49 protein-coding genes (1 of these 49 running past the window's edge) are annotated in these 56285 nt (G+C 65.6%); 25 read left to right on the top strand and 24 right to left on the bottom strand.

Going from position 1 to position 56285, the window contains the following annotated elements; all coding sequences use genetic code 11:
• A protein-coding gene (locus AC3A6F_RS22575; protein ID WP_487685286.1) for an HD-GYP domain-containing protein crosses the window boundary here: on the bottom strand, positions 1-342 show its 5' end (the start). 1038 nt of this gene lie to the left of the window's left edge; 342 of the gene's 1380 nt are visible here — the first part of the coding sequence; the start codon lies at positions 340-342; its stop codon lies off the left edge, out of view.
• A 247-nt stretch (positions 343-589) separates the two neighbouring features.
• On the opposite strand from AC3A6F_RS22575, the gene AC3A6F_RS22570 reads away from it, so the two are divergent.
• A complete protein-coding gene (locus AC3A6F_RS22570) occupies positions 590-2098 on the top strand; it encodes an FAD-dependent oxidoreductase (RefSeq protein ID WP_487685283.1) in 1509 nt (502 codons plus the stop codon).
• A gap of 103 nt (positions 2099-2201) precedes the next feature.
• Here AC3A6F_RS22570 and AC3A6F_RS22565 read toward each other — a convergent pair whose 3' ends face one another.
• Positions 2202-2774: a hypothetical protein gene (locus AC3A6F_RS22565; protein ID WP_487685281.1), complete on the bottom strand. Its 573-nt coding sequence runs from the start codon at positions 2772-2774 to the stop codon at positions 2202-2204.
• 183 nt (positions 2775-2957) lie between these two features.
• Positions 2958-4097, bottom strand: coding sequence for a serine hydrolase domain-containing protein (locus AC3A6F_RS22560; RefSeq protein WP_487685278.1), 1140 nt, complete (start codon positions 4095-4097; stop codon positions 2958-2960).
• 158 nt (positions 4098-4255) lie between these two features.
• Here AC3A6F_RS22560 and AC3A6F_RS22555 point away from each other — a divergent pair, with 158 nt between their 5' ends.
• Positions 4256-5242: an LLM class flavin-dependent oxidoreductase gene (locus AC3A6F_RS22555; RefSeq protein ID WP_487685275.1), complete on the top strand. Its 987-nt coding sequence runs from the start codon at positions 4256-4258 to the stop codon at positions 5240-5242.
• A gap of 15 nt (positions 5243-5257) precedes the next feature.
• Here AC3A6F_RS22555 and AC3A6F_RS22550 read toward each other — a convergent pair whose 3' ends face one another.
• From AC3A6F_RS22550 to AC3A6F_RS22540, 3 genes are all read right to left on the bottom strand, one after another.
• The gene (locus AC3A6F_RS22550) at positions 5258-5851 is read right to left on the bottom strand and encodes an isochorismatase family protein (RefSeq protein WP_487685271.1); all 594 of its coding nucleotides are present in this window, start codon (positions 5849-5851) and stop codon (positions 5258-5260) included.
• Positions 5852-5940: 89 nt separating this feature from the next.
• Positions 5941-8718, bottom strand: coding sequence for a M16 family metallopeptidase (locus AC3A6F_RS22545; RefSeq protein ID WP_487685268.1), 2778 nt, complete (start codon positions 8716-8718; stop codon positions 5941-5943).
• A 155-nt stretch (positions 8719-8873) separates the two neighbouring features.
• Positions 8874-10025 carry a PQQ-dependent sugar dehydrogenase gene (locus tag AC3A6F_RS22540; RefSeq protein ID WP_487685265.1) on the bottom strand — a complete coding sequence of 384 codons (1152 nt, stop codon included), beginning with the start codon at positions 10023-10025 and terminating at the stop codon, positions 8874-8876.
• Between the two features lie 159 nt (positions 10026-10184).
• Between AC3A6F_RS22540 and mepK the strand changes: the two genes are divergently transcribed.
• The 10 genes from mepK (at position 10185) to AC3A6F_RS22490 (ending at position 17435) form a co-directional block, all read left to right on the top strand.
• Complete coding sequence (gene mepK / locus AC3A6F_RS22535; protein WP_487685262.1) at positions 10185-10739, top strand: peptidoglycan L,D-endopeptidase MepK; 555 nt, start codon at positions 10185-10187, stop codon at positions 10737-10739.
• Between the two features lie 43 nt (positions 10740-10782).
• The gene (locus AC3A6F_RS22530) at positions 10783-11565 is read left to right on the top strand and encodes a hypothetical protein (protein WP_487685259.1); all 783 of its coding nucleotides are present in this window, start codon (positions 10783-10785) and stop codon (positions 11563-11565) included.
• Positions 11562-11861: a hypothetical protein gene (locus AC3A6F_RS22525; protein WP_487685256.1), complete on the top strand. Its 300-nt coding sequence runs from the start codon at positions 11562-11564 to the stop codon at positions 11859-11861. Before AC3A6F_RS22530 ends, AC3A6F_RS22525 begins: the two co-directional genes overlap by 4 nt.
• 120 nt (positions 11862-11981) lie before the next feature.
• Positions 11982-12494: a ferritin-like domain-containing protein gene (locus tag AC3A6F_RS22520; protein WP_487685254.1), complete on the top strand. Its 513-nt coding sequence runs from the start codon at positions 11982-11984 to the stop codon at positions 12492-12494.
• A 166-nt stretch (positions 12495-12660) separates the two neighbouring features.
• On the top strand, positions 12661-13107 hold the full coding sequence (locus AC3A6F_RS22515) for an SRPBCC family protein (protein WP_487685251.1): 447 nt from the start codon (positions 12661-12663) through the stop codon (positions 13105-13107).
• A gap of 15 nt (positions 13108-13122) precedes the next feature.
• A complete protein-coding gene (locus AC3A6F_RS22510; RefSeq protein WP_487685248.1) occupies positions 13123-14589 on the top strand; it encodes a PQQ-dependent sugar dehydrogenase in 1467 nt (488 codons plus the stop codon).
• A gap of 15 nt (positions 14590-14604) precedes the next feature.
• A complete protein-coding gene (locus tag AC3A6F_RS22505) occupies positions 14605-15048 on the top strand; it encodes a thioesterase family protein (protein WP_123068576.1) in 444 nt (147 codons plus the stop codon).
• 117 nt (positions 15049-15165) lie between these two features.
• Entirely contained in the window at positions 15166-15771 is a 606-nt protein-coding gene (locus AC3A6F_RS22500; protein ID WP_487685245.1) for an RNA polymerase sigma factor, read from the top strand.
• A gap of 25 nt (positions 15772-15796) precedes the next feature.
• Positions 15797-16285, top strand: a complete 489-nt coding sequence (locus AC3A6F_RS22495; RefSeq protein ID WP_487685242.1) for a hypothetical protein — start codon at positions 15797-15799, stop codon at positions 16283-16285.
• Positions 16286-16307: 22 nt separating this feature from the next.
• Entirely contained in the window at positions 16308-17435 is a 1128-nt protein-coding gene (locus tag AC3A6F_RS22490) for a hypothetical protein (RefSeq protein WP_487685239.1), read from the top strand.
• Between the two features lie 206 nt (positions 17436-17641).
• Here the strand turns inward: AC3A6F_RS22490 and AC3A6F_RS22485 are convergent, their stop codons facing one another.
• Positions 17642-18136 (bottom strand): DUF3016 domain-containing protein, encoded by a 495-nt coding sequence (locus AC3A6F_RS22485; RefSeq protein ID WP_487685236.1) that lies wholly within the window; start codon positions 18134-18136, stop codon positions 17642-17644.
• A 164-nt stretch (positions 18137-18300) separates the two neighbouring features.
• On the opposite strand from AC3A6F_RS22485, the gene AC3A6F_RS22480 reads away from it, so the two are divergent.
• The 3 genes from AC3A6F_RS22480 (at position 18301) to eruA (ending at position 24799) form a co-directional block, all read left to right on the top strand.
• Positions 18301-19038, top strand: a complete 738-nt coding sequence (locus AC3A6F_RS22480; protein WP_487685233.1) for a DNA-formamidopyrimidine glycosylase family protein — start codon at positions 18301-18303, stop codon at positions 19036-19038.
• Positions 19039-19229: 191 nt separating this feature from the next.
• On the top strand, positions 19230-20735 hold the full coding sequence (locus AC3A6F_RS22475) for a DUF3369 domain-containing protein (RefSeq protein WP_487685230.1): 1506 nt from the start codon (positions 19230-19232) through the stop codon (positions 20733-20735).
• Positions 20736-20863: 128 nt separating this feature from the next.
• Complete coding sequence (eruA, locus tag AC3A6F_RS22470) at positions 20864-24799, top strand: NACHT domain-containing antiphage protein EruA (protein WP_487685227.1); 3936 nt, start codon at positions 20864-20866, stop codon at positions 24797-24799.
• Between the two features lie 665 nt (positions 24800-25464).
• Here eruA and AC3A6F_RS22465 read toward each other — a convergent pair.
• The 4 genes from AC3A6F_RS22465 to AC3A6F_RS22450 form a co-directional block, all read right to left on the bottom strand.
• The gene (locus AC3A6F_RS22465) at positions 25465-25614 is read right to left on the bottom strand and encodes a hypothetical protein (protein WP_487685224.1); all 150 of its coding nucleotides are present in this window, start codon (positions 25612-25614) and stop codon (positions 25465-25467) included.
• 118 nt (positions 25615-25732) lie between these two features.
• On the bottom strand, positions 25733-27682 hold the full coding sequence (locus tag AC3A6F_RS22460; RefSeq protein ID WP_487685221.1) for a GAF domain-containing sensor histidine kinase: 1950 nt from the start codon (positions 27680-27682) through the stop codon (positions 25733-25735).
• A gap of 89 nt (positions 27683-27771) precedes the next feature.
• On the bottom strand, positions 27772-28275 hold the full coding sequence (locus AC3A6F_RS22455; RefSeq protein WP_487685218.1) for a hypothetical protein: 504 nt from the start codon (positions 28273-28275) through the stop codon (positions 27772-27774).
• A 112-nt stretch (positions 28276-28387) separates the two neighbouring features.
• Positions 28388-28618, bottom strand: a complete 231-nt coding sequence (locus AC3A6F_RS22450) for a hypothetical protein (protein WP_320475287.1) — start codon at positions 28616-28618, stop codon at positions 28388-28390.
• 221 nt (positions 28619-28839) lie between these two features.
• Between AC3A6F_RS22450 and AC3A6F_RS22445 the strand changes: the two genes are divergently transcribed.
• Positions 28840-29211 (top strand): hypothetical protein, encoded by a 372-nt coding sequence (locus AC3A6F_RS22445; RefSeq protein ID WP_487685215.1) that lies wholly within the window; start codon positions 28840-28842, stop codon positions 29209-29211.
• 98 nt (positions 29212-29309) lie between these two features.
• Here the strand turns inward: AC3A6F_RS22445 and queC are convergent, their stop codons facing one another.
• Positions 29310-30026, bottom strand: coding sequence for a 7-cyano-7-deazaguanine synthase QueC (gene queC, locus AC3A6F_RS22440; RefSeq protein WP_487685212.1), 717 nt, complete (start codon positions 30024-30026; stop codon positions 29310-29312).
• Positions 30027-30262: 236 nt separating this feature from the next.
• On the opposite strand from queC, the gene AC3A6F_RS22435 reads away from it, so the two are divergent.
• From AC3A6F_RS22435 to AC3A6F_RS22425, 3 genes are read left to right on the top strand one after another with little or no spacing between them, the layout of a single operon-like run.
• Positions 30263-32062, top strand: a complete 1800-nt coding sequence (locus AC3A6F_RS22435) for an autotransporter assembly complex protein TamA (protein ID WP_487685209.1) — start codon at positions 30263-30265, stop codon at positions 32060-32062.
• Entirely contained in the window at positions 32062-36519 is a 4458-nt protein-coding gene (locus tag AC3A6F_RS22430) for a translocation/assembly module TamB domain-containing protein (protein ID WP_487685206.1), read from the top strand. Before AC3A6F_RS22435 ends, AC3A6F_RS22430 begins: the two co-directional genes overlap by 1 nt.
• A 10-nt stretch (positions 36520-36529) precedes the next feature.
• A complete protein-coding gene (locus tag AC3A6F_RS22425; protein ID WP_487685203.1) occupies positions 36530-37546 on the top strand; it encodes an RsiV family protein in 1017 nt (338 codons plus the stop codon).
• Here the strand turns inward: AC3A6F_RS22425 and AC3A6F_RS22420 are convergent.
• Positions 37521-38036, bottom strand: coding sequence for a DUF6622 family protein (locus tag AC3A6F_RS22420; protein WP_487685200.1), 516 nt, complete (start codon positions 38034-38036; stop codon positions 37521-37523). The genes AC3A6F_RS22425 and AC3A6F_RS22420 overlap by 26 nt on opposite strands.
• A gap of 145 nt (positions 38037-38181) precedes the next feature.
• On the opposite strand from AC3A6F_RS22420, the gene AC3A6F_RS22415 reads away from it, so the two are divergent.
• Positions 38182-38481 carry a hypothetical protein gene (locus tag AC3A6F_RS22415; protein ID WP_147936775.1) on the top strand — a complete coding sequence of 100 codons (300 nt, stop codon included), beginning with the start codon at positions 38182-38184 and terminating at the stop codon, positions 38479-38481.
• A 50-nt stretch (positions 38482-38531) separates the two neighbouring features.
• Positions 38532-39425 carry a LysR family transcriptional regulator gene (locus AC3A6F_RS22410; RefSeq protein WP_487685197.1) on the top strand — a complete coding sequence of 298 codons (894 nt, stop codon included), beginning with the start codon at positions 38532-38534 and terminating at the stop codon, positions 39423-39425.
• An 18-nt stretch (positions 39426-39443) separates the two neighbouring features.
• Here the strand turns inward: AC3A6F_RS22410 and paoC are convergent, their stop codons facing one another.
• From paoC to AC3A6F_RS22385, 5 genes are all read right to left on the bottom strand, one after another.
• On the bottom strand, positions 39444-41642 hold the full coding sequence (gene paoC / locus AC3A6F_RS22405) for an aldehyde oxidoreductase molybdenum-binding subunit PaoC (RefSeq protein ID WP_487685194.1): 2199 nt from the start codon (positions 41640-41642) through the stop codon (positions 39444-39446).
• 17 nt (positions 41643-41659) lie between these two features.
• Complete coding sequence (locus tag AC3A6F_RS22400) at positions 41660-42613, bottom strand: FAD binding domain-containing protein (protein ID WP_487685191.1); 954 nt, start codon at positions 42611-42613, stop codon at positions 41660-41662.
• Entirely contained in the window at positions 42610-43263 is a 654-nt protein-coding gene (paoA, locus tag AC3A6F_RS22395) for an aldehyde dehydrogenase iron-sulfur subunit PaoA (protein WP_487685188.1), read from the bottom strand. Before paoA ends, AC3A6F_RS22400 begins: the two co-directional genes overlap by 4 nt.
• A 102-nt stretch (positions 43264-43365) precedes the next feature.
• Positions 43366-44565 carry an MFS transporter gene (locus AC3A6F_RS22390; RefSeq protein ID WP_487685185.1) on the bottom strand — a complete coding sequence of 400 codons (1200 nt, stop codon included), beginning with the start codon at positions 44563-44565 and terminating at the stop codon, positions 43366-43368.
• Positions 44566-44661: 96 nt separating this feature from the next.
• Positions 44662-45711, bottom strand: coding sequence for an NAD(P)-dependent alcohol dehydrogenase (locus tag AC3A6F_RS22385; protein ID WP_487685182.1), 1050 nt, complete (start codon positions 45709-45711; stop codon positions 44662-44664).
• A gap of 145 nt (positions 45712-45856) precedes the next feature.
• Here AC3A6F_RS22385 and AC3A6F_RS22380 point away from each other — a divergent pair, with 145 nt between their 5' ends.
• The gene (locus AC3A6F_RS22380; RefSeq protein WP_487685180.1) at positions 45857-46828 is read left to right on the top strand and encodes an AraC family transcriptional regulator; all 972 of its coding nucleotides are present in this window, start codon (positions 45857-45859) and stop codon (positions 46826-46828) included.
• On the opposite strand, the gene AC3A6F_RS22375 is transcribed toward AC3A6F_RS22380, so the two are convergent.
• From AC3A6F_RS22375 to AC3A6F_RS22365, 3 genes are read right to left on the bottom strand one after another with little or no spacing between them, the layout of a single operon-like run.
• Positions 46823-49024: a xanthine dehydrogenase family protein molybdopterin-binding subunit gene (locus tag AC3A6F_RS22375; RefSeq protein WP_487685177.1), complete on the bottom strand. Its 2202-nt coding sequence runs from the start codon at positions 49022-49024 to the stop codon at positions 46823-46825. The genes AC3A6F_RS22380 and AC3A6F_RS22375 overlap by 6 nt on opposite strands.
• Before the next feature lie 13 nt (positions 49025-49037).
• Complete coding sequence (locus AC3A6F_RS22370; RefSeq protein WP_487685174.1) at positions 49038-50030, bottom strand: FAD binding domain-containing protein; 993 nt, start codon at positions 50028-50030, stop codon at positions 49038-49040.
• Between the two features lie 3 nt (positions 50031-50033).
• Positions 50034-50672, bottom strand: coding sequence for a (2Fe-2S)-binding protein (locus tag AC3A6F_RS22365; protein WP_487685171.1), 639 nt, complete (start codon positions 50670-50672; stop codon positions 50034-50036).
• A 201-nt stretch (positions 50673-50873) separates the two neighbouring features.
• Here AC3A6F_RS22365 and AC3A6F_RS22360 point away from each other — a divergent pair, with 201 nt between their 5' ends.
• Positions 50874-52475: a GGDEF domain-containing protein gene (locus tag AC3A6F_RS22360; RefSeq protein WP_487685168.1), complete on the top strand. Its 1602-nt coding sequence runs from the start codon at positions 50874-50876 to the stop codon at positions 52473-52475.
• Positions 52476-52602: 127 nt separating this feature from the next.
• Here the strand turns inward: AC3A6F_RS22360 and AC3A6F_RS22355 are convergent, their stop codons facing one another.
• Entirely contained in the window at positions 52603-53208 is a 606-nt protein-coding gene (locus AC3A6F_RS22355; RefSeq protein WP_487685165.1) for a TetR/AcrR family transcriptional regulator, read from the bottom strand.
• 140 nt (positions 53209-53348) lie between these two features.
• On the opposite strand from AC3A6F_RS22355, the gene AC3A6F_RS22350 reads away from it, so the two are divergent.
• A complete protein-coding gene (locus tag AC3A6F_RS22350; RefSeq protein ID WP_487685162.1) occupies positions 53349-54566 on the top strand; it encodes an MFS transporter in 1218 nt (405 codons plus the stop codon).
• Positions 54567-54568: 2 nt separating this feature from the next.
• On the opposite strand, the gene AC3A6F_RS22345 is transcribed toward AC3A6F_RS22350, so the two are convergent.
• A complete protein-coding gene (locus tag AC3A6F_RS22345; RefSeq protein ID WP_487685159.1) occupies positions 54569-55270 on the bottom strand; it encodes a YjjG family noncanonical pyrimidine nucleotidase in 702 nt (233 codons plus the stop codon).
• A 68-nt stretch (positions 55271-55338) separates the two neighbouring features.
• Positions 55339-55533 carry a hypothetical protein gene (locus AC3A6F_RS22340; protein WP_487685157.1) on the bottom strand — a complete coding sequence of 65 codons (195 nt, stop codon included), beginning with the start codon at positions 55531-55533 and terminating at the stop codon, positions 55339-55341.
• Positions 55534-55652: 119 nt separating this feature from the next.
• Between AC3A6F_RS22340 and AC3A6F_RS22335 the strand changes: the two genes are divergently transcribed.
• Positions 55653-56171, top strand: a complete 519-nt coding sequence (locus AC3A6F_RS22335) for a CcdC protein domain-containing protein (RefSeq protein WP_487685154.1) — start codon at positions 55653-55655, stop codon at positions 56169-56171.
• Positions 56172-56285: the final 114 nt, after the last annotated feature.

The raw sequence follows: 56285 nt of genomic DNA, 5'->3' as shown, positions 1-56285 counted from the left end.
GTGCTTGAGCACGAAGCCAAGCACCTGGGGCAGGCTATCCCCCACGGTCTTGAAATCGCGCTTGAAGTCCAGGTCGTCGGTGAGATAGAGCTCGCAGATGCGGGCCGCGTTGCTGCTGCAGCCGAGATCCTTCAGCAGCAGCGCGTAATACAGCTCCCACAACCGCGGCTCGGAAAGGCCGGCGGCGCGGCCGACGTGCATGCCGATCCAGCAACAACGTACGCAATGTCCCGCCGGCTGGCCCTCGGTGATGTCGAGTGCATAGCTTAACGCCCCGATCAGTTCGGACAGTTTCATGGCGCTTGGCAGCAGGGTTTCCGACGGCACGGCGAGCGGCTTCATTTTAATTCCGGTATGCAATAAGAGTGGATACTAAGCCATAAAAGTCGGTGTGCGCACGCCCGCCACCAGAAATCCCCTGCGATGCGGCAAGGACGCCACATCGTGCTCCCTGCTTCGTGTCTGCGCGCTAGACTGGCTTTTACAATCGACGGAAATCGGTGGATTTGGTCATGCGCGGCGCAACGAACGGCAGCTCGACTTCGCTCTGGATGGACACCGCCACGGTGCCCGTCTTCCCTGCCCTCTCGTGGGGGCGCAGGAAGCCCAGGTGTGCGTGATCGGCGCCGGTATCGCCGGCCTCACCGCCGCCTACCTGCTGGCGCTTGAAGACAAGGACGTGATCGTCATCGACGCGCTCGGCGTCGGCGCCGGCGAAACCGGCCGCACCACCGCCCATTTCTTCCCGCCCGACGAGTGGTACCACGGCATCGAGCGCCGCTTCGGCCGCGCCCAGGCGCGCCTGGTGGCGGGCAGCTATGCCCACGCCCTGCAGACGGTCGAATCCATCGTGCGCACCGAAGGCATCGCCTGCGAGCTCGAGCATCTGGACGGCTACCTGGTGGCCAGGGATGCGGGCGACGGACCGCGGCTCGAACGCGAATGCGACGCCGCGGTGCGCGCCGGCGTGCAGGCCGAGATGGTCGCCGGCGTGCCGGACCTGGGGTTCGAGACCGGCCCCGCCGTACGCTATCCGGGCCAGGCCCAGTTCCATCCGCTCAAATACCTCGACGGCCTGGCGCGCGCCTTCATCCGGCGCGGCGGCCGCATCCACGGCGCCAGCCACGCCCGCCGTATCCGCGGCGACCACCGGCGCCAGGTCGTGTCCCTCGAGCATGCCGAGATCCGGGCCCGGGACGTGGTGGTGGCCACGCACACGCCGTTCAACGACCGCGTCGTGATGCACACCAAGCAGGCCGGCTACCGCAGTTATGTGATCGGCCTGCGCGTGCCGCACGGCACGCTGCCGCACCTGCTGCTATGGGATCTTGGCAGTCCCTATCACTATGTGCGGCTGGCGTCCGGCATCGACGGCGACGAGGTGCTGGTGGTGGGCGGGGCCGACCACAAGACGGGCCAGGACGCGCATCCCGGCCACCGCTACGACGAGCTCGAACGCTGGGCTCGCGCGCGCTTTCCGATGGCGCGCGAACTGGCCTGGCGCTGGTCGGGCGAGGTGATGGAACCGAGCGATGGCCTGGCCTTCCTGGGCCGCAATCCGATGGACGACGACAACGTCTACCTGATCACGGGCGACTCCGGCAACGGCATGACCCACTGCACCATCGGCGCGATGCTGGTGACCGACCTGATCATGGAGCGGCCGAATCCCTGGACTGCGCTGTACGACCCGGTGCGCAAGCCCGTGCACGGGTTCGGGGAATTCGCCAGCGCACAGGCGCATGTGGCGGCGCGCTACGGCGACTGGCTGCGCGGCGGCGAAGTCGATTCGGTGCAGGCGATCCCGCCCGGCGAAGGCGCGGTGCTGCGCGACGGCTTGCGCCGCGTGGCGGTCTATCGCGATCCTGACGGGGAACTGCATGCGCTGTCGGCCAGGTGCACCCATCTCGGTTGCGCGGTGCACTGGAACGGCGCCGAGCAGTCATGGGACTGCCCCTGTCACGCCTCGCGTTTCGATATCGAGGGCAATGTGCTGCACGGCCCGGCGCCAACGCCGCTGGCGAAGGTCGCGCTGGCGCCCGGCGATCCCTTCCCGCCGCAGGACAGGCGCGGCGGCGCGCGGCGCGGCATGCGCTGAGCGAAGGGAAACTGGAAGCACAAATGCGAACACCAGCGCGAGCCGGTGTTCGGGATGGCGGCCGGGGATACCGCCCTTACTGCCTGAAGCGCTATCAGCTGGCTCAGTAGCCGCGGCCGGTGGTGCCGGTGGTGCCAGTCGTACCGGTGGTGCCAGTCGTACCGGTGGTGCCGGTGGCGCCAGTCGTACCCGTGGTGCCGGTCGACGTGCCGGTGCGGCCGGTGTCATCCATGGTGCCGGTGGAACCGCTGGTGCCCGTGCCCAGCGAACCGCTCGAACCGCTGGTGGTGCCCGTAGTGCCGGTCGTACCCGTAGTGCCGGTCGTACCCGTGGTGCCCGTGGTGCCGGTCGTGCCCGTCACGCCCGAGGTACCGGTAGTGCCGGTGGCGCCTGACGTGCCGCTGCTGGTGCCGGTTTTGCTGCGGCGGTCACGGTCACGCTGCTCTTGCGGATCGGTGCTTTGCATGCTGCCGGTCGCGCCGGTCGACGAGCTGCCGCTGGTCTGGTCGCGCATGGTGCCGGTCTGGCTGGTGCCGGTGGTGCTGCCGATCTGGCCCGACTGGCCGGTGGCCGACGTGCCGGTGGTGCTGGTTTGTGCATGGACCGCAGTGGCGCCGAACATGGCGGCGGCAACCGAAGCGCTGAGCATTCCTTTGAGTAGCGTATTCATTTTCATGGTGTTCTCCTCAATGTAACTAATATGTCAGGGGCGGTACCCGGCGCAAATGCCATAGTTGGTGGCGTGGTGCGTCGAGTGAGGAGTCCAGTTTACGGACAAGCTACGGATGGGAGCGCACGGTAGCCGCGCGGAAATACATCATCGTCTTTTATTTTCTTTTATCTTGGCGCCATCTTTCGCTTATTGCAGAGCTCTCAGAGCGGCCTGCGCAGAGAGCGTGCCGAGCTCTGTATAGAGCGGCAGCACCACGCTGCGATCGTCCGGGTAGACCCGGTTCGACAGGAAAACATAAAAGCTTTGTGACTGCGGATCGACCCACAGGATGCAGCCGGTGAACCCGGTATGGCCATAACTGCCGACCGGATAGAGATTGCCGCGCGGACGCTTGGCATATGGCGAGTCGATGTCCATGCCCATTCCCCGCAGCGCCGCGATGCCCGGCGGCGATTGCACCGTCGTCAGCAGGCGCACGCTGTCCGGCTTCAATATCCGCACACCATCCAGCACGCCATTGCCCAGCAGCATGCGGCCGAAGCGGGCGACGTCGCCCACGGTCGAGAATACGCCGGCCGAACCCGCCACGCCGCCCATGCGACGCACGGTCGGATCGTGCACCACGCCCTGCAGCGGCGCGCCCGGCTCCAGGTCGCCGTGGGCCGTCGGCAGCTGCGCAGCCTCGCTGGCGCCGCGCTGGGTCGGGGCGATGCGCGCCGCCGGCATGCGTTCCAACGGGCGGTAGCCGGTGTCACGCATGCCCAGTGGGAAAAAAATGCGCTCCTGGGCGAAGCGGTCGAGCGGCATGCCCGCCGTGCGCTCGACGAGCAGGCCCAGCAGGATGTAATTGATGTCCGAGTAGCGAAAGAAACTGCCCGGCGGATGGGTTACCGACTGCCCGCAGGCCAGCGACAGCGCCGCCGTCTGCCCCTGCCACGCCGGTTTCGCCGGCAGGCCCGACTGCAGGCCCGACACATGCGTCAGCAAGTGCCGGATCGTGATCGCCTGCTTGCCCCCGCCGTCACATTCCGGGAAATAGCGTATGAGCGGCGCCTCGAGGTCGATCTTGCCCTCCTCGGCCAGCATGAGCACCGCGGGCGCCGTCACCAGCACCTTGCTCAGCGACGCGACGTCGAACACCGTGTCCTGCGCGACGGCGGCGGCGCTTTCTTCATAGTCGAGCTTGCCGTAGGCGCGCTGGTATTGCGCGGCGCCGCGTTCGAGGTGGTATACCGCGCCCGGCAGCTTGCGGGCGACGATCGCGGCATCGATGGCGTGATCGATCGCAGCCACGCGTTCAGGATTGAATTGGGGTTCGACGGTCATGGCGATCGGCTGATGGACACAGCCGACGAGCAGCATGGCGGCGGGAAATAGACGAAAAAAGTGTTTTGACATCATGAAGAAATACTAACCCAAGCGGCGAACCCGGCGTTTTTGGGTGGCCGCGCACGCGCTTTTTCGCATCGGCGTATCATGGATCCATGATTCCTTTCTCGATACTTGACCTCTCGCCGATCGCTGAAGGCAGCGATGCGGCCACCTCGTTCCAGCGCTCGCTCGACCTCGCACAACATGGCGAACGCTGGGGTTACAACCGCTTCTGGCTGGCCGAACACCACGGGATGCCGGGCATTGCCAGCGCCGCCACCGCGGTGCTGATCGGCCACGTGGCGGCCGGCACCTCACGCATTCGCGTGGGCGCCGGCGGCATCATGCTGCCCAACCATTCGCCGCTGGTGATCGCCGAACAATTCGGCACGCTGGAGGCGCTGCATCCGGGCCGGATCGACCTCGGCCTTGGCCGCGCGCCCGGCTCGGACCACACCACGGCGCGCGCCCTGCGCCGCAACCTCGCATCGGATGCCGACGAATTCCCGCAAGACGTCGTGGAGCTGATGGATTATTTCGCCGGCTCGACCCGCCGCCCGGTGCAGGCCGTGCCCGGCGCCGGCCTGGACGTGCCGGTGTGGATCCTCGGTTCGAGCCTGTTCGGCGCCCAGCTGGCGGCCCACCTCGGCCTGCCGTACGCATTCGCCTCGCACTTCGCGCCGCAGATGATGATGCAGGCGATCGATATGTACCGCAGCAACTTCCGTCCATCGGAACAGCTCGACAAGCCCTACATCATGCTGGGCTTTAACGTGTTCGCCGCGGATACCGACGAAGAGGCGCACTTCCTGGCGACCTCGATGCAGCAGGCCTTCGTGAACCTGCGCACCGGCCGCCCGAGCAAGCTCAAGCCGCCGGTGAGCGGCTACCTGGAAGCGCTCGATCTCCCGGAACGCATGATGCTCGACAGCGTGCTGTCGTGCTCGGCAATCGGCTCGCGCGTGACGGTGGCCCACCAGCTGCGCGCCTTCATCGAGAAGACCAAGCCGGACGAGCTGATGATCACTTCGCAGATCTACGACCACGCGGCGCGCCTGCGCGCCTACGAGATCACGGCGGATATCCAGCGCGCGGGTTGATGCCCTCGGCCGGCGTCACGCGGCGCCGGTTCCCGCCTGCAACACGTCGATCAGGGTGCGCGTCGAGCGCACCCGCCCCATCTTCGGAAAAATCTTCTCGCACGCGAAACGGTGGGCATCGGCATCGAAGCTGCTCATCGCATCCTCGGCGAATACCAGCTTGAAGCCGAAGTCGTAGGCCGCGCGCGCGGTCGATTCGACGCCGAAATTGGTGGCGATGCCGCCCATGACCAGCGTGTCGATGCCGCGCCGCCGCAGCTGCTGCTCGAGTTCGGTGCCATAGAAGGCGCCCCACTGGCGCTTGACGATGACGAGGTCTTGCGCCTCGACGCCGGCTTCCGGCGCCAGCCACGATGCGTCGGGCGGCGCCGCCGGCGCGCCCTGCGGACGCAGCGGAGAGTCAGCCGGCACTTGCGGCAATTCGTTCAATAACACGTGCACGTAGATGACCAGGCCGCCGCGTTCGCGCATCTCTTGCGCCAGCAGCACGCAGTTGCCTACCACGTCCTCGGCGCCATGCGGCGCGAGCTCGTGCTTGACGTTGCTGTTCTGAAGATCGATCAGGACCAGCGCGGTATGCGCCGGGTCCAGTGTGAGTTGTTGGTCCATGGGCTTCCTCCTGCCCATAGTGTCCCCGAAACCCGGCATGCCCGGCGCACAGGCAGGGCCGGGCCGCGCAGGCATGTGCTACGACAACATTACGGCAGCGGCTTGCCGTCCACGTCGATGCGGCGTACCTCGCCCAGGTTCAGGGCGCGGATGTCCTTCTCGACCTTGGCCATGTCGCCCACCACCACCCACACCAGCCGATCGGCCACGAAGCTGCGCGCAGCCAGGGCATTGGCCTGCTGCGGCGTGAGCGCCAGCGCCTTTTCGGTATAGGTGTTGAAGTAATCCTCGGGCAAGCCATACTGCAGGATCGTGGAGTAGGCCCCGGCCAGTTGGCCCGCGGTCTCGAAGCTGCCCGGCAGGCGCAGGGTTTTATTGTCCTGCGCGAACTTGAGCTCTTCGTTTGCGATTGGCTTGGCGCCGGCGATATTGCGGTACTCGCCCACCAGTTCCTTGAGCGCATCGCCGGTCTTGTCGGTCTGCACCGGCGAGATGCTCACGAACTGGCGCTGGCCGATCGCCGGCGACACCTGGCTGCGCACGCCATACGACCAGTGCTTGTCTTCGCGCAGGTTCATATTGATGCGCGAGCTGAAGGTGCCGCCGAACACGTCGTTGACGAGTTCCAGCGGCAGCGCCTCGGGGCTGTTGCGCGGCGGCGCCAGCTGGCCGCCCAGGATCACGCTCTGCAGCGCGCCGGGACGGTCGACCAGGTAGACCACCGGCGCGGCGCGCGGCGCCACTTCGGCAATCGCTTTCTTCGGCACGTCACCGGCTTTCCAGGCGCCAAACGCTTTCTCGAGCATCGGCTTGATCTCGGCCAGCGTGGTGTCGCCCACGACCAGCAGGGTGGCGTTGTTCGGCTTGAACCAGGTCGCATGGTACTTGGCCAGGTCGGCGCGGGTCATGCGCTTGACGGCGTCCTCGGTGCCGCTGCCGGTGCCCGGCTTGGCGTACACGTGATCCTGGCCGTACAGCAGCGCCGGCGCCACGCGCATCGCGATCGATTGCGGATCGGATTTTTCGCGCGCGATCGCGGCCAGGCGGTCTTGCTGCAGGCGCGCGAACTCGTTCTGCGGGAAGGCGGGGTTGAGCACCAGGTCCGAATACAGGTTCAGCGCCTGCGGCAAGGTGGCCTTGAGCGCGTTCATGGAAACGAAGGCGCCGTCGAGGTTGGTGCCGGCGCCGAAGCTCGCGCCCAGGCTTTCCAGTTCTTCGCCGATCTGCAGCGACTTGCGGCTGCCCGTGCCTTCTTCGAGCATGCGCAGGGCCAGGCTGGCCACGCCGGGCATGTCGGCGCTATCCGAGGCGTAGCCGCTGTCGACCAGCATCTGCAGGTTGACGATCGGCGCCTCATGACGTTCGGCCAGCACGACCTTCAGCCCGTTCGACAGGGTGGTGCGCTGCATCGGCGGCAGCTTGAGCGACATCGCCTTGCCGGTGTCCGGCGCCTTGCTGCGGTCCAGGCCGGTTTGCGTGGCGGCCAGGCCGGTCGGGAACGGGTCGATCTGCAGCACGAAGTCGCCGTCGCTGAGCCAGTCGTTCATGGCCTTCTTCACCATGGCCGGGGTGGCGTCCTTGATCCGCTGCAGATAGACCTTGTAGCAGTCCGGATTGCCGGTATAGGTTTCGCACGAAGCCAGCAGGTCGCTCTTGCCGCCGAAGCCGCCGACGCGCTCGATCATGCGCGTGTACTGGGCCAGGGTCGCGGTCTTGGCCAGGCGCAGTTCGGCCTCCGTGGGGCCGCTCTTCATCAGCGCGCGCAGTTCTTCGTCGGCGATGCGTTCCATCTTCCTGACGTCGCCGCCCGGACGCGCGGTCAAGGTCATGCTGAACTGGCCGCCGATCTCGGACGAGCTGTCGCTTGCGGTGGCGCTGGTGGCCAATTGATCCTGATACACCAGGCGTTTATAGAGGCGCGAGGTCTTGCCGCCACCCAGCACGCGCGCGGCCAGGTCGAGCAGCGCTTCCTCTTGCGTGTGCGCGCCCGGCACGTTCCAGGTGCGATAGATGCGCGATTGCGGCACGCGGTCCTGCGCCACCGTGCGGTGGGTGCCGGTGCGCTTGGCGATCCAGGCGTCATGCTTGGCCAGCGGCGGGCCCGGTGGGATAGCGCCATAGTATTGCTCGACCTTCTTGCGCGCTTCTTCCGGCGAGATATCGCCCGACAGCACAAGCACCGTGTTGTTCGGGCCGTAGTTCTGCTTGAACCAGTCCTGCACGTCGGTCATCGAGGCCGCGTCGAGGTCTTCCATCTTGCCGATCACGGTCCAGGAATACGGGTGGCCGGCCGGGTAGGTATTGGTCGTCAGGAGTTCCCAGGCGATGCCATAAGGCTGGTTCTCGTACTGGCGCTTCTCGTTCTGCACCACGCCGCGCTGGATGTCGAGCTTCTTCTTGTCGACCGTGCCCAGCAGATGGCCCATGCGGTCGCTCTCGGCGAACAGCGCATAGTCGAGCATCGAGGTCGGCACGTTCTGGAAGTAATTGGTGCGGTCCTGGTTCGTCGTGCCGTTGAGGTCGGTCGCGCCGATGCGCTCCATCGCGTTCAGGTAGGTATGGTTGAAGTTGTCGCTGCCGCTGAACATCAGGTGTTCGAACAGATGGGCGAAGCCGGTCTTGCCCACTTTCTCGTTCTTGGAGCCGACGTGGTACCAGGTATTGATCGCCACCACCGGCGTCTTGCGGTCTTCGTGGACCAGCACCGTCAGCCCGTTCTTGAGCGTGAACTTGGTGTACTTGATATCCGGGATCGGGATGTCCGGCACAGCGGCCGGTTTTACCGGCGCGGCCTGGAGGGAAGACGTGCCAAACGCAAGCGCCAGCGCTGCGGCCAGGCCGATGGTGCGACGAACGGAAACTGCCATGCTGCTCCTCCTGAAGGGGTCGGGACGGGAATGAAACGCGCAAGGCGCGCCTCAGGGACGCGCCTTGCAAACATTCATTCTAGGCAGGTTTCACGTTGTCAACAAACGAAAACATGATGCATACGCAAGGTTGACGCAACATCATGCATCGCGCATCACTTGGGGACGATGCGCAGCAGGCTGCCCTTGGCTTCGTCCGTCAGTACGTACAGCGCGCCGTCCGGACCCTGGCGCACGTCGCGCACGCGCTTGCCAACCGGCAGCAGTTCCTGGGCCGTGACCTTGCCCTGGGCGTCGAGTTGCACGCGGCGCACGTCCTGGCCGGCCAGGCTGCCGCTGAACAGGCTGCCCTGCCATTGCGGGAAGGATTTACCCGTATAGAAAGCCAGGCCCGACGGCGCCGGCGACGGCGTCCACACGACGATCGGCTGCTCCGTGCCCGGCACCACCTTCATGCCGATCGGCTCACGCGTGCCGTAGTCGAGCGTATAGCTTTGCAGCGGCCAGCCGTAGTTCTTGCCGGCCTCGATCACATTGATCTCGTCGCCGCCGCGCGAGCCGTGCTCGTTGGCGTAGACGCGGCCGCTCTTCGGATCGCGCGCCAGGCCCTGCACGTTGCGGTGGCCGTAGCTGTAGATCTCGGGGCGGGCATTGTCCTTGCCGGCGAATGCGCCCTTGCCGACCGGCTGGCCGGCGTCCGTCAGGTGCAGGATCTTGCCAGTGTGCGAAGCCAGGCTCTGGGCCTGGTCGCGCGCCAGCATATTGCCGATGCGCTGAGGCGTATTGCCGCCGTCGCCAATGCTCATCAGGATGGTGTTATCGGGCAGGAACAGGATGCGCGAGCCGAAGTGCTGGCCGCCGCTCTTGCCGAGATTGACCGCGAACAGTTGCTTTATGCCGGTCACGCGCTTGCCGTCGAACACGCCCTGCACCAGCACGGTCCGGTTCTCATCGTCGGTGCCGCTGGACATCGTCAGGTAGATGCGCGGATTGGTTTTATCGGCGGGGTGGACCGCGATGTCGAGCAGGCCGCCCTGGCCGCTGGCGTACAGGTTCGGCAAACCGTCGAGAGGAATTTGCTCGAAGTTCTTGCCGTTCAAGACATGCAGCGTGCCCTGCTTGCCGGTGACCAGCATGCGGCCATCCGGCAGCCAGGCCATGCCCCAGGGTTGCGGCGCGCCGGTGGCGACCGTTTCGAGCTGCCAGCCCTTGGCGAGCGGCGGCTTGTCGACCGGCGTTACCTCTTGCGCCACGGCGGCCACACCGACCGTTGCCAGTGTGGCGGCCAGAACCAGTTTTTTGCTCAAGAACTTCCTGACAATACTCGGCATGACTTCCTCTCTTAAAAAGCGTTAAACAGTTGACATCGTAGCTGATTCGCCTCAATTTGCGACATTTTATCTGCACGATTACGGCAATCGGCGTATCATTGATGGTTCACTGAACCAGCGTAAGGACTTCCTTCAATGATCCAGCGACGCTCCTTCCTCAAGAGCTCCCTCCTCCTCGCTTCATCCTCCCTCGCCCTCCCAACCCTTGCCAAGAATACATCACCTGATAGTAGTATCCTGTCCGGCGAGTGCTGCCTGCGTTTCTATAACACGCATACCGGCGAGAAGCTGACGAGCACGTTCTGGGCCGAAGGCGAGTTCGATCAGGGCGCCCTGAAAGACATCAATAAAGTGCTGCGCGACCACCGCAGCAACAAGATTGCCGAGATCGATCCACAACTGCTGCTGCTGCTCGGCCAGCTCAATGGCAAGCTCGACAACAGCAAGGAACTGCACATCATCTCGGGCTACCGCGCGCCGGAATCGAACGCCTTCCTGCGTGGTCACGGCAGCGGCGGTGTAGCCAAGCGCAGCCTGCACATGGAAGGCAAGGCGATCGACATCCGCCTGCCTGGCACCGACCTGCGCAACCTGCAGAAAGCGGCGATGTCGCTCAAGGGCGGCGGCGTGGGCTATTACGCCAGCTCGCAGTTCGTCCACATGGATACCGGCCGCGTCCGGTATTGGTAAGACCTTGACGCGGCAGATCGTCCGCGTTGTTGCTTCGCTTGCCATGGGCTCCGTGCTCATGGCCGCTTCCTTCTGCCTGCCGGCCTCGGCCGCCGGCCAGAACACCGTCACCGTCAAGTCCACCCGCGACCCGGTCGACAAGTCCTACCGCAAAATGATCCGCGGCATGGAGCGCTTCGAACGCGAACGCGCCTTCGCCCCCAACGCCACCCTGCGCTTCCAGCTGCTGCCTCGCCTGCCATCGACGGACATGCGTGGCATCACGCTGCGCATCGCCGGCGACACCGTGTCGGTGCCGGTGCCTGTCGACGAGAACAATTTCTTCGTCCTGCCGCATCATGCACAAGCCCTGCAGGAAGACGCCGCCGTGATCGCCAGCCGCAAGACCGCCAGCATGACCTGGCGCGCGCGGATCGAAACTCCCGGCTTGCCTACCGGCACGCGGCGCCTGGGCGACCTGCGCCTGGAGTGCCGGGTCGGCAAGGAAGCCGGCCTGGTCTCGAACAGCTCGCCGCTGTTCGGCTGGATCTCGGATGCGCTGAACACGCCCGAGGGCGTGTGCACGAGCCCGGACGGCAACTACCTGTTCTTCGCCGAGCGGCCGATCTTCGCGGTCACGCTGCGCGCGGGCGAGCGGGTCGAAACATTACCTTTCAATATGCTGTACGCCGGCGGTGAGCAGACGCCCGACATGCTGCCCTTCTGCGATTGCCAGGTGCTGCTCGACCGCACTTATTACGTGCCGCTGTGGGATGCGAGCTGGCCCGACGACACGCTGGTCGAGTTCGAGTACATGGTCGATGCGCCGGACGGGGTGACGCCATGAAGCTGCGCCTCTTGCTGTGCTCGGCGCTGCTGGCGGGCTGCGCGACGCAACCGGCGCCACCGGGTTCCGTCGTCGCGGCCGAGCGGCTGTCGGCGACCGTGGTGGCGGGACGCACCACGAAGGCGGAACTGCTGGCGGCTTTCGGCCCGACGAAAAGCGTGCGCTTCGACAGCGGCTACGAAGCCTGGGTCTACCAGTCGCCCGCTGGCGGTGGACAATTTTCCGAATTCGTCGTCCTGGTCGATCCCTCCGGCGTCGTCAGCAAGACGCGCACACGCGCGCCATCAACACAGTGAACTGCCGGTGCGCCGGATTCATCGACAGTGTGTAGCACCTAACAAACATGATTCCCTAACTCTGCGAAGCTGATGGCAGGGCGATAACGCCACCTGTCCAAACACATTCACGGAGGAATCATGACGACGACTGCAAACGATAATTTCAACGACTGGCTGCGCGATGCGCACGCGATGGAAAAGCAGGCCGAGCAAATGCTGACCGCGCAGGCCGAGCGCCTCGAACACTATCCCGAGCTGCGCGCGCGCATCGTCCAGCACATCGACGAGACCCGCTGGCAGCACGGCGTGCTCGACGAAATCCTGGCCCGCCGCGGCACCGACAACTCGGTCCTGAAGGACATCGGCGCCCGTCTGGTGGCCTTCGGCCAGGCCGTGGGCGGCATGGCGGCCAGCGATGAAGTCGTCAAGGGCGCCATGGCCGGTTATGTGTTCGAGAACGTCGAGATCGCGAGCTATACCGCGCTGATCGCGGCGGCGAAATCGGTGGGCGATGCCGCGACCCAGGCACAGCTTGAACAGATCCTGGAACAGGAAAAGGCGATGGCGGCCTGGCTGCTGGATCACCTGCCGCAGATCACCCAGGCCTTCCTGGCACGCTCGGCCACCCCGGGCGTCGAAGCGAAGAAGTAATCGCACATAGTTGAAGCTGCCCATCTATTGGGTAGGACAATGGTTTGGCATGGTGCGTGTGCGCTGTTCCAAACCATTTTTTTGCGCCGGTGTCGAATTCTGGAGTGTTGCTTCGTCGTAGTATTCAGAGGACGTCCTCTACTACTGCTACATAAGGAGATCAACCATGGCCACCAGTACCGTTGAGCTGCACCGCGTATTCAAATCCACCCCGGAACGCCTGTTCCGCGCCTTTACCACTCCCGGCGCCTATGCAAAATGGCTGCCGCCCTATGGCTTCTTCGGCACCGTCCACGAGATGGATGGCCGGGTCGGCGGCCGCTACAAGATGTCGTTTACCAACCTCACGAACGGCCATAGCCATTCCTTCGGCGGCGAATACCTGGAGCTGGAGCCCGGCAAACGCGTGCGCTACACGGCCGAGTTCGACGACCCGCAAATGCCCGGCCAGATGCAGACCACGGTCGTGATGCGCGAAGTACTGTGCGGGGTCGAGGTCCATATCAAGCAAGAGGGCATTCCATCCCAGATCCCGGTCGAGCTGTGCTACCTGGGCTGGCAAGAGTCGCTCGAACAACTGGCGAAGCTGGTCGAACCCGAGATCCGGGACTGAGCTCGCGGGGCAGCCATGCGCATCGAGCATCTGCGGACCATGCTGTTGCTGTTCGGCGCCATGCTGATCGGCATGGCCCTACTGGCCTGCGGCGGCGGTGGCGGTAGCCCGGGCGTCACCGGCGCGGTCCCGCCACCGGCCAGCACCGGTTCGCTGGCCGTCAGCGCCAGCGGCTTGCCGGCCGGCGTCAGTGCCGCCCTGCGCGTCACCGGGCCCAACAACTACCTGCAAGACCTCACGCAGTCGCAAACCCTCGGCAACCTGGCGCCCGGCAGCTATAGCGTGTCGGCCTCTCCGGTGACGAGCGGCGGCGTCACCTATCAGCCGGCGCCGGCCTCGCAAGCGGCGACCATCAGCGCCGGCGTTACCACGACCGCCACGGTGAGCTATGGCAGCGGCCCGCTGAAACTCGTCACGACCCGGGTCGTCGCCGGGCTCGACAACCCGACCTGGCTGACCGCCCCGCCTGGCGAGCGCCGCCTGTTCGTCACCGAGCGGCCGGGCCGGGTGCGCATCGTCGAGAACGGCATCACGCGCGACCAGCCCTACCTCGACATCGGCACGCGCGTGTCCACCGAAGGCGAAGGCGGGCTGCTGTCGCTCGCCTTCGATCCGCAGTTCGAGCGCAACGGTTATTTCTACATCTACTACACCGACTTGCAGCGCAATATCGTAATCGAGCGCTTCAGCGCCGGCGCCACGTCGACGGCCGCCAATCCAACGTCCGGCCTGGTCATCCTGCGCATTCCGCATCCGACTTACCAGAACCATTTCGGCGGCCAGCTCGCCTTCGGCCCGGACGGCTACCTGTACCTGGGTACCGGCGACGGCGGCGGTGGCGGCGACCCGCAAGGCAATGCGCGCAACCTGGCCAGCCTGCTCGGCAAGCTGCTGCGCATCGACGTGGCGGGCGCTTCGGCAGCCCAGCCCTATGCGATCCCGGCCGGCAATCCCTATCGCGACGCGGCCGGGCGCCGCCCCGAAATCTGGGCTTTTGGCCTGCGCAATCCGTGGCGCTTCGCTTTTGATGCCAGCCAGCTCTACCTGACGGATGTCGGCCAGGACCTGCGCGAAGAAGTCAATATCGTCGGCACGGGCCAGGCCGGCCTGGACTATGGCTGGAACGTCCTGGAAGGCACGCAGTGCTACGCCGCCGCGACCTGCGAGCGCGCCGGCCTGACCTTGCCCGTGTTCGAATACGACCACGGCGCGAACGACGCCAACGGCTGCTCGATCACCGGCGGCTTCGTGTATCGCGGCCGCGCCCTGCCCGAGCTGGCGGGCCGTTATTTTTATTCCGACTACTGTGGCGGCTACCTGAAAAGTTTCCTTGTCACCGGCACCAGCATCGTCGAACAACGCGATTGGGAGATCGATGACATCGGCCCCGTCGTGTCCTTCGGCCAGGATGCCGAAGGCGAACTGTACTTACTCACGAGTGGCGGGGCCATCCATAAAATTGGACGCGGCGCCGCACAATGAGTTTAGAATAAAGAGATGGCACGCTTACAACTCAATCTTCCCGAAGACCAGTTTTACTATTCGACGCAGCTGACGGTAAGGGTCACGGACATCAACGCCGCCAACCACCTGGGCAATGAATCGATGATCGCGATGATCTCCGAGGCCAGGGCGCGCTTCCTGTTCGAGTTTGGCGTCGCAGAGACCGAGCGCGACGGCAATGGCATCATCGTCACCGACCTGGCCGCGACCTACCGCGCCGAAGCGTATGGACGCGACCAGTTGCTGTTCGAAGTCGGCGTCATGGATTTCAATAAATACGGCGGCGACCTGATCTTCCGCATCACCCGCCCGCGCGACAAGACCCTCATCGCCATGGCCAAGTCCGGCTTCGTCTTCTACAACTACAAGTCCAGCCAGGTTTGCTACATGCCGGAAGACTTCCGCAATAAATTCGAACGCGTGAACTGGATCGACTGAGTCGGCCAAACCCCATGAGCACGCCCCGTCCCGGTTTCCGGCACGGGGCGTTTTGTTTTCTAAAAAAAGTGGGAACTTTTTGAGGCCCCCGGCGGAATACAAGAAAAGAAGACTGCCATGACCTTGACGACAGAACAACTTGACACCGAACTGCTGCGCCAGGTCCACGCCGGACAGGCCGATGCATTCACGGCGCTGTACCGGCGGCACCAGGGGCCCTTGTACCGCTATGCGCTGCTGCGCTGCGGCTCGGGCGAGGCGGCGGCCGACATCGTGCAGGAAGCCTTTATGGGGCTGCTGACGGGACGGCTCGGCTACGACCCGCTGCGCGGCCAGCTGCAGCACTTCCTGTTCGGCGTGGCGCGCAACCTGGCGCTCAAGCTGGACGAAGCGCGCCAGCGCCATCCGCAGTTGCCCGAGCTCTCGGACGATGACGGCGACCTGGAGCTGGACACTGCCAGCGACGCCGCCGGACCGCTGGCGCGGCTGCTCGGCAACGAAATGGCGGAAGAAGTGCGGCGCGCATTGTCGCTGCTCCCGCCGCACTACCGCGATCCGGTGATCCTGTACGAGCTGCACGACCTGTCGTACCAGGAAATCGCCACCGTCTGCCAGGTGGACATCGGCACCGTGCGCTCGCGGCTGGCGCGTGGCCGGGCGGCGCTGGCCAAGCGGTTGCACGGGTTGCAGAGCGCACCGCCGCACGATGCGCATCTCGCATGAAGCCACAGATGCTGAAGGAAGAATGATGAATAACCACAACGACATTCCCGACCCGCTACTCGCCACCGGCTTCGCCGCGCTGCGCAGCGAGCTGGCCGGACACGACGCGCCACGCTGCGTGGAAAAGGAATTGATGCAGGCCTTCGCCCGCCAGTTCCCCAAAAAGCAGCCCTGGTACCGCAAGCTGTCGCTGCCCCAATGGGGCACGGCCGGCGCCCTGGCATCGATGTGTGGGGTGGCGCTGCTGCTGGCGCTGTCGCCACACCAGGCGGTCACGATCGGCACGCCGGTGATCGGCTTTGACGACGGCGCCGCCTTCATCGCCCTCGAATCGCTGGAACGGATCGAAAGCGAACCCTATACCCGGGTGGTCGAAGCCGAGCTGCCGCAGAGCGCGCTGGCGCCGCTGGGCATGCCGCTCAATCCGCAGACCGCGGGCGAGACGGTGCGCGCCGAAATGCTGGTGGCGCAGGACGGCCATCCCCTGGCGGTGCGCCTGAGCGCCGTCAACTGACACGATTGACTGTGAGGACTGTATGAATACCAGGAACATCCTGATCGCCACCCTGCTGGCAACCGCCTTTGCGCCGGCATTGGCAGAGGACTATACGATCGACCAGGGCAGCGACGGCGAACGCCGCATCGTGATCCGCCAGGGCACGGTGACACTGCCGCCCGGCCAGCAGGCCGCGCAGCGCGCCGGCGACAGCGCCAGCCTGGCCGCATCGATGCTCAGGATCTCGAGTTCCGGCATCGTCAAGAACGCGCCCTACAGCGCCGAAGCGGTCTCGGAGAGCATGCAGCGGCTGGCGGACGGCAACCAGATCGTCAACACCTCGCGCTCGATGCAGTATCGCGACGCCGCCGGCCGCACCCGCACCGAGGTGCACGGCGACGACGGCGAGGTGCGCACCGTCACCATCAGCGACCCGGTCGAAGGCGCGCGCTGGATCCTGAATCCGCAGCGCAAGAGCGCCACGCGCCTCGACATGAAGTCCGAGCTGGCCCGGGCCGAAGCGGATGCGGCGCGCGCCGCAGCGACGCAAGCCCGGATCGCCGCGGCCCAGGCCCGCGCCCAGGCCGAAGGCGCACGCGCCATCGCCGACCAGCAACGGCGCGCGGCCGACCAGACACGCGAGCGCATCGACCAGCTGCGCAAGGAAGGCAAGCTGCCGGAGGGCACGCACGTCATCGTCAAGGACGTCCAGCGCGGCCTGGACGCGACCGAGGTGAGCGTGCGCGTCGCCCAGCCGGCCGCTGCGGCCATGCCGGCGGCGCGGGCGATGTCGGCCCAGATCGCGCCGATGATCATCGGCGCTGTCAACGACGGCAAATGGTCGGCCAAGGCGGTCACACGCGAACTGGGCGGACGCGATTTCTCGGGCGTGCGCGCCGAGGGCAACCAGCGCAGCTACACGATCCCGGCCGGCGAGATCGGCAACCGCGCGCCGATCGAGGTCAGCAGCGAAACCTGGTATTCGCCCGAGCTGCAGGTGACGGTGTACCACAAGCGCAGCGACCCGCGCAGCGGCGACGTGGTGTACCGGCTCGACAAGCTCAAGCGCAGCGAACCGCCTGCCGCCCTGTTCAGTGTTCCATCGGACTATACGGTGCGCGATCCGCACAAGGTGAGCAGCACCAGGACGGGCGGCAAGGACGATTAACGGCCAGACGGCCAAGCAACCATTTTCCGTCGGCCCCAAAACGTCGTTACTGCCACTGGCAGTAACGACTCCCCGCGCAGGCGGGGACCCAAGTGCTGCAAACGTCGTCGCAACGCTTGCAAGATTGGGTCCCCGCCTCCGCGGGGACGACGTGCTGATGATAACGACAGAGTTGGCGTTATCGGCTCATAAGAGACATCAACCCCTCAACTCCCCCGCTTCTTGGCCAGGATAGTCTCGTCGAACCACTCATCAATCATGCGCTTCTCGGCACGCAGGCTGTCGTTATCCGACATGCGGTTGATGCGCTGCATATAATTCATGTCGGCCAGGCGTGCATCGCCGCCCTTGAGCACCTGCCCGTTCTGGGTCAGCGAATAACGCAGGTTGATGATCGGCCAGTCCGCCGTGCCTTTCAGGATGCGCAGCTCGCGGCCGCCGCGGAAGTTCGGGTACTCGCGGCCTGCGAGGTCGATGTCGGTGACGTCGATCGTCAGGTCCTGGCCTTCCGGCAGCTGGGCGCCCAGCTTGGTGAAATAGTCGCTCAAGTCCTTGAGCACCTGCTCGCGCTCCCATGGCGCGAAAGGCAGGTCGGCAAATTTATCGGATTCGATGTAATTCACGGTGACGCCGGCCGACGCGGCGCCGGCTGTCAGCGCGAACAGGCCCGCGCAGGCCGTTTTCATCAGTAATGATTTCATCGCTGTAGCTCCTCGGATCGCTTTTATCGTTCGTATTGCATTGAAATATACGCCGCTTCGTGCAGCCGTGCTCGTCTCGAATCGTCGTAGTTTGTATCCAAATGTTAGGCCCCGCACATGCCCAATAGATGGTGATGGATGAGAATGGCACAAGGGAGAATGCCATGCCGGAAGGTCCATCGCTCGTCATCTTGAAGGAACAATCGGCCCGTTTCGTGGGCCAGGCCATCGTGCGCGCCGGCGGCAACGTGCGCGCCGTCGACCCGGAGCGGCTGGTAGGCCAGCGCATCGTCGGCCTGCATACCTGGGGCAAGCATTTTCTGATCGAAACGCCCGACCTCGTCCTGCGCATCCATTTTTTGCTGTTCGGCACCTACCGCATCGACGAGCGGCGCGACAAGGAACCGAGGCTGTCGATCGAGACGCAAGACGGCGGCGAAATGAATTTCTATGCCTGCGCGGTCCGCGAGATCGACCGCGCGACCTTCGAGGCCTACGATTTCAGCGCCGACGTCATGTCGGACAGCTGGGATCCGAAACAGGCGCGCAAGAAGCTGCGCGCGCAACCCGAGCTGCTCGCCTGCGACGCCCTGCTCGACCAGGACATTTTTTCCGGCGTCGGCAACATCATCAAGAACGAGGTGCTGTTTCGCATCCGCGTCCATCCGCTGTCGACCATGGGGGCGCTGCCGGCGCCCAAGCTGCGGGCCCTCGTCGATGAGGCGCGCCAGTACAGCTTCGATTTCCTCGGCTGGAAAAAAGCGTTCGTGCTCAAGCAGCACTGGCTGGCCCATGCCAAAAAGATCTGCCCCCGCTGCGATATTCCTTTTAAAAAAGCTAATCTCGGCAATACACAACGGCGCGCCTTTTATTGCGAACGTTGTCAAAAACTCTATGCCTGAAGCGTGCTGTCTACTGCCTGCAACAGACCTCTCACTTTCGGCAGAGTAGCTGTTACATTGTCGCTGCACAATTTCAATATTGCCTGTTGTTAAGGGTCATGTGTCGTACTACAATCGACTTGACTCTGGGCTACGTTTGCGTTCAGAAATTGCATGTCCAGACAACTTTTCCTACGATATCGGATTCGTCTATGTCCTTCCTGTCTTCCGCTGCGCCCAAGCTCGCACCCTGGAAAGTATTGCTGGTCGATGACGAACCCGACATCCACGACATTACCAAGCTGACCCTGGCGCGCTTTCGCCTCGACGGCCGTGCGCTATCCTTCGTGCATGCCTACAGCGGCGCCGAGGCGAAGGAAGTGCTGGCGCGCGAGAAGGACATCGCGCTGGTCTTCCTAGACGTGGTGATGGAGCGCGAGGACAGCGGCCTCGAAGTGGCGCGCTGGATGCGCCAGGAGCTCGACAATCAATTTACCCGCATCGTGCTGCGCACCGGCCAGCCGGGCCAGGCGCCCGAGGAGCGCGTGATCGTCGACTACGACATCAACGACTACAAGGAAAAGACCGAGCTCGACCGCACCAAGCTGTTCACCACCACTTTCGCCGCCCTGCGCGCCTACCGCGACATCATGAAGGTCGAGGAAGCGCGCCGCGTGCAACAGACCTATCGCGAAGGCCTGGAACGGGTGATCGCGGCCTCCGCCCACATCTTCCAGCAACGCAACCTGAAGGACTTCGCCAACGGCCTGCTGCAGCAGGTGGTGGCCCTGCTGCGCCTGGAGCAGAGCATGCTGCTGCGCCTGAAGGCGGCCAGCGTGATCACCGGCACCAGCCAGTACGAGGTACTGGCCCAGATCGGCGAGATGGGCGAGGAAGAGATCGGCCCAGAACTGCTCAGCCAGCTGGACGACGCGCGCCACAACCGCATCTCGCGCCTGCACGGCGACACCTATGTCGGCTACTTCCCGAACAATAGCGGCAAGGCCTCGCTGCTGGTGCTCAAGGGCGTGGACGAGATATCGGACATCGACGCCCAGCTGCTCGAGGTGTTCTGCTCGGGCGTGGCGATCGCCTTCGACAACATCCTTCTCAATCAGGAAATCACCGATACCCAGGCCGAGCTGATCCTGCGCCTGGGCGACGTGGTCGAATCGCGGTCGCACGAGGCGGGCAACCACGTGCGCCGCATGTCCCAGGTCTGCCACATGCTGGCCCAGGCTTCGGGCATGCCGGAAGACGAGACGGCGGTCTTGATGCATGCCGCGCCGATGCACGACGTGGGCAAGATCGCCACGCCCGACGCGGTGCTGCTCAAGCCGGGCAAGCTCACCGAAGAAGAGTGGGAAATCATGAAGCAGCACCCGACCATCGGGCTGCAGATCCTGGACGGCTCGCAACGCCCGATCCTGAAGGCGGCGGCGGTGATCGCCCACCAGCACCACGAGAAGTTCGACGGCAGCGGCTATCCGCAGGGGCTACGCGGTGAAGACATCCACCCGTATGCGCGGATCGTGGCGGTGGCCGACGTGTTCGATGCGCTGAGCCACAAGCGCTGCTACAAGGATGCGTGGCCGCCGGCGAAAGTGACCGAGCACCTGCGCGAGGTTGCGGGGCACCATCTGGATCCGAAGTATGTCGATCTGCTGATCAAGAATATGGATAAGGCGTTGGCGATCAATGAGAAGTGGCCGGATTGATGTCGTGGCTCGGATGGCGCTGAACTGAACCGCAATAACTGTTAGCGATATCCAAGCTTGAGCATGCTTGATATTGGCGATGCAAGCTGATTGCTCCAGAGGTACCGAGCTATGTTTTAATGGCAACGATGAAGAGCAAGCACATTGAACGGAAGCTCTGGTACGAGGACAATGGCCGGGTTACCACGACTCAAGCTGAGACCCTCCACCGCTTAGAGCCTTTGATCATTCTCGGTGAAGCGGGAATGGGGAAGACTTCACTTCTCCACTGGATTGCCCATTCTCCGGACTATGTGCTGTGCACAGCCCGCAGTCTTATTAATCATCCGGCCCCGCGACAATTCCTAGGCTCGTTCCGAGTTTTAGTGGTCGATGCGATCGACGAGGTCAGTGCTCATAAGCATGGGGATGCTGTCGATTTAGTGCTTGGCCGCCTGGCTGATCTTGGGTTCCCGCGTTTTATCTTGTCTTGCCGGGTGGCGGACTGGCGCAGTGCTACGGCAGTGGAAGGCATTCGCGGACAGTACGCATGCAATCCCCTGGAGATGCATCTTGTTCCTTTTGACGAGGACGACTCCGTCGACTTCTTGAGCAGTCTCGTTGGAACAGCTAAGGCGCGAGAGGTCGTTGCCCACTTCAACTCGCGAAACCTGCACGGCATGCTCGGCAACCCGCAAACACTGGAGCTGCTTGCGAAGGTTTGCAATAGCGGGCCCCTTCCTGAATCCAATAGTGCGCTCCTTGAGCGTTCGATCGACGTGTTGCGTGTCGAGCATAACGAACGCAAGGCCGAACCACAATTAGCTAAAGAGATTGCGCTTGCAGCAGCGGGGGCCGCAAGCGCCGCTTTGATTCTCAGCGGTAGCGACGTTATCAGCCGTAAAGCGGCGGCATATATCGGTCCTGACGAGCTTTCCCTTACTGACGTGCGTTTCCTGCCTGGCGCCGAAGAAGTCGACGTAATGCTTGGTACTCGACTGTTCACGGCGGATGGCACAGATCGATTTCGTTACTGGCACCGGCGAATTGGTGAATACCTTGGAGCTCGCTGGCTGACAAAGTCGGCGAATACGCCCCGCAAGCGCAGGCGGATGCTTTCAATGTTCCATGCCCGAGGTTTGGTCCCCGCGAGCCTTCGTGGCATCCATGCTTGGCTCGCACTCGACGCAGAATTCGCCCCAGCCGTCATCGACGCTGACCCTACGGGCCTGATCGAATATGGCGACCCCAGCACCCTGCTTCCCGCTCACACCACAAGGTTGTTGAAAGCACTGGAACGTGTCGCGGAATCCGACCCGGGTTTGCTTTGGAATCGGGGAGATATCTTGCTGGACGGTATCGCGCAACCTGCGATGCTCGATGATTTGCGTAGGCTGATCACGTCCGAAGGCACTGCCTTCGGCCTGCGCATGCTCATTCTCCGAGCGCTGAAGGATGCGCCAACAGCCACGCAACTCGTCAGCGAACTACGTGACCTCGTGTTCGACGCAAATATGGCCTTTGCGTGCCGAAAGTCCGCAGGCCAAGCTCTCGTGCCACTTATGGCCAGCGATGACTGGTCCCAGATGATGACTCGGCTGCTGGACCAAGGCGATGAGCTGTCGGTACGTCTGGCAATCGAGCTGATGGAGGAAATCGGCTATCAACATTTTAGTGACGAGCTGATTGTCGACTTGGCGGTTTCATATGCGACCAAAGAAAGCCAGACGGTCGGAGTGCTCTACGTGTTGGAACGCCGGCTTCCTGACGGTCGGCTGGACGGCATTCTCGATAAACTCGCTGCCAAAGCGTCTGCACTTGGTGAGCCGTCTGAACATCGAGACGGCTATGAACTGAGCGAGTTTGCCTATCACTTGCTGTCACGGCGCATTGCTGGTGCGCCAGCGCAGGCCGATCGGCTGTGGTCCTGGATCCAGCATTTTGACGAGAGTGACGGCTATCAAAGAGAAACCCGGGCCGTGCTTGCCAAGCACTTACAGGAAAATCAAGAGCTGCGGCGTGCGATACAAAGGCTCGTGATTCTAGATCTCCCAGGAGAAGCGACGCCATGGGAACGGTTCTGTCGCATGACCGATCGTTCAAGTGGCCTAGCACCAACCCCGGACGACGTGATCGTCTTACTACAGGCACTCGACCAGACATTCAAGGATGACATGCGTTGGAAAGATGTTGTGCAGATGGCCCGGCATGATGGTGAGACCGGCGCAACAGTGCGGGCTGTAGCGCTCCCGTTCGCAGAGCATCGGCCAGACCTGCTGCAATGGCTAATGCGACTTGCAGAGCCTCCGAGTTGGAAACGCGAGAACGACCTGCGCGCAGAACGTCACAGGACGAAATTCCTTGCCCAACGTACGAAGATGCGGGCTCATTACAAAGAGCATATCGCGCGCGTGCGCACTGCAGACTACGGAGCGCTCATTGGACCAGCCAAGGCTTATCTCGGCTTATTCAGTGACATCAACGAACAGACCTTGCCATCGCATGAGCGCATTGCCGACTGGCTTGGCGCCGACATTGCTGCAGCTGCCTCCTCCGGTTTCGAAGCCTACCTAGTCGACGGACCGAGCACGCCGACGGCAGATGAACTGGCCGCCAGCTTCGCGCAGTCTCAGTGGAGGGATTCCATTCTCATCATTATCGTCGCGCTCGCCGAGCGCGTACGACAGGGCGCAAGACTGGCGGATGTCAGCGACGACCGGCTGCTCGCGGCTCTCTTTGAATTGATGCGCATCAGCTATAAGCACAATGCAACGATTGATACCCTGGAACAGGCCGTGGAAGCTGAAGTAAAAGCACGAGGACTCTGGCTGAGCGCAATGCGCAAGTACCATGAGCCCCAGCTAGAGGCCGGGTTGACGCGCATATCAGGCCTCTATTCCCTGATGCGGGGCAAGGATGTCGCTTTTGCGAATCAACTCGCGGCCGAATGGCTCACGCGCTTTCCTCAAATTGCTGCCGAGGTGGAAGAAGAACTTGTCGACCGACTTATACGGTCCAATCGTTATGAGGAGCTCCGTACACACCTGTCTGAGAGACGCAACCTGGACGACGAACGACGCCGACGCAATTGGGTCGCGATCGGCCTGATTGTGAGGTTTATCGAAACAGCTGCAGAGCTGACCGGGCGCCCCCTCCCACCTGAATTAATCTGGCATGTACGTGATCGTTCAGGTGGAGAAAGACCCTCCATTCCTTTTGAGACGAACCAGCTCGAATGGCTAATCACGACATTCCGCTTGCTTTGGCCCGCCGCGCATCGGCCTGACGGCGGAACGTGGGGAGACACAAATCCGTGGGACGCCAGCGACTACGTCACCTCGCTGATCAAGAGACTTGGCAATGAACCGAGCACCGCTGCGGCGCAAGCTATCTTACGGCTTCGCGATGCACCGTCAGATGGTTACCTCGACACAATCAAAATGGTCGCCACGGAGCAAGCGCGGCTGCGCGTCGAGACGTCATACTCGCCACCAACGCTCGAGGCGATCACCGCAATCACGCGTGATACGGCGCCTGTCACGATGCCGGATCTGCAGCAATTTATGTTGGAAGAGCTCGATGTTGTGCAACGCATGGTATCCAGTGACGACGTTGAGTCCTGGCGTGGCTTCTATGATGGAAATCACATTCCCCAGAATGAGGAATGGTGCCGCGATCACTTATTGCTGTTGCTACGCCAAATGTGTCGCGATGTCATACTGACGCCGGAGGTTCACGTTGGCGGGGATAAGGAAGTGGACATTGGGTGTGCGGTCGGCATGCTGAGAATGCCCATCGAAATCAAGTGCCAATGGCATCGCGACCTGTGGCACGCGGCTGACTCTCAGCTCGACAAATTTTATTCGCAAGATTGGAGTGCCGAGGGGCGTGGTATCTACTTGGTACTCTGGTTTGGTCACCAGGACGATCCATCCAAACGGTTGCGAACACCCGGTCGAGAACGCGCGATACCAACCAGCCCTCAAGACCTTCAACAGCTGCTGACCTCCTCCAGCCAAGCGGCACTGAACGATCGAGTTGCGGTCATGGTGATGGACCTAAGCCGCAGCCGACCGCTCAGCTAAAGATTCGAGCAATCTGCCGCAAGTAAGCACTACAGCACAACCAATTTGCTATTCAAACTTCTATTCTTCTGACTCCCTGATCGTTGCCTACCCCCGCATCAGAATTTTCGCAACCATTGTCGCTGTGTCGTTTTTATAATCACTGTTCGCCAATGCGAGGACGCGCGACCTGATGTCTTCTGGTGACCAAAAAAAGAATGCCTTTTCCGTGAGGTAGTCGCGTACCTCTTTCGATAGCGCCTTCTGTATTTTCCCGCATGCAAGGCCGAGCCGGATAGTAGTACCCTCGTTACCCATACCTAAATCTAGCAAATCTGATAGCATGTCGACCAGTCATCGGCCGATCCGTCACATGTAACGACAAAGCCCGATTTGCCATCTGGAGTAGTGATGGGTTTAACTCCAGCTGCACATCCTGTCAAAATCAGCAGTACCCCAGTAATTGTCAATTTTTTCATTGTTCTTCTATCGTTTCTCTCTGCTGACTACCGGCCAGCTGCCGGGCGCTCGCGACGCTATTCCGCATCAGTCAGACTCTTCGTCATCGACCACTGCTGAGCCACCGAAATTTTCGCCCACCAGGACGCAAGCGACGGCCGCTGGCATTCGTTCTTGAATCATTATTAATTGGATTTTTCGTGGGCGCTTTGAATAAGCCTGCTCGATCAGAAAGAAGTGGGGTTCATAGTCATGGTGGACCAGTCGGCGGATGCAAAGTCTCCTTCTGGCTTGAATGAATGCCAACCTGCCAATACGGTTTCAGGCAGATCTGTCGTACCTTGGTCAGCGATACCGTCAATAAGCAAAATTTTCATATTTTTCTCCGATCACCAGACCACGCTGAAAAATCCTCTTGCACCCCGTCGAAAATAGCCGGACAGATTTAACAATAAAACCCGGACCTTTTAGACAGAGCGGCCTCCGGCCTGTTTTTCATCGCTCACTCTTGCGCTGCGACTGCGGAAACCGCAAGTGATACCGCAACCCCTCCCCCGGCGCACTCTCCACCCTCACCGTCCCACCCAACGCCCCGGTCACCAGGTTGTACAGGATATGCGCCCCCAACCCGCTCCCCCCCGTCCCCCGCTTGGTGGTAAAAAACGGATCGAACAGCTTGTCCAGCGTGTCCTTGTCCATCCCCGCCCCGTCGTCGGCATAGTCGAGCACCACCCAACCATCTTCTTCGACCGCCGCCCGCACCGCGATATTGCCCGGCTGATCGCGCTCAAACCCGTGCACCAGCGAGTTCATCACCATATTGGTGACGATCTGCGACACTGCCCCCGGATAACTGTCCAGCACCAGGTCCTTCGGACAATCGACCTCCACCTTCACCGGCCGCCCTTTCAGCTTCGGCTGCAATGACAGCAGCACTTCCCGCAGATAAGCATCGAGATTGAAGCTGCGAATATCGCCCGACGACTGGTCCACCGCCACCTGCTTGAAGCTGCGCACGAGCGCCGCGGCGCGCTGGGTATTGGTGGTCATGATGCGCAGCGACTGGTCGACCACGTCGAAGAAGGTGGCCAAGCTCTCTTCGGTCATCTCCCCCGCCGCCAGTTCCTCGCGCGTGAGCTTGAGTTCCTGCACCAGGTGGCTGGTCGCGGTCACGCAAATGCCCAGCGGGGTATTGATCTCATGCGCCACGCCCGCCACCAGGCGTCCCAGCGACGCCAGCTTTTCCTGGCGCACCAGTTCCGACTGCGCCTCTTGCAGCGCATGCAGGGCGTCGTTCAGCGCCGCATTCTGCTGCTCGAGTTCCTGCTTGGCCTTGCGGATCTTGCGGTCGGCCTGCATGCGCGCGATCGCCACCGCCACGTGGCTGGCCATGAAGGCCAGCAAATCCAGGTCGGCCTTGGTATAGACGATCGCCGGATCGTAGCTCTGCACCACCAGCACGCCATACGGCTTCTCGTGGACGAGCATCGGCGCCCCCATCCAGCTCGCGATCTCGGTATTGCCGAGAGGCTCGGTGACGATGCCGTTGGCCACCAGTTGGCGGAAGCTGCCCAGGTCGTGCAACTGCGCCTGCTTGCTCGACAAGACGTAGGAGCACATGGCCTTGCCGAACGGGAAGCGCTGCAGCGAGGGCGCGCTGTCCTTCTGGTCGACGAAATACGGGATGCTGATCTCTTGCGTATCCGGGTGGTAGAGCGCGATCAAAAAATTGTCGGCCACCATCAGCTCGCCGATGATCTCGTGCAGGCTGGCGCTGAGCAGATCGGTGTCGAGCGCCTGGGCCGACAGGTCGGCGATCTGGTACAGCGCATGCTGCACCTTCTCGGCGCGGCCGCGCTCGGCGACCTCGTGTGCGAGGGCCGCGGTACGCTCCTGCACCGCGCGCTCCAGCCGGTCCATGCTCTGCAGGCCCTGCAGCGCGTTGGACACGTGGTTGGCGATCAATCCAAACAGCGCCTGGTCTTCCGCACTGTAGGTCTCTTCGGGGGAATAGCTCTGGATGACGATCGCCCCCAGCGCCTGGTGATTCTGGTCCAGCAGCGGGCAAGCGACGAAATGTTCCGGCACGCTGCCATCGCCCCAGCGCCCGCTATTCTTCAGGCGTTCGTGGAAATCGGCCGCCGTCAGCACCAGCGTCTGGCGGTTGAGCAGCACCCAGGCGGTCGGCGACTGCTCGGGCGAGGCCAGGGTTATACGCTCTTCTGGATCACGACTCCCGTCGGCCTCGTCGACGAAATAGGGAAAGCGCACCGTACCGTCTTCGCGGTCGGCCAGTGCGACGTAGAAATTGGCCGCATACATGATGCGGCCCAGCGCCCGGTGCACGGCCTCGATGAAGGCGGTGATGTCGCTGCAGCTGGTCGATAATTGCCCGATCTCGAGCAGCATCGACTGGACCGCTTCCAGCCGGTCAAGACGTTCCATGCTTCCCCCACGTAATCAATAAATGCGCAGAGGAAATAGTAGCAGTTTGCCGCCTGCCGCAGCGGTCTACGGCGAGTAAATGTGGCTTTTCAGCGCGGGGCGCGGAAATCGTTCTCGATCCAGGCCAGGGCCGAAGCCTGGGTCAGCTTGAAGGTCGGGGCCACCCGCACCTTCGCCACCTGCTCGCCCATCTCGTCCGTCGCGGCCAGCATGGCATAGGGGTCGTCGTCGTCCGGCACGATGTCGAGCGTCACTTTCAGTTCGCCCTCGCCGGTCGACACGAACAGATTCTTGTGCAGGATCGCGTGCATGTGCTGCTCGTGGCGGCGGATCACCTCGGACGCGGTCTTGATCAGCGTATTGAAGGCATTCACGTCGAGCGGCTTCGGGTTCTTCTTGTCGCGGCCCATGGTCCACGGGCCGACCAGCGCCGGTTCCGGCTCGCCGTCCTTGTACATCGCCACCGCCCAGCCTTCGTCATCGTCGTTCTTGATCACGCGCGCGGTCCAGCCATTGCCCTGCCACAGGCGGGGTTCCTGCACCGGACCGGTGTCCTGCTCTTCGTCGTCGTGATCGTGGGTCTGGTCGTTCATCTGCTTCCTTCGGCGGGCTCGCGCCCAAAACCTCGATCATAGATGAAACGGGACCCATGAAAAAGCCCGCACAGGCAAGCAGCGCGGGCTTTTGTGGACTGACTCGACAATATCAGGCCGGACAGTCGTCGACGATGCGCGGACAGCGCCAGTCGGGGCCTGGCGGCGGCACGATCGGGGGACCCACGGGGATAGGCCGCGGGTCGCCGTTTGGCGCCGGCGTATGCCGGTTGAACGGGTTGATGATGATCGGCGGTATCGCGGGCGGCGCCGATGGCGGATTCTTGGCGCCGCCGCCGGCGTGGGCAAGGCCGCCCCGGATTCCATGAAAGACAGCGTACATAGGCTCCCCCTGTAACAGAGAGAACCAGTATAGGAAACGCGACAGGCATTACAAGCAAAAAAATTGCCGGCAGTTCTGCCCAGCCCGGCCTATGCACCTTTCGTCCCGCAAAACGTGCGGCCTGTCGCACACCGGTGGCCGCGCCGCGTGTGGAAGCATACAGTTCGAGCATGCAAGAACAAAACGCTGAACCGACTACTACCCCAACCGCGAGGACCGCCATGAAAAAATACGCCCCCTACATCATCCTGTTCCTGTTCGCCGCGCTGCTGTTCAACAGCTGGGGCAATGACATGACGGTGAACTTCGACGGCGACGAGATCGACGGCCCGCTGGGCTGGATGCTGGCCACCCTGTTCGCGGGCGGCGGCGCCTTGCTGGCGCTGTTCATCACCATCATGGTGGGCGCGCTGCTGGCGGTGATATTCGCCGGCGTCGGCGTGATGCTGCTGGGCTCGCTGGGCATCGGCGCCATCGTTCTGGCCCTGGCCATTTCGCCGCTGCTGCTGCCGCTCGTGATTCCGGTGGCCCTGGTCTGGTACCTGGTGAGCCGTCCGCGCAAGGTCAGCCTGGAAAAGACCGCCACTGCTTGAGATAGCTGCGCGAAGACCGCGCCGCTAGCGATCACGCGTCGGCGGCGAAGCCGCCTCGCCGGCCGCGCCAACCCTACGCCGGGCTTGTCCCGGCCTTTTTATGCCTGCTTGCGCGCCACGTATTGCTCGTAGCCGCGCGCGCGCAGGGCGCAGGCCGGGCAGGTGCCGCAGCCATGGCCCCAGGGATGCGCGTCGCCACGCTCGCCCAGGTAGCAGGTGTGGGTGTCGAAGCGGATCAGGTCCACCAGCGTGTCGCCGCCCTCCTGCTGCGCCAGTTCCCAGGTCTGCGCCTTGTCGATCCACATCAGCGGGGTCTCGACCTTCAGGCGCGTCGCCATGCCCAGGTTGAGCGCCACCTGCAGCGCCTTCATGGTGTCGTCGCGGCAGTCCGGATAGCCCGAGAAGTCGGTTTCGCACATGCCGCCCACCAGCACGTTCAGGCCGCGCCGATAGGCCACCGTGGCCGCCACCGTCATGAACATCAGGTTGCGGCCCGGCACGAAAGTGTTCGGCAAGCCGTTTTCCTGCATGGCGATCTCAACATTGCTGGTCAAAGCCGTGTCAGAGATTTTCGAGATCAGGGACAGGTCGATCATGTGGTCGTCGCCCAGGCGCGCGTCCCAATCGGGATTGAGCGCGCGCAGTTTCGATAGCAGGGTTGGGCGCACCTCCAGTTCGATCGCGTGGCGCTGGCCATAATCGAAGCCGATCGTCTCGACTCGCGCATAGCGCTGCAGCGCCCAGGCGAGGCAGGTGGTGGAGTCTTGGCCGCCGCTGAACAGGACAAGCGCGGTGTCGGAAGATGGAGTGGTCATGATGTGAAAGACAAGAACTGTGATCGATAAGCGGGGCATTCTGTCACAGATTGCCGGCACCGTGTGCGAGCCGGTCCGAGGCGCACGTACAACATTCCGTGGCGGCATCGACTTTGCCAATCAGTTAAGATGCGAACGAGTATTCTCAGTGGAGCGCCATGTTGTTACCTCGATCGATTTCCCGCCTGCGTCCCTCCTCCCAGCTCGTTCGCCATGCGCTGACGGGATTGGGCGCATTGTTTTTCGCCACCGCCGCGTACGCACAAGCTACGCCGGAAAACGCGCAGGCGGTCGACTACACGGTACGCATCGATGCCCCTCGCGCACTGGAAGAACTGCTCGAAGATAACCTCGACCTGATGCGCTGGCGCGGCAACGCGCGGGTCGACCTCGAACAATTGCAACGGCTCGTAAAAGAAGCGCCCGAGCAGGCGCGCACCCTGATCGCCACCGAGGGCTATTACTCGCCCAAGGTCTCGGCCGGCTTGGATACCAGCGGCGAGCGGCCGGTGGCGCGCGTGATCGTCGATCCCGGCCAGCCGGTGCTGGTGGGCGACGTCGACCTGGTGCTGCAGGGCTTCGCCCCGTTCGAGCAGGGCGGCGCGCCGTTCGACGCCAATGCCCTGCGCAACCGCTGGACCCTGCCGGTCGGCAGCCAGTTCCGCCAGGGCGACTGGGAAGGAGCCAAGCGCGGACTGTTGCGCGACGTAGCGCAGACGCGCTTCCCGCGCGCGCGCCTGGTCGAGACCAGCGCCACGGTCGACCCGGACTCGCGCCGCGCCCTGCTGCGCGTGGTGATCGACTCCGGCCCCGAGATGCGCTTCGGCGAGCTGCGCATCCGCGGCCTCAAGCGCTATCCGCGCGAGGTCATCACCAACCTCAACAAGATCAACCCGGGCGACGAATACAGCGAAGCCGCCCTGCAGGCCCTGCAGTCGCGGGTGCAGGACACCGGCTACTTCAACAGCGTCGAGGTCAGCACCGATATGCGCGCCGTGCTCAATGCCGAGATCGCCGACATCAAGGACGATGACGACGACGACGCCAACCCGGCCACGCCGCAGCCGCCGACCGGCCCGACCGTGCTGCCGGTGGTGGTGCGCGTGAGCGAGAACAAGCAGAAGAACGTCGAGGCCGGCGTCGGCTTCTCGACCGACACCGGCGCCCGCGCCTCGCTGGGCTACGACGACCTGAACGTGTTCGGCAAGCGCTTCAAGAGCGACCTGATCTACGAACAGAAACGCCAGACCGCGAAGGGCGAATTCTTCTGGCCGACCTCGTCCAAGGGCCATAACGACAGCGTCAGCGCCGGCGTCGAGCGCGAAGACGTGCGCGGCGAGATCACCACCCTGGCCAGCGTGGCCGCGCGCCGCACCTGGGGCTCGCCGCTGCTCGAGCGCAGCCTGACCATCGAGGCGCTGACCGAGAAACGCGAAGTCGAGGGTCTCGAGCCCACCCGCGCCAAAAGCCTGCCGCTCACCTACAGCATCACCCGGCGCAAGCTCGATAGCCTGATCCAGCCGACCAACGGCTATGTGTGGAACGCCCAGTTCGGCGGCGCCGTGCTGCCGATCCTGACCGACGAAAAATTCCTGCGCCTTTACCTGCGCGGCATCTATTACAAGCCGGTCGGCGCCGCCGGTTCGCTGATCCTGCGCGGCGAGACCGGCGCCGTGGCCTCGAAAGAGAAGCTGGGCGTGCCGAGCACCTTCCTGTTCCGCGCCGGCGGCGACCAGTCGGTGCGCGGCTACGGCTACCAGGAACTGGGCGTGCAAGAAAACGGCGCCACCGTCGGCGGGCGCTACCTGGCCACCGCCAGCGCCGAATACCAGTACTGGTTCAAGCCGCCCTGGGGCGTGGCCGTGTTCTACGACGTCGGCAATGCCGCCGACAAGTTCGGCGACCTCAATCCCAAGTCGGGCTACGGCGTCGGCGCGCGCTGGCGCAGCCCGGTCGGCCCGATCAATGTCGACCTGGCCTATGGCCACGCGGTGCGCAAGGCGCGCCTGCACTTCTCACTCGGATTCACGTTCTGATGGATACACCTGACAACCACCAGGCGCCAGCGCCTGACCAGCAAGAGGCGCCTAAGACCCGCCGCTGGCCGCGCCGCGTGGCGATCGGCGTCGTCGCCACCGGCGTCATCGTCGGCGGCACGCTGTGGTATCTCGGCCGCGAGACCACCCTGCAAATGATCGTCCAGCGCGTGGCCGACGCCACCGGCGGCAAGCTCACCGTCCTAGGGGTCACCGGTTCGATCTACGGCGCCATGCACATCGAGCGCCTCGTGTGGCGCACCGACGAACAGATCGTCACGGCGCTCAAGATCGACGTCGACTGGTCGCCGTCGCAGATCCTGTCGGGCGGCATCCTGGTCGACAAGCTGTGGGCCGCCAGCGTGCGCATGCAGACGCTGAAGGAAACCGACGAACCGTCGGTGCTGCCGGCGAGCCTCGCGCCGCCGTTCCGGATCGAGGCCGACGATGCACGGCTGAACCGCCTGACGATGGTGAACATCGCCGGCGCCGAAACGACGATCGACAATATCCGCGTGCGCGCCAAGGGCGACAAGCGCAGCTGGGTGGTGCAGGATGCCGCGGCCAGCACGCCCTGGGGCCAGGTGGCGGCCAACGCCACGCTCGGCGCCCAGCGTCCGTTCAAGATCGACGCCTCGGGCAGCCTCACGCAATCGCAGGCCAGCGCCGGCGCGCGCGCCGCCCAGCTACAGCTGAAGGTGGGCGGCGACATCGAGAACGCGACCCAGATCGACGCCACCGGCCAGGCCGGGCGCGCCATCGGCGACGCCCATTTCACCATCTCGCCCTACGCCGAGATTCCGCTGCGCGCGCTGCGCATCAACGGCCGCAACCTCGATCCGGGCTTCTTCAACCCCGCCCTGCCGACCGCCGACCTGACCCTGGCCGTGGCCGGCAAGCTGGACGCCAACCGCAATATCAGCGGCAGCGTCGACATCACCAATAGCGGGCCGGAAGGCACGATCGACCAGCAACGCCTGCCGCTGCGCTCTGCACGCGGCCAGTTGGGCGGCAGCCTGGACGCGGTGCGGATCTCGGACGTGCTGCTGGACTTCGGCGCCGCCGGCAAGTTCACCGGCACCGGCGGCGTCCAGCGCGAGAAAGACGAAGAAGGCATCGGCACCGCGCGCTTCGCGCTGCAGACCGAGCGTTTCAACCTGCGCGAGGTGCATTCGGCGATGAAGCCGACCGCGATCAAGGGTTCGGTCGCCGTCACCAATGAAGCCACACGCCAGACGCTCGAGGCCAATCTGGCCGACGCCGGCCTGCGCCTGTCGGCCCTGGCAACGCTGGAAAACAACGTCGCGACGCTCAAGGAAGCGCGCCTGAACGCGGGCCGCGGCAGCGTCACTGCCAGCGGCAGCATGAACCTCGAGGGCGACAAGGCCTTCAAGGCCACCGCCAGCGCAAACCGCTTCGACCCGTCGGCCTTCGGCGACCTGCCCGTGGCCGACATCAATGCCACGATCAATGCTTCAGGTGCGCTCAGCCCCGAGTGGAAGGTTGACGCCGACTTCGCCGTGCGCCAGAGCCGCCTGATGAACCAGGCGCTGTCCGGCAGCGGAAAATTGAGCGCGGATGCGAAACGCATCAGCGGCATCGACGCCAACCTGGCGCTGGGCCAGAACAAGGTCGACTTGAAGGGTGCCTTCGGCGGCGCCGGCGACCGCCTCAACTGGCGCCTCGACGGCCGCCAACTGGCGGCGGTGCGCAGCGACCTGTATGGCGCGGTCATCGCCAACGGCGTCGTCAGCGGCACCATGGAAGCGCCGCGCACCACCTTCGAGGTCAACGCGCAAGACCTGGGCTGGGTCGCGGCCCAGCGCAAGAACGGCAGCGGCGTGCTGCGCGCCAGCGGCGAAGCCTGGCTCGGCGGCGCCGAGGGCGCGCGCGCGGTGGAAGTCAAGGCCAGCGGCAGCACCCAGCGCTTCAACCCTGCGGCCTTCGGCTCTCCGCTGGCCGGCAACATCAACTCGACCTTCAGCGGCAGCGGCCGCGCCGGCGCCGACTGGCGCGGCGCGCTCGATTTCAAGCTGGCCGACGATTCGACCCTGGCCAACTCGCCGCTGCGCGGCCATGCGCGCCTCACGGCCGACCGCCGCCATGTGTCCAATGCCGACGTCGACCTGCGCATCGGTCCGAACGTCATCGCCGCCAACGGCGCCTTCGGCCTCGCCCGCGATGCGCTCAACTGGAAGATCGACGCGCCGCAGCTGGCGGCGCTCGGCCCCGAGTTCGGCGGCGTGCTGCGCGGCTCGGGCGTGTTGTCCGGCACCATGGACACGCCATCGCTGACCGCCACGGTCGAGGGCCAGAACATCAGGGCGCTGGGCACGCACAATGTGCGCTCGCTGCGTGCCAGCGCCAACCTGGGTTCGGGCCGCGGCGCGGCCGATCCGCTGGTCAGCAACGTCGAAGTGCTCGACTACGTCAGCGGCGAGACCCGCGTGGCCTCGGTGCGCCTGCAAACCGAGGGCACGCGCGGCCAGCACGCCGTGAAACTGTCGGCCCTGGGCGAAGCCTTCGATGCCAACACCGAGATCCGCGGCGGCTTCAACCGCGACACCTGGAGCGGCACCCTGGCCGCGCTGCAGAACCGCGGCCGCTACGCCATGCGCCTGCAGAATCCGGTGCCGGTCACGATCGCCGGCGCGCCGGGTTCCGGCCTGGGAGGCCTGGCCAGCCCGGAGCGCATCGCCTTCAACGGCGCCGTGATTGCGCTGCCGAACGGCAGCGTCACGGTCGACACGCTCACCAAGGATGGCCCGCGCTGGAGCAGCCGCGGCCACGCCGACAAGGTGCCGCTCACTTATCTCGCGCAGTTCTCGCCGGCCCTGGCCGACAATGCGCGCGGCGACCTGACGCTGGGCGCGGCCTGGTCCGTGGACATGCGCGCGCCTGTCGCCGACGGCGCCGCGCCTTCGCTGGCCGGTAACGTGCGCGTGTTCCGCGAAGCCGGCGACGCCATCGTCGGCGGCGACACGCCGGTGCCGCTCGGCCTGCGCCGGCTGGAAGCGTCCGCCGAAGTGGTCGGCAGCAGCCTGCGCGTGAACCTGGACTTCGACGGCGCCCGCACCGGCGTGGGGAAAGTCGAGGCCAACGCCCAGATGCTGGGCGGCCGCCTCGAGCGCGACAGTCCGCTGCGCATGACGGCCAACGCCGACATCCCGTCGATCGCCTGGCTGGCGTCGCTGGCCGGCCAGCCGGGACTGGAACTCGATGGCGCGCTGCGCCTGGCCATGACGGGCAGCGGCACCATCGGCAGCCCGAGCCTGAACGGCAACCTCGATGGCGACAAGCTCGCGGTGCGCTGGGCCGAACAGGGCGTGCGCCTGCAGAACGGCGAGTTGCGCGCCCAGCTCGGCGGCGACCAGCTGCGGGTGGAACGCCTGACCTTCCAGGGCCGCCAGGGCAGCGCCGCCGCCAGCGGCTTCGTGCGCTTCGCCGACGGCGCGCCGACCATGGACCTGCGCCTGAACATGCAGAAGCTCGAAGCGCTCTCGCGTCCGGACCGCACCCTGATCATGAGCGGCCAGGCTTCGCTGGTGCGCGACGCCAGCCGCTTCGCGCTGGAGGGTAAATTCCGCGCCGACCGCGCGCTGATCGAATTCGCGCCGCAAGGCACGCCGACCATCTCGGACGACGTGATCGTGCTGGGCCGCGGCGCCGAGAAGAAGACACCAACTACCAAGGAAAAGGAAGTGCCGCTCACGGTCGACCTCGCGGCCGACCTGGGCGACGACTTCCACGTGCGCGCCATGGGCATCGACGCCTACCTGGCCGGCAATGCGCGGGTGCGCATGACGGGCGCCGGCCAGCCGCGCATTAATGGAACAATTCGGGCTGTCAATGGCACCTACGCCGCCTATGGCCAGAACCTGTCGATCGAGCGCGCGGTGCTGACCTTCAGCGGCCCTTACGACAACCCGTCGCTCGACATCCTGGCGGTGAGGAAGCGCCCGGAGGGCGAGCAGCTCTCGGAAACCAATGTCGAAGCGGGCGTGCAGGTGCGCGGCACCGCGCAGTCGCCCACCGCGCGCCTGGTATCGACGCCGAACGTGTCGGACAGCGACAAGCTGTCCTGGCTGGTGCTGGGGCACAGCATGGAAGCGGCCAGCGGCGACCAGAAAGGCGTGCTGACGGCGGCCGCCGGCGCCCTCCTGGGCGGCAGCGGCGGCACCGGCGGCATCCAGTCAAAGATCGCCAACTCGCTGGGCGTCGACGAACTGGGACTCAAGCAGGGCGCCGGCGGCGGCGATTCGTCGGGTCTGGAAAGCACCGTGGTCACGGTCGGCAAGCGCATCTCGTCGCGCGCCTACCTGAGCTTCGAGCAGGGCACCAGCACCGCCTCGAGCCTGGTGCGCCTGCGCTACAAGCTCACGCCGCGCATCGCGCTGCAGTTCCAGACCGGGACCAATAGCGCGCTCGACGTGCTGTATTCCTGGGCCTTCGACTAAGGACGCGGGATTGAGAGCGGCCGCCTGCCTCGTCCCCGCGCTGCTGGCGCTCGCCGGGCCGACGACGGCGCAAGACCATGGCGACCTGCTGCAGGCGCCCGAGCGCGTCGAATGGGAGGCCGGCGGCCTGTATGAAGGCCGCTTCCCGGACGGTAGGTCGTTCCAGGTTGCGCTGGCCTACCCGGCGCCTGGCGGCCTGCCGGGCGACGCCGCGAAGATCATGGACAGCGCTTACTGGTTCCCGCGCGACTACACGGGCAAGGCGCGCAGCCTGGCAGTGCTGGAGGCGCCGGTGGGCGTGGCGAACCTGGCGCCCCTGCTCGACTCCGGCGCCCAGGCGCCCGAACGGTTCTCGATCGCGCTCGACGCCGACCGGCACGCCGGCAAGGGCAACTGGACACAGGAAGATCCGGCCAAGACCTTGCCATTTTCGTTGAAGCGCATCGTGGCATACCGCGCGGTCGCCCTCACCCGGCCGTCGCCGCAGGCGCAGGCCGAGGGTTCGGATCAACCATTCGTGTTTTCCGCCGTGTTCCCGGTGTTCGGGGACGAGGCGCTGGACGCCTGGGTGCGCGACATCGCCGGCCGCTGCGATGCGGATACCGAATGCACCAACAAGATCCTGGTGCGCTGGCATTCGAAAGGCCAGCTGTCGCTCGATGCCAGCGCCTGGACCTTCGGCTATGGCGCGGCCCATGGCAACTACGGTTCATCGATGCGTCACTATGCGCTTGGCGGCGGCAAGGCCGTGCATACCCGTTTCACGGGTTTCGTCGATGCCGGCACGGCCTGTCGTGACAAGGTCTCGGCCGCGCTCGTGGCCAGGCTGGCCGCGCAAGGGCTGTCGTGGGCCGAGCAAGGCGCGCTGGACGTGTTCAAGGAACCCAAGTTCATCCCGACGCCGACCGGCATCGAATTCCACTGGGATCCGTATGAAGTGGGCAGCTTCGCCCAGGGCATCCCGAGCGTGTTCCTGACCCGCGCCGAGCTCGAAGGCTGCGTCAGGAACCTGCCGCACGGCGGCTGACGCAGGCGCGAGCGTCGAACCCGATGTCGCGCAGCAGGCGGCCCAGGAAATAGCCGTTGAAGACGCCGAACATGGCGCAGACGGCCGCCGCTACCGACGGCTGGCCCGCCAGGTCCGGGCGCACGGCCAGCAGCACCGAGGTCAGGTACTTGAGCGTGAAGATCGACAGCATCAGCACCAGCGGGACGACGCTGCCGGCCACGCGCACCCGGCCCGGCGCACTGCCGGGCGCCACGCGCACGCGGCCGAAGCGCCAGGCCAGCAGCGAGGCCGCGGCAAAAGCCGCCGTCCATGCGACGAACGCAGTCGCGTCGAATCCGAACTTGCGCGCGATATCGTGCAGGGACAGGATCAGCATCACCAGCGGCAGCACGAACATCCGGGGCATGGCGATTTCGCGCTCGCGCAGTTCGGCGACGCCGCGCCAGACGAGGAAGGCGAGGATGGCCCAGACGTAGAGAGGTGTGTGGCTCAGGATCTGCATCAGCATGGCGGGCTCCGGCAAGTGGTTGAAAGTGGCGCCAGTATGTCGGCCCACAGCCCGGGCCGTGCGACGATGCGACGAAGCGCCGCCGCCACGGCGCGAAACGCACGTGCACGGCGCGAAATTCGCCGCCGCCGGTTAGAATCCGCGCATGCCGCGCAAAAATCCCATCTTCCCTGGCCCACGCACCGCACGCGGCGCCGTGCTGGCCGTCCTGCTGTCGGGCGCCGACCAGGCCGGCGCCGAACCGCTACGCGGCCGCGTGACCCTGGCCGCCATCGTCCGCGCGCTCAAACGCAAATACCACTGGCCGATCGACACCACGAGCTTTCCGTCCAACGCCGCCGACGGCCGCGCCACCTGGGCCACGGTCTACAGCCTGCCGCAGGACGTCATCGACGCCGCGCTGGACGCGAAGGGCCGCGACTGGCTCAAAAGCACGAATCCATGAAAAATAATCATTGATGCACGGCCTGTTTGATGTTCCTGTATCATCAATCAATGGCCCGTGACAACATCAACGATATCCTCGTCTTTCTCGCCGTCGCCCGCGAGCGCAGCTTCACGCGCGCCGCGGCGAAACTCGGCATGACCCAGTCGGCGCTCAGCCACATCGTGCGCTCGCTGGAAGCGCGCCTGGGCGTGCGCCTGCTCACGCGCACCACGCGCAGCGTGTCGCCGACCGAGGCCGGCGAGCGTCTGCTGCAGAACGTGGGACCAAGGCTGGAAGAAATCGAGGCCGAAATCACGGCCGTCAGCGACCTGGGCGACAAGCCGGCCGGCACCATCCGCATCACCGCGATCGACCATGTGATCGACACGATCCTGTGGCCGCGCATCGCACCGCTGCTGCCGCAATACCCCGACCTGCACGTCGAGATCAGTTCCGACTATCGGTTGATCGACATCGCCGCCGAGCGCTACGACATCGGCGTGCGCCATGGCGACCAGCTCGAGAAAGACATGATCGGCGTGCGCCTCACAAACGAGGTGCCGATGCTGATCGTCGGCGCGCCCTCCTACTTCGAGCGGCGCCCCAGGCCGACCTCGCTGCAGGAGCTCATGAAGCACAACTGCATCACCTTGCGCCTGCCCAGCAGTGGCGGCCTGTATGCCTGGGAGCTGGCGCACGACGGCCAGCCGCTGGAAGCGCGCGTGCGCGGGCAGTCGGTGTTCACCAACGTCTACCACATGCTGGACGCCGCATTGCACGGCGTCGGCCTGGCCTTCCTGCCCGAAAGCCTGGTCGGCCCGCACCTGCAGGCGGGGCGGCTGGTCAGCGTGATGGAAGACTGGTGCGTTCCCTTCGAACCCCTGCACGCCTTCTATCCCAGCCGCCGCCATTCCTCGCGCGCGCTGATGCTGGTGATCGACGCCATCCGCTCCAAGGAGTGAAGCGGATGGCGCCCGTGGTTACGCCAGCGCCGGCATCCGGGCCAGCATCTTGTCGAGCGTGACCGGATAATCGCGCACGCGCACGCCGGTGGCGTTGTAGATCGCGTTCGCCACCGCCGCGCCGACGCCGCACAGGCCCAGTTCGCCGATGCCCTTGGCTTTCATCGGCGATGTTGTCGGGTCGGTCTCGTCGATGAAGATCACCTCCTGGTGCGGGATGTCGGCGTGCACCGGCACCTCGTAGCTGGCCAGGTCGTGGTTGACGAAGAAGCCCAGGCGCTTGTCGACGGCCAGGTGTTCCATCAGCGCGCCACCTACGCCCATCGTCATCGCGCCGATCACCTGGCTGCGCGCCGATTTGGGGTTGAGGATGCGGCCCGCCGCGCACACCGACAGCATGCGCCGCACGCGCACCTCGGCGGTGGCGACATCCACCGCGACTTCGACGAAATGGGCGCCGAAGGTCGACTGCTGCATCTTCTTTTCCAGGTCGCCGTATTCCATCGTGTCCTCGGCCACGATGACCCCGCCCTTGGCCACCTCGGTCAACGGCACCGAACGAGCGCCTACGCGCACGGCGCCATCGATGAATTCGGCCTTGGCCGCATCCAGTCCCGCCTTCTGCGCGATCTGCTCGCGCAGCTTGACGCAGGCCGCGTAGACGCCGGCGGTGGAACTGTTGGCGCCCCACTGGCCGCCGGAACCGGCCGACACCGGATAATCCGAGTCGCCCAGGCGCACATTGATGCGCTCGACCGGCAAGCCGAGCATCTCGGCGGCGGTTTGCGCGATGATGGTGTAGCTGCCGGTGCCGATGTCGGTCATATCGGTTTCGACCGTCACCTTGCCGTCGCTTTCGAGGCGCACGCGCGCGGCCGACTTCAGGTTCATATTGTTGCGGAAGGCCGATGCCATGCCCATGCCGACCAGCCACTGGCCCTCGCGCACCTGGCCGGGCTTGGCCTGCCGTTTATCCCAGCCGAAGCGTTCGGCGCCCTGGCGCAGGCACTGCACGTAGCGGCGCTGCGAGAACTTGCGGCCCGGTTTTTCGGGGTCGACCGTGGTGTCGTTGACGACGCGGAAGGTGACCGGGTCCATCTTGAGCTTCTCGGCCATCTCGTCCATCGCCACCTCGAGCGCCATCATGCCCGGCGCCTCGCCCGGCGCGCGCATCGCATTCCCCTCGGGCAGGTCGAGCGTGGCCAGTTGCAGGCGCGTCAGGCGATTACCGCCCGCATACAGGAAGCGGGTCTGCTGGACCGCGGTTTCCGGCTGGCCGCCCGGCAGGTCGCCCGACCAGCTTTCGTGCGCGATCGCGTTGATGCGGCCTTCGCGGGTGGCGCCGATGCGGATGCGCTGGATCGTCGCCGGACGGTGGGTGGTGTTGTTGATCATCAGTGCGCGCTGCAGCGCGACCTTGACCGGGCGCTTGGCCGCGCGGGCGCCGAGCGCCGCCAGCACCGCCTCGGCGCGCAGGAACAGCTTGCCGCCAAAGCCGCCGCCGATAAAGGGCGAGACCAGGCGCACGTTGCGGGGCGGGATGCCAAGCGTCTTGGCCAGGTCTTGCTTGCCCCAGTCGATCATCTGGTTCGACGTCCAGACGGTCACCTTGTCGCCATCCCACGATGCGATCGACGCATGCGGCTCCATCATCGCATGCGACTGGTCGGGCGTGGTGTAGGTGGCGTCCAGCTTGACCGGCGCGCCGGCGAAGGCGCCGTCGAAATCGCCGACCTTCGATTCCGCGTCGCCCGTCTTGGGCGTGACCGCCGCGTTCATGGCCGCGGCCAGGTCGTAGGAGCCGTTCGCCTTCGCGTACTCGACCTTCACCAGCGACGACGCGGCGCGCGCCTGCTCGAAGGTTTCGGCCACGACGACGCCGACCGCCTGGTGGTAGTGCTGCACTTCGGGGCCGGCCAGCAGGTGGGCGGTGTTGAAGTTGCCCTTGCCCAGCTTGCCGGCATTCTCGTAGGTGACGACGGCGATCACGCCCGGCGCGCGGCGCGCGGCTGCCGTGTCGATCGACACGATGCGGCCCTTGGCGATCGCCGCGCCGATGACGTAGCCGTAGGCGGCATTCGGCGCTGCCGCATGCTGCTCGTAGGCGTAAGGGGCGGTGCCGGTAGTCTTCTGCGGGCCGTCGATGCGATCCAGCGGCTTGCCGACGACCTTCATCTGGTCGATCGGATTGGTGGTTTCTGGTTTGGTGAATTTCATGGTCTCAAGCCTTTCGTTCAGCTCGCGCGGGCTTGCGCCAGGATGGCATCGAGCGTGCGCTCGACGAGCAGGATCTTGTACGCGTTGTCGTCGGTCGTGCGGGCGCCGGCCAGCAGTTGCGCGGTGGTGGCCTTGCCGCCGCGCGGCATCTGGCTTTCCGCCGCCGGCACGCGCCACGGCTTGTGCGCCACGCCGCCCACGGCCACGCGGCCGCTGCCGTCCGGCTGCACCACGGCAGCCACCGAAATCAGCGCGAACGCATACGAGGCGCGGTCGCGCACCTTGCGGTAGTAATGCTTGCCGCCCAGCGGCTTGGGCAAGGTCACCGCCGTGATCAGCTCACCCGGCATCAAGCTGTGCTCGATGTGCGGCGTGTTGCCCGGCAGGCGGTAGAAGTCGGCGATCGGGATCGTGCGCGCGCTGCCGTCGGGACGCACGGTCTCCACGCCTGCGTCCAGCAATTGCATGGCCACCGCCATATCGCTCGGGTGCGTGGCGATGCAGGCATCGCTCTGGCCCACGATCGCATGGCCGCGCGTATGGCCGCCGATGGCCGAGCAGCCGCTGCCGGGCAGGCGCTTGTTGCATGGCATATTGGTGTCGTAGAAGTACGGGCAGCGGGTGCGCTGCAGCAGATTGCCGGCGGTGGTCGCCTTGTTGCGCAACTGGGTCGAGGCGCCGGCCAGCAGCGCGCGCGACAGCACGGCGTAATCCTTGCGCACGCGCGCGTCGGCCGCCAGGTCGGTGTTGCGCACCAGCGCGCCGATGCGCAGGCCGCCCTCCTTCGTCGCCTCGATCTTGTCGAGCGCCAGGCCGTTGACGTCGATCAGGTGGGCCGGGGTTTCGATCTCGAGCTTCATCAGGTCGAGCAGGTTGGTGCCGCCGGCGATGAAACGCGTGTTGGGGTTCCTGGCGGCAGCCGCCGCCGCTTCGGCCGGGGTTGCGGCCTTCTGGTAGCTGAATGCCTTCATGCCTTGACTCCTCCGACTTCCTTGATCGCGTCGATGATGTTGGAATAGGCGCCGCAGCGACAGATATTGCCGCTCATGCGCTCGCGGATCTCGTCTACCGACAGCAGCGGCTTGGCGTTCAGGTCGCCGGTCACATGGCTCGGGATGCCCTGGCGGATCTCGTCGATCACCGCCACGGCTGAACAGATCTGCCCCGGGGTACAGTAACCGCACTGGAAGCCGTCGTGCTTGACGAACGCCGCCTGCATCGGATGCAGCTTATCGGGCGTGCCCATGCCTTCGATGGTGGTGATCTCGGCGCCGTCGTGCATGATCGCGAGGCTCAGGCAGGAATTGATGCGACGGCCGTCGACCAGCACCGTGCAGGCGCCGCACTGGCCCTGGTCGCAGCCCTTCTTGGTGCCGGTCAGGTGCAGGTTTTCGCGCAGCGCGTCGAGCAGCGTGGTGCGGGTGTCGAGCGTCAGCTCGCGCGGCTGGCCGTTCACGCGCAGGGTGACCTTGCTGGTCACCGGCGCCGGCGTCTGGGCCGCGCCGGCGACGCCCCGCGCCGCTTGGGCGCCGGCCAGCGGCAGGGCCGCCGCCGTCGCGCCGAGCGCGCCGCCGATCAGGACACCGCGCCGGGTCTGGTTGATGTTGGTGGAGTCGTCCATCAGGTATGCTTCCTTCTGTCAGCGGTTAGAAAATCCGGTTGATGTTACGGCAAGCCCTTCCTGCGATTCATGAAGGACACGGCATAGGCTTATGTTTCCTGCTCATGAATCGGCATGGCGCGCCGACCGTGCCGCCAGCAGTGCGACTACTGCGGCGGCGACCAGCAGGCTAGAGCTCAGGTAAAAGGTCGCGCGATAGCCGCTGGCATCGAACAGCAGGCCGCCCAGGGTCGCGCCGAGCATGATCGCAAGCTGGACCACGGCCACCATCAAGCCGCCGCCGGCTTCGGCGTCGTGCGGCAGGGTCTGGGCCAGCCAGGTCCACCAGCCGACCGGCGCCGAGGTCCCGACCAGGCCCCAGACCGCGAGCAGCACCGTCACCGCCACGGCCGAATGGCCAAAGGCGACCAGCGCGCCGGCCACCAGCGCCATCGCGAGCGGCATCGCCACCAGCACCCGGTACAAGCGGTCCTTGAGCACGGCGCCGATCAGGGTCGTGCCGACGAAGCCGGCTACGCCCAGCGCCAGCAGCATCAGCGACAGGGTCGCGGCGCTCACGCCGGTGACGCCCTCCAGGAACGGGCGCAGGTAAGTAAACAGCGCGAACTGCCCCATGAACAGCAGGCTCACCGCCGCCATGCCGAGCACGACCGCCGGCCGCCGCAACAGGCGCGGGATGCCGCCCGCGGCCGGGGTTTCACTGGCGCGCAGCACGGGAAGTCGCAGGAGCAGCCAGGCGAGCGCGATCGCCGCCACCGGCACCAGGCAGAAGAAAGCGCCGCGCCAGCCGACGATGGCGCCGAGATAGCTGCCGGCCGGGGCCGCGATGACGGTCGCCAGCGCATTGCCTCCGTTGAGGAGCGCAAGGGCGCGCGGCACGTCGCGCGCCGGCACCAGGCGCATGACGGTCGCCGCCGACATCGACCAGAAGCCGCCGATGGCGACCCCGATCAACGCGCGGCCGACCATGAACAGGAAGTAGTTGGGCGCGAACGCTGCCACGGTGCCGGAGACGATCATCAGGCAGGTCAGGCCCAGCAGCAGGAGCTTGCGGTCGAGCCGTCCGACGAGCGAACCGAGAAACAGGCTGGTAAGCAGGGCGAAAAGGCCGGAAATCGCGATCGACTGGCCGGCCTGGCCTTCGCTGATGCGCAGCTCGGCCGCCAGCGGCGTGAGCAGGCTGACCGGCATGAATTCGGAGGCGACCAGGGCGAAGGCGGCGAGCGACATCGCCATCACGGCGCCCCATGCCGCAGGCTGGGCCGGCTTGCTGTCGCAAGCGGCGGAAATGGTTGGATTCATTGTTTAGCGAACAGAGGATGATGCTGAATCAGCAGCGATGCGGGGCGACGCGGACGCCGCCCTGGCGACCCGCACTGCTGCGGGCCGGAGGATGAATCAAGCGGCCAGGCTGGCGTTATCGATTACGAAACGATACTTGACGTCGCCCTTGAGCATGCGCTCGTAGGCGCCGTTGATGTCGTCGGCGCGGATCATCTCGATGTCGGCCACGATGCCGTGCTTGGCGCAGAAGTCGAGCATCTCCTGGGTTTCCGGGATGCCGCCGATCATCGAGCCGGCGATCGCGCGGCGCTTCGTGATCAGGTTGAACACCTGCGGCGACGGATGCGGCGACTCGGGCGCGCCGACCAGCACCATGGTGCCGTCGCGCTTGAGCAGGTTGAGGAAGGCGTCCAGGTCGTGCGGCGCAGCGACCGTGTTGACGATCAGGTCCAGGCGCTGGGCCTGGGCCGCCATCGCGGCCGCATCCTTCGACACCACGACCTCGTCGGCGCCCAGGTCCAGGGCATCCTGGCGCTTCGATTCCGAGGTGGTGAAGGCGACGACGTGGGCGCCCAGGGCGTGGGCCAGCTTGATGCCCATGTGGCCCAGGCCGCCGATGCCGACGATGCCCACGCGCTTGCCGGGACCGGCATTCCAGTGGCGCAGCGGCGACCAGGTGGTGATGCCGGCGCACAGCAGCGGGGCAACAAAGGCCAGCTGCTCCTGCGGATGGGTCACGCGCAGCACGAAGCGCTCGTTGACCACGATCTGCTGCGAATAGCCGCCCAGCGTGTGGCCCGGCGCATCGGCGGTCGGGCCGTTATAGGTGCCGACCATATTGTCGCAATAGTTCTCGAGGCCTTCGCCGCAATCCGCGCACGCCTTGCAGCTGTCGACCATGCAGCCGACGCCGACCAGGTCGCCGACCTTGTGGCCGCTCACGTGGGCGCCGACCGCCGACACGCGGCCGACGATCTCGTGGCCCGGCACGCAGGGGTACAGGGTGCCGGCCCATTCGGCGCGCACCGTGTGCAGGTCGGAGTGGCAGACGCCGCAGAAGTCGATGTCGATCTGGACGTCGTGGGCGCCAGGTGCGCGGCGGGTGATGTCGAGCGATTCCAGAGGTTTGTCGGCGGCATGCGCGCCGTAGGCTTTGATGGTCATGAGATTTTCCGTATCGTTCAATAATTGTTATGGCGAACGCACGGCCGCCGGCGGCGGACGTGGCGAGATTTGTCAGAGGAGCATGGTAGCGGCAAACCCATGCCCGAAACGGGTCCGAACTTGACTGGGCTTATGAGCCTGATTCATGAATGTGCTGCGCTGGACAGCCACGCCAACCGGCGGCACACTATCGGCCATGAACCAGGAATTACTCGACGCCGTTGCCGCCTATGCCCGTGCCCATGCGAACCGCGACGGCCTGGCGCTCACGCCCATCCCGGGCCTGCGCATGATGTGTCTCGACCAGCCGGGCGACAAGCTCGAGTCGACCTACCGGCCGCTGGTCTGCCTCGTGCTGCAGGGCGAAAAGCACCTGCTGGCCGGGCGCCAGGAAAAGCTGTGCGCCGAAGGCCAGGCGATCGTCGTCAGCGCCGACCTGCCGGTGACGGGCCAGGTGGTGACGGCGTCGGCAGAGCGCCCTTATATCGCGCTGGCGATCGAACTCGACATGGCCCTGCTGTCCGAACTGGCCGACCAGCTGCGCGAGAACAGGCCAATCCCGCCCGACCCGGTGGCCACACTGCTGGTCCAGGACGCCGACGCGGCGATCCTCGATTGCGCGCGCCGGCTGATGCACCTGGTCGCGCATCCCGAGGCGGTGCCCATCCTGCATCCCGGCCTGATGCGCGAACTGCATTTCTGGCTGCTCAACGGAGTGCATGGCCGGCAGTTGCGTGCGTCCATGGCGCCCGAGGCGCATCCGGTGCGGCTGAACCGCGCGGTGGCGATGCTGCGCCTGTATTACCACCAGAAGCTGCGGGTCGAGGAACTGGCCCAGGCTGCGTCGATGAGTCTGTCGGCCTTCCACAAGCACTTCAAGGACTACACCTCGCTCACGCCGGTGCAGTACCAGAAGCGCCTGCGCCTGATCGAGGCGCGGCGGCTGATGCTGTATGAGGGAGCCACCGCCAACAAGGCGGCGTTCGAGGTCGGCTACGAAAGCAGCTCGCAGTTTACGCGCGAGTATGCACGCCTGTTCGGCGCGCCGCCGCGGCGCGATGCGCGGCGTCCGGCCACCGTTGCGGCGCCGGAGCTGGCGGCCGAAGGCGCTCTATAAAACGTCTTCGATCCGGATCGGCAGCCTGCGGATGCGTTTGCCGGTCGCATGATGCACCGCATTGGCGATCGCCGCCGCCACGCCCACCATCGCCACCTCGCCCAGTCCCTTGACGCCGCTCGCGTTGAGCAGCGGGTCGGGCCGGTCGATGAAGCCGACGTCGATGTGCCCGATGTCGGCATGCACCGGCAGCACGTACTCGGCAAGATCGGCGTTCAGGAAGCCGCCGTAGCGCGGGTCGACCTCGCTGATTTCGCGCAGGGCGGCGCCGATACCCCACACCACGCCGCCGCGCACCTGGCTGTCGGCCGTCACGGGGCTCACCACGCGGCCGCAGTCGATCATGCTCACCACCCGCGGCACGCGGATGCGGCGCGTCACCGGCTCCACGTTCACCTCGACGAAGTGGACTGCGTAGCTCATCGACACGAATTCCGGGTACACCGGCCCCGCCGGCGCCGGCATGCCGCCCTGCAGGCGGCCGTAGACGGCGTCCGGCTGGCCCGGCGCCTTGCGCTTCACCTCGGCCTCGATGCGCTCGCGCTGCGCCAGCGCCAGCACCTCGGCCGGCTTCAAGCCAGGGTCGTGGCCAGGCGCCAGCTGCGCCAGTGCGTCCAGCAGCGCCTGCGCGGCTTCTTCCGCCGCCGGCACCACGCTGGCCGTGCCCCAGGAGCCGGCGGTCAGGTGCTGGGGCGCGCCGCGCGTGTCGCCGATCTGGATCACCAGCGCCTGCGGATCGACCCGCAGCCGGCGCACCAGCACGTTGGCGATCGCGGTGCGCATCCCCTGCCCCATTTCGTGGCCGGCCACCGTGAACAGGATGCGGCCGTCGCGGGTGGCCGCGATGCGCGCGATCGCCGGACTGGTCGCGGCCTTGTAGGCGCCGCAGGCCACGCCCCAGCCAATAGCGGCGCCGTCCGCCGCCTTCATCGAGGCAGGGCGCGCATCGCGCCGGCTCCAGCCGAAGCGGCGTGCGCCTTCGCGCAGGCATTCGGCCATGAAGCGCGAGGATAGCGGCTTGCCGCTGAGCGCGTCGGTCTGCGTGTCGTTGCGCAGCCTGAGTTCCACCGGGTCGATGGCCAGCTGCTGGGCCAGTTCATCCACCGCCGATTCGAAAGCGAATGCCGCCGGGTGCTCGAACGGCGCGCGCATATAGCCCGGCGTCTGCACGTCGGTGCGCACCAGCCGCTCGCGCCCGCGGAAATTCGGGATGCCGTACAGGCGCGCGCTCATGTCGGCGTACGAGGCCGGGAACAGGTCATGGCGCGAGGTCTGCTGGTCGGCTTCGTGGATGGCCGCCAGAATCTTGCCTGTGGCGTCGGCGCCTAGTTGGATGTGGTGGCGACTGGCCGGGCGGAAGCTGGCGTCGTGAAACAGCTGGCTGCGCGGCACCACCAGCTTGACCGGCTGGCCGAGCTTGCGCGCCGCCACCGCCGCCAACAGGGTCTGCATCTGCAGCGAGTTCTTGAGGCCGAAGCCGCCGCCGCACTGCGGCGAGATCACTTCGATGCGCGCCGGGTCGAGGTTCAACTGGCGCGCCAGGCCATGGCGGATCGCCCCGCTGTTCTGCGTGCCCTCGTGGATCACCAGGGTGCCCTTGCGCCACTCGGCCACGGTCGACACCAGCTCGATCGGGTTCTGGTGCTGGGGCGGGTGCAGGTACTCGGCATCGATCTTGTGCGCCGCGCCGGCGTAGGCGGCGTCGGCGTCGCCCGCCACCTTGTCGGCAAACATCTGCTGCGGCAAGGGCGAGCCCTGTTGCGGCACGATGTCCTTGGCCGGCGCGTCGAGGGTCACCTGGAATGGCTGCTCTTCATACTTGGCCCGGATCAGCGAGGCCGCTTCGAGCGCCGCTTCCAGCGTGTCGGCCACCACCAGCGCGATCGGCTGGCCGCGATACGCGATTCCTGATTCCAGCATCGGCTGCATGCTCTGGAAGGCGAAACCGCCGCCCAGCACGTGGCCGGCCGGCTTATAGTCGCCCATGTCGGCGTGGGTCAGCACCAGCCGCACGCCCTGCACCGCCCGTGCGGCCCGGGTATCGATGGACCGCACCTCGCCGCGGTTGATGGTGGACACCGCCAGCGCCGCATGCAGCATGCCGGGCAGCGCCTGGTCGGCCGCATACAGCGCGGCGCCGCGGACCTTGTCGCGCGCATCGATGCGCGGCTGTTTGGGGAAAGCTGACTCATTCATATTCATGCTCATCTCAAGTCCTCTGTGCGGCAATCATCAGGGCGTCGGCCACCGTGCGGGCGCCGAGCTCGATGCGGAAGGCGTTGTGGTGTCCGGCCCTGGCATCCGCGAAGGCGGCGAAGCCGGCTGCCAGCGCGGTCTCGATGGTGAGTTCGCGGCCGACCAGGCCCTGCTCGGCCAGGCGCGCGCGCCACGGCTTGGTGGCGACGCCGCCCAGCGCGATGCGCGCCTGCGCGACCCGCTTGCCGTCCATCGCCAGGGCCACGGCGGCCGAGCTGAGGGCGAAGGCATACGATTCGCGGTCGCGGATCTTGTGGTAGGTCGAGGCGCGCCCGAGGGGCGTGACCGGCACACGGATGCGGGTGATGATCTCGCCCGGCGCCAGCGTGGTCTCGAGGTCGGGCCGCTCGCCCGGCAACCGGTGCAGCGCCTCCACCGGGATGCTGCGCACGCCGTTCGGCCCCAGCACGTCGAGCACGGCGTCGAAGGCGACCAGGGCGACCGCGAAGTCGCCGGGATAGGTGGCGATGCAGCTGGGGCTCGTTCCCAGCAGGGCGTGGCCGCGGTCGATGCCGTCCAGCGCCGCGCAGCCGCTGCCCGGCAGCCGCTTGTTGCAGGCGAACGGCTCGCCGCCGCGGAAATAGGCGCAGCGCGTGCGCTGCAGCACGTTGCCGCCCAGGCTGGCCATATTGCGCAGCTGCTGCGACGCCGCGCGCCACAGCGATTCCGACAGCGCCGGATAGTCCTTGACCAGGCGCGGGTCGGTCGCCACGTCGCTCATGCGCGCCAGGCTGCCCAATACCAGCTCGCGCGCGCCGGAAGTATCGAAGGCGCGCAATTGTTCGATCGCGTTGATGTCGACGATGGCCGGCGGGCGCTCGACACCGAGCTTCATCAAGTCGTACAGGGTGGTGCCGCCGGCCATCAGGCGCGCTTCCGGGTAGGTGGCCATGGCTTGCACGGCCTGCTCGGGCGAACGGGCACGGATCAGGGTGAATTCACGCATGGTTCACGCCTTTCCCATCTCGCCGGCGGCCTGCTTGACGGCGGCCATGATGCCGTTGTAGGCGCCGCAACGGCATAGATTGCCGCTCATGTACTCCTTGATCCGTTCCGGCGAGCCCGCGTTACCCTCGCGCACGCAGGCGATCGCCGCCATGATCTGGCCCGGCGTGCAGTAGCCGCACTGCAGGGCGTCGTGGTCGATGAAAGCCTGCTGCATCGGGTGCAGGCTGCCGTCGGGCCGCTGCAAGCCTTCGATGGTGTCGACCCGGCGGCCCTCCAGCTGCAGCGCCGGCGTCAGGCACGATACGACGCGGCGGCCGTCGACGTGGATGGTGCAGGCGCCGCACTGGCCATGGTCGCAGCCTTTCTTGGCGCCGCTCAAGCCAAGACGCTCGCGCAGCAGGTCGAGCGCCGACGTCCTGGGATCGACCGTCAGCGTGCGCTGCTCGCCGTTGACCACGACGCTGAGCGGCACGCCGCCGGTGTGGACGTCCAGCGCGGCGTCCACGGGCTGGGCCTGGGCCTCGCCGGCACCGACGGCGCCGCTCGCCGCGGCCACCGACAGCACCGACAGCACGAACTCGCGCCGGTTGACCTGTGTCGCCTGGGGAGGCAGGCTGGATGGATCGGGACCGGTCGTCATGGCGAACTCCTTCTGTCTGGGATGGGGTAATGCCGAGAATGTAGACCAGGCTTCGCGCGCGCACGAGCCGCACTAAGCGAAAAGGCAACAACTGTGCAGGATCAGGCAAGCGCAGGCGCACCGGCGCATTCCGGCGACAGGATTTTCTTTCTAATGGCACAATTTTTGGACAGCATCGCAACCCTATTTTGGTGAGGCGCATTGAATCCATCCACCGACAGCCTGGATAACCACGTCGAGCGCTTGAGCGGCAAGCGGCGCCCGGTCGTGCGCCTGGTGGTGGCGGCCACCGCCCTGGGCTGCAGCCTGCTGGTGGCATTCGCGGCCTGGTTCATCTGGTCGTCGCGGCATACGCAGATCCAGCAGACCGAAGTGGCAACCTCGAACGTGGCGCGCATGGTCGGGGTCCAGGTCGAGACCGCGATGAAGGCCACCACCATGGCGCTGGCGAACGTCGTCGAGCGGGTGGAACATGACGGCGCCGACGCGGCTGCGATGAAGCGGCTCCAGGCCCACCTGGTCGTGCTGACCAGGACCACGCCCGAGCTGCATGGCATCTTCGTGTATGCCTCCGATGGTCGCTGGCTCGCGTCCTCGCTGGTCGGAACACCCCAGGGCGACAACTCGGACCGCGCCTATTTCCAGCACCATCGCACCCATGCCAGCCGCGACATCTATGTGGGCCATCCGGTTCGAAGCCGCTCCACCGGCGTCTGGGTGCTGCCGATCTCGCGCCGCATCGACCACCCCGACGGCAGCTTCGCCGGCGTGGCGCTGGTAACGCTGAAGGTGAATTTCTTCGAACGTATCTACGACGAGCTGGACGTCGGCAAGACCGGCACGGTCCTGCTGGCCCTGGAAGACGGCACGGTGATCTACCGCCGCCCTTTCGACGACCAGCTGATCGGCACCAACCTGGCCGGCGGCGCGATATTCCAGGCCATCAGGGACAATGTGGTCGGTTCGGACTTCCTGGTCGCCCGGATCGACAATATCGAGCGGCTGTACAGTTACCGCCGGGTCGACGACTTCGCCTTCGTGATCGCCGTCGGCCAGACCAAGGACGAGCTGCTCGGCCCCTGGAAGCGCTCGAGCATGCTGATCGGCGCAGCGGTGGTGCTGATCGCCGCCGTGTTCGCGCTGTTCGCCCGCAAGCTGATCCGGCAATTCGCCATCCGCGACCGCCTCGACCAGAAGCTGCGCGCCTATTCGCACGACCTGCGGCGCGACAACCTCGGCCTGCAGGAGCTGGCCCATACCGACAAGCTGACGCAGCTGGCCAACCGGCGCCGCTTCGACGAGGTGCTGGCACATGAGCTGCGCCATGCGCGGATTGCCGGCACCCCGACCGCCCTGCTGCTGCTGGACGTGGACTACTTCAAGAAATTCAATGACCGCTACGGCCATCCGGCCGGCGACGCCTGCCTGCAGGAGGTGGGCCGCATCCTGCAGGCCCAGGTCAACCGCAACCGCGACCTCCCGGCACGCTACGGTGGCGAGGAATTCGCGGTGATCCTGCCGGATACCGAACTGGCCGGCGCGATGGCGGTGGCGGAGCGGCTGCGCCACGAGATCCAGGCCCTGCAACTGCCGCACCAGGAGTCGCCTTCCGGCGTCGTCACGGCCAGCATCGGCGTCGCGGTCCTCGTCCGGGCTTCCGGCGGCGATGCGGATTCGGGGGAGCTCGTCGCACACGCCGACCGGCATCTGTACAACGCGAAGCACGCGGGCCGCAATCGGGTGGACGCCGGCCCTGCGACCTCAGCACGTCATTCCCGCGCAGGCGGGAATCCAAGTTCGTAGGGCAGCCACTCCGTGGAAGCGCAGCAGTGAAGCATAAGACTTAGGTTCCCGCCTGCGCGGGAACGACGTGGTCAGGCTGCGGGACTGGCGTAAAAATGGACGCTGTGACTTCGCATTCAGTCAGACCCTAGCGCGAGGCCGCATCCCACAAGTGCATCGCCTGCGTGATGGCCGCATCCAGGCTTTCATGCGCCGCGCCGTCGCGCGCCAGCGTCGACAGGCCGGTCAGGAAGCTGTCGAACACCGTGGCCAGCGCCTGCGGGTCGGTCGTGGGCGCGAGCTGACCGTGCGCGATGCCGCGCTCGACGCAAGCCAGGATGCCGGCGCGCGTGCGCGCGCGCGATGCGCCCAGCGCGGCCGTCACGCCCTCGTTTCCAGCGCCGCTCGCGCTCATCACGCCGAGCGACACCATGCATCCTTTCGGGTGGCCCTCCTCACACTGCATCGCCGCCGACCGCCTGAGCGCCAGCTCGATGGCGGCGCGCGGCTCAAGGTCGGCATCCCACAGGCATTCGGTCACCCGCCCATGGGACGCGAGGTAGCACGTCACCGCTTCCTGGAACAGCGCCTCCTTCGACGCGAAGGCGGCGTAGAAGCTTGGCGCCGAAATGCCCAAGCCCGCCTTTAACTGGCTGAGCGAGGTCGATTCATACCCGTGCTCCCAGAACAGGTGCATCGCGGTCGTCACCGCCGCACTGCGGTCGAATTGTCGGGGGCGGCCCATTGTCGCCATATCGTTCTCCTTGTCACTCGATTTTAATACTAATCGGTACAAAAGTCGTTGACAAGTCATGCTTGTTCGAACTACATTTGTACCGATCAGTACATAACCAACCTGCCAGCCTGGCCGGTTCATCGTCGACAGGAGTCTTGATGGAAGCAACACATACCCCCCACCCGGCCGCCCCCGCCGGCAGCCTGCCGGTCGCGGCGCTGCTGGCCCTGGCCATGACCGGATTCATCTGCATCGCCACCGAAACCCTGCCGGCCGGCCTGTTGCCGCTGGTCGCCGAGGGCCTGGGCGTAACCAGTTCGATGGCCGGACAGACCGTGACCGCCTATGCCCTCGGCTCGGTGCTGGCCGCCATTCCGCTCACGATCGCCACCCGCGGCTGGCGCCGTCGCAGCGTCCTGTTGCTGACCATCGTCGGTTTCCTGGTCTTCAACACGCTGACCGCGCTGTCGTCCGACTTCACGCTCACCCTGGCGGCGCGCTTCTGCGCCGGGATGGCTGCGGGTCTGGCCTGGAGCCTGCTGGCCGGCTACGCGCGCCGGATGGTTGCCGTCCACCAGCAGGGACAGGCCATGGCCATCGCCATGGTCGGCACCCCGATCGCGCTGTCGCTCGGCGTGCCGCTCGGCGCCTGGCTCGGCGGCGCGCTCGGCTGGCGCACGGCGTTCGGTCTTATGTCGGCGCTGTGCGTGGTGCTAGTGGTGTGGGTGGTGGCCAAGGTGCCCGACTACCCCGGCCAGTCCGACCGGCAGCGCCTGCCGCTGCGCAAGGTGCTTGCCACGCCGGGCGTGCGTCCGGTGCTGGCGACCGTGGTCGCGTGGATGCTGGCGCATAACATCCTGTACACCTATATCGCGCCGTTCGTGGCGCAGGCCGGGCTGGCCGGGCGCGTGGACGTGGTCCTGCTGGTCTTCGGCGTCGCCGCGCTGGGCGGAATCTGGATCGCAGGCCGGCTGGTGGACAGCCACCTGCGCGCCACCGTCCTGGCCAGCCTGGGCGGTTTCGCCATCCTGTCCCTGCTGTTCGCCTGGCTGTCGGCGGCGCCGCTGGTCGTGTACGCGGGCGTGGCCGCATGGGGCCTGAGCTTCGGCGGCGCGGCCACCCTGCTGCAAACGGCGCTGGCCGACGCCGCGGGCGATGGCGCCGACGTGGCGCTGTCGATGAACGTGGTGGCCTGGAACGGCGCGATCGCGGGCGGCGGCCTGCTCGGTGGCTTCCTGCTCGACCGCTGGGGCGCGGCGTCCTTCCCATGGTCGACCGCCTTGCTGGCGGCGCTCGGCTTCGCGATCGCCTGGTCGAGCAGGACGCACGGCTTCCGGCCCGGCGCCCGCTCGGGCCCGGCCGTCGCCGGGCATTGAATTCAGGCGGAGGCCAGGCCGCGCAACGAGGCGACGATATCGTGCAAGCTGGCGACCTCGCAGCTCGGGATCGCCTGCGAGTCGTTGGCCAGGCGATCGGGATTGAACCAGCAGCTCTCGATCCCGAATCGATTGGCGCCGAGGATGTCGGCGTCCAGGCGGTCGCCGACGATCACGGTCTCGTGCTTGGCGAAAGTGCGCGCCATCTTGCTGGTGAACTCGAAGAAGCGGCTGTCGGGCTTGGCGAAGCCGCAGGCTTCGGAGGTGGCGACGAAGGACAGGTGGCCCTGCAGGCCCGAACTGGCGATGCGGCGGTGCTGGATCTGGTGGGCGCCATTGGTGATGATGCCTACTTCGCCGATGCCGGCCAGGGTTTCGCACAGCTGGGCGGCGCCGTCGACCAGCACCACGGTATCGGCCAGCGATTCGATGTACAGGTCGCTGGCGCGCTGCGGATCGATCTCGATGCCGTTGTCCGAGAAGGTCTTGCGGAAGCGCTCGACCTTGAGGAAGTCCTTGGTGACGGTGCCTTGCTCAAAATGGCGCCACAGCGCCAGATTGGTCATCTGGTATTGCTGGAACAAAGCGCCGACCTGCTCGCGCACACCCAGCTGCTCCATGGTGCGCATGAATGAGCGCTGTTCGGAGGCGCGGAAATCGAGCAGGGTGTCGTCGAGGTCGAACAGGAAGAGTCGGTGTTTCATTACGTCTGGATGAGAGTACAACTATGACTTCATGGTAGCACGCTCATCCTGGACGCGCTCCGGTCGACTCAACTCGGCTTGGGATCGGGCACCGGTTCTTCGTCCTGCGGCAGGTGCACCGGCTGGTGGTGCGGGTGCGGGGTGTCGAAGGGCTCGGGCGCGGGTTCTTCGATCGGGGCCGGGTCGGGCGCCCGATGAGCGTGGATCGAAAAGCGCGGCGGCATCCGGTGCGCCTGCGGGGTGGAGTGAAGCGCTGCGTGCATGATGCGGTCTCCTTGCTGGAATGCGATTCAGGCTACCTTATCATGCAGCCCGGCGGCGCGGCGCGCGCCGGCAGTGGGCTACAATGCGGTTTTTCCTGAACACAGCCTTTTTGCCGCACATGGAATTCTCGATCACGACCCTGGCCCTGCTCGTCCTGACCCCGCTGCTGGTATGGCGCATCTACAGCCGCATCAAGAAGCAGATGCAGCGCCAGCGCTCGATCGGCTCGCGCCACTACACCGGCGTGCTGGTATTCGGCGCGATGATCCTGGTGCCGCTGACGCAGCTGTTCGACACGCCCTACAACCTGGCGGCGCTGCTGGTCGGCGCCGCCGGCGGCATCGGCTATGCCGTCTGGGGGCTCAAGCTCACCCGGTTCGAGGAAACCCCGCAGGGTTACTTCTTCACGCCGCCCGCGCGCCTGGGCCTGGTGATGTCCATGATCCTGGTAGCGCGCCTGCTGTATATCGGCATCGAGGTGTATGCCAACCAGGGCAAAGGCATTCCGACGCAACAGCTGACCGACAGTCCGCTGACCATGCTGTGCGTGGGGATTACGGCGGGTTATTTTGGCTACTATTCGGCGGCGCTGCTGCGCTGGCGGCGTAGGGTGCGCAAGGCGATCGATCAGGTTTGATCGTGCAGGGTATGCGGGCAACTTAGGTTCCCGCCTGCTGAACTGCTACACGAAAGTCGGACACTAGTTCTAAGCGCTGCCTGTGTGCTTGACCCTGTACTGCACCGGGGTCAA

Source organism: Massilia sp. Soil_C_3 (assembly GCF_057657035.1).
The sequence above is the reverse complement of the archived record's forward strand: the minus strand, read 5'-3'. Positions and strand labels throughout refer to the sequence as shown.

What these genes read in the sequence shown, in the direction of transcription:
- AC3A6F_RS22565 (WP_487685281.1), bottom strand. Translation starts at nt 2,774, where the DNA reads ATGAAAATGAATACGCTACTCAAAGGAATGCTCAGCGCTTCGGTTGCC.
- AC3A6F_RS22560 (WP_487685278.1), bottom strand. Translation starts at nt 4,097, where the DNA reads ATGACCGTCGAACCCCAATTCAATCCTGAACGCGTGGCTGCGATCGAT.
- AC3A6F_RS22555 (WP_487685275.1), top strand. Translation starts at nt 4,256, where the DNA reads ATGATTCCTTTCTCGATACTTGACCTCTCGCCGATCGCTGAAGGCAGC.
- AC3A6F_RS22550 (WP_487685271.1), bottom strand. Translation starts at nt 5,851, where the DNA reads ATGGACCAACAACTCACACTGGACCCGGCGCATACCGCGCTGGTCCTG.
- AC3A6F_RS22545 (WP_487685268.1), bottom strand. Translation starts at nt 8,718, where the DNA reads ATGGCAGTTTCCGTTCGTCGCACCATCGGCCTGGCCGCAGCGCTGGCG.
- mepK (WP_487685262.1), top strand. Translation starts at nt 10,185, where the DNA reads ATGATCCAGCGACGCTCCTTCCTCAAGAGCTCCCTCCTCCTCGCTTCA.
- AC3A6F_RS22530 (WP_487685259.1), top strand. Translation starts at nt 10,783, where the DNA reads ATGGGCTCCGTGCTCATGGCCGCTTCCTTCTGCCTGCCGGCCTCGGCC.
- AC3A6F_RS22525 (WP_487685256.1), top strand. Translation starts at nt 11,562, where the DNA reads ATGAAGCTGCGCCTCTTGCTGTGCTCGGCGCTGCTGGCGGGCTGCGCG.
- AC3A6F_RS22520 (WP_487685254.1), top strand. Translation starts at nt 11,982, where the DNA reads ATGACGACGACTGCAAACGATAATTTCAACGACTGGCTGCGCGATGCG.
- AC3A6F_RS22515 (WP_487685251.1), top strand. Translation starts at nt 12,661, where the DNA reads ATGGCCACCAGTACCGTTGAGCTGCACCGCGTATTCAAATCCACCCCG.
- AC3A6F_RS22510 (WP_487685248.1), top strand. Translation starts at nt 13,123, where the DNA reads ATGCGCATCGAGCATCTGCGGACCATGCTGTTGCTGTTCGGCGCCATG.
- AC3A6F_RS22505 (WP_123068576.1), top strand. Translation starts at nt 14,605, where the DNA reads ATGGCACGCTTACAACTCAATCTTCCCGAAGACCAGTTTTACTATTCG.
- AC3A6F_RS22500 (WP_487685245.1), top strand. Translation starts at nt 15,166, where the DNA reads ATGACCTTGACGACAGAACAACTTGACACCGAACTGCTGCGCCAGGTC.
- AC3A6F_RS22495 (WP_487685242.1), top strand. Translation starts at nt 15,797, where the DNA reads ATGAATAACCACAACGACATTCCCGACCCGCTACTCGCCACCGGCTTC.
- AC3A6F_RS22490 (WP_487685239.1), top strand. Translation starts at nt 16,308, where the DNA reads ATGAATACCAGGAACATCCTGATCGCCACCCTGCTGGCAACCGCCTTT.
- AC3A6F_RS22485 (WP_487685236.1), bottom strand. Translation starts at nt 18,136, where the DNA reads ATGAAATCATTACTGATGAAAACGGCCTGCGCGGGCCTGTTCGCGCTG.
- AC3A6F_RS22480 (WP_487685233.1), top strand. Translation starts at nt 18,301, where the DNA reads ATGCCGGAAGGTCCATCGCTCGTCATCTTGAAGGAACAATCGGCCCGT.
- AC3A6F_RS22475 (WP_487685230.1), top strand. Translation starts at nt 19,230, where the DNA reads ATGTCCTTCCTGTCTTCCGCTGCGCCCAAGCTCGCACCCTGGAAAGTA.
- eruA (WP_487685227.1), top strand. Translation starts at nt 20,864, where the DNA reads ATGAAGAGCAAGCACATTGAACGGAAGCTCTGGTACGAGGACAATGGC.
- AC3A6F_RS22465 (WP_487685224.1), bottom strand. Translation starts at nt 25,614, where the DNA reads ATGAAAATTTTGCTTATTGACGGTATCGCTGACCAAGGTACGACAGAT.
- AC3A6F_RS22460 (WP_487685221.1), bottom strand. Translation starts at nt 27,682, where the DNA reads ATGGAACGTCTTGACCGGCTGGAAGCGGTCCAGTCGATGCTGCTCGAG.
- AC3A6F_RS22455 (WP_487685218.1), bottom strand. Translation starts at nt 28,275, where the DNA reads ATGAACGACCAGACCCACGATCACGACGACGAAGAGCAGGACACCGGT.
- AC3A6F_RS22450 (WP_320475287.1), bottom strand. Translation starts at nt 28,618, where the DNA reads ATGTACGCTGTCTTTCATGGAATCCGGGGCGGCCTTGCCCACGCCGGC.
- AC3A6F_RS22445 (WP_487685215.1), top strand. Translation starts at nt 28,840, where the DNA reads ATGAAAAAATACGCCCCCTACATCATCCTGTTCCTGTTCGCCGCGCTG.
- queC (WP_487685212.1), bottom strand. Translation starts at nt 30,026, where the DNA reads ATGACCACTCCATCTTCCGACACCGCGCTTGTCCTGTTCAGCGGCGGC.
- AC3A6F_RS22430 (WP_487685206.1), top strand. Translation starts at nt 32,062, where the DNA reads ATGGATACACCTGACAACCACCAGGCGCCAGCGCCTGACCAGCAAGAG.
- AC3A6F_RS22420 (WP_487685200.1), bottom strand. Translation starts at nt 38,036, where the DNA reads ATGCTGATGCAGATCCTGAGCCACACACCTCTCTACGTCTGGGCCATC.
- AC3A6F_RS22415 (WP_147936775.1), top strand. Translation starts at nt 38,182, where the DNA reads ATGCCGCGCAAAAATCCCATCTTCCCTGGCCCACGCACCGCACGCGGC.
- AC3A6F_RS22410 (WP_487685197.1), top strand. Translation starts at nt 38,532, where the DNA reads ATGGCCCGTGACAACATCAACGATATCCTCGTCTTTCTCGCCGTCGCC.
- paoC (WP_487685194.1), bottom strand. Translation starts at nt 41,642, where the DNA reads ATGAAATTCACCAAACCAGAAACCACCAATCCGATCGACCAGATGAAG.
- AC3A6F_RS22400 (WP_487685191.1), bottom strand. Translation starts at nt 42,613, where the DNA reads ATGAAGGCATTCAGCTACCAGAAGGCCGCAACCCCGGCCGAAGCGGCG.
- paoA (WP_487685188.1), bottom strand. Translation starts at nt 43,263, where the DNA reads ATGGACGACTCCACCAACATCAACCAGACCCGGCGCGGTGTCCTGATC.
- AC3A6F_RS22390 (WP_487685185.1), bottom strand. Translation starts at nt 44,565, where the DNA reads ATGAATCCAACCATTTCCGCCGCTTGCGACAGCAAGCCGGCCCAGCCT.
- AC3A6F_RS22385 (WP_487685182.1), bottom strand. Translation starts at nt 45,711, where the DNA reads ATGACCATCAAAGCCTACGGCGCGCATGCCGCCGACAAACCTCTGGAA.
- AC3A6F_RS22380 (WP_487685180.1), top strand. Translation starts at nt 45,857, where the DNA reads ATGAATGTGCTGCGCTGGACAGCCACGCCAACCGGCGGCACACTATCG.
- AC3A6F_RS22375 (WP_487685177.1), bottom strand. Translation starts at nt 49,024, where the DNA reads ATGAATGAGTCAGCTTTCCCCAAACAGCCGCGCATCGATGCGCGCGAC.
- AC3A6F_RS22370 (WP_487685174.1), bottom strand. Translation starts at nt 50,030, where the DNA reads ATGCGTGAATTCACCCTGATCCGTGCCCGTTCGCCCGAGCAGGCCGTG.
- AC3A6F_RS22365 (WP_487685171.1), bottom strand. Translation starts at nt 50,672, where the DNA reads ATGACGACCGGTCCCGATCCATCCAGCCTGCCTCCCCAGGCGACACAG.
- AC3A6F_RS22355 (WP_487685165.1), bottom strand. Translation starts at nt 53,208, where the DNA reads ATGGCGACAATGGGCCGCCCCCGACAATTCGACCGCAGTGCGGCGGTG.
- AC3A6F_RS22350 (WP_487685162.1), top strand. Translation starts at nt 53,349, where the DNA reads ATGGAAGCAACACATACCCCCCACCCGGCCGCCCCCGCCGGCAGCCTG.
- AC3A6F_RS22345 (WP_487685159.1), bottom strand. Translation starts at nt 55,270, where the DNA reads ATGAAACACCGACTCTTCCTGTTCGACCTCGACGACACCCTGCTCGAT.
- AC3A6F_RS22340 (WP_487685157.1), bottom strand. Translation starts at nt 55,533, where the DNA reads ATGCACGCAGCGCTTCACTCCACCCCGCAGGCGCACCGGATGCCGCCG.
- AC3A6F_RS22335 (WP_487685154.1), top strand. Translation starts at nt 55,653, where the DNA reads ATGGAATTCTCGATCACGACCCTGGCCCTGCTCGTCCTGACCCCGCTG.